Raw genomic sequence first — 57,671 nt, forward strand, 5'->3', positions numbered from 1 at the left:
TCAGCAACTTTTTCCAGAAAGTCGATATGAGTGATATCATCCAGATTGATAGTGACATTCAATTGCCTTGCCAGCTGAAAATCTTCTGCCGGCGTTGCATTGGACGAAAACATAATTTCATCGCCTTTAAAACCAACGGCATCGGCCATCTGCAGTTCTGTATACGAAGAACAATCCGCACCGCAGCCTTCCTCATGCAATATTTTCAATATTGCCGGGTTAGGGGTAGCTTTAACGGCAAAATATTCTTTAAAGCCCTGATTCCAGGCAAACGCCTTATTCACACGACGCGCAGTTTCACGAATAGCCGCTTCATCATATAAATAAAACGGCGTTGCATACTGTGCGGCGATCTCATCTAATTTTTCTTTACTTACAAAGGGTTTTTTACTCATTCTTTCTCACCTTTCTCTGCTTCAGGAATCAATTCTATCAATTTTATTTCATTTTTCAAAGCATCCTTAAATAAATCTACCAGATTCTGTTTGCTGGAATATAAACAGGTTGAATTACTGCCATCAGCCAGATCTCCTGTCAAAACCTCCTGTGAATCGGCGATCAGACGGATCTGGCTATTGGGTTTATGCGCATAATAAATAATCGCACCCTCCAAAACAAAAGGCCTGCCGGTGATAATGACCACCTTTAATCCCCGGCCTACCGCCTCAGTCAATTCACCACGTAAAGCTTCAATAGCCGAATCTGTTGCCGAAACATAAATACGGGCTTTAGCCTTAACAATCGTATTTTTGAGCTTATTGATGATTTCGGTCGCTCCCTTGATCGTAATATAACCATCAACGCTTTGTGACGTACTGGGAAGCTCACGCAGTAATTCTTCTTTCAGTTCCTGCAGTCTTCTTACCCTGTTTTCGCAAAACTCATCCAAGGGCACCGGCGTATATCTTGTAGCCTTATCCTCAAGCACATAAGCAGCGCCTTTTTCTACCAGACCTGCCAACGCCGTATAAGTATTAGATCTGGAAATACCTGTCAGCTTTGTCGCTTCATAGCCGGTCAGCCGTCCTTCTGCCAGCAGTGTCAAATACAGCGTAGCTTCCTGTCTGGTCAGATTAAAATAAGTAAGTTTTTCAATAATATCCATATTTCACCTTCATTGTTCCTACATAAGAACACTATAAGTGATTTTTCTAAGTTTGTCAAGGCTAACTTATATTTTTCATATATTTATGAAAAACAACAAAATTCGTCAGCTATCAAAATCGTAGTTATCGCTTCAATATTTTACGATAAATTGATAAATTCAGCAGAAAATTATTTTTATAATTAAAATTTATTATCTTGTATTTTAAATTCAAATATTATAAGATTATATAAATAGTATTTATAATTCAAATTATTCTAATTTTTTAAATCTTTTTCGGAGTTGATTCCCCCATGAAAAATTTAGGCAAAATAAGCGTTATCGTTTTATTTTTGTTATCGATATTCGTAGGCAGCTTTACTGTTTACTCAATCAGCAAAGTACAATCCTACGGAACACTCATCAATTACCTGGGCATCGTTCGAGGCGCAACCCAGCGGCTCGTCAAGCTTGAGCTGCAGCAGCAGCCTCACGATGAGCTTATAGCTTATATCGACGATATCATTTATGACCTTAAAAACGCCGACGGTAAATACGGTTTGGAAAAAATTCCCAATGTTGATTATCAGCAGCAGTTTTCCGCCCTCAATACACTATGGCATCGGGTAAAAAGCAATATTTACGCCGTGCGCCAAAACCCTGCCAATTCACCACTGCTGCTGCAGTCCAGCGAAGTACATTTTGATATCGCCAATAATACTGTTTTCACTGCTGATAACTATACTACTTCCAAAAGTCACCAGCTGACACTTCTTTCTGCTTTAATGCTGGCAGGCATCATTATCATGTGGATCGCCTTATTTATGGTGTACCTGCGTAAATTATATTCACTGGAAAGCAGCAACAAAACACTTTATGATATAACGACAAAAGACCCGCTTACCGGTGCTTATAATTTTGAAACATTTAAGAAAAAAGCTCAGAAACTACTCACACAAACGACTAAAAAATATTCGCTGAGCTATGTTGATTTTGCTGATTTTAAATATATCAACGATGTTTTCGGGTATAAATACGGCGATGAGATCCTTATCAATTATGCCGCTACCATTAGTAACGAACTGCGTACAGGAGAAGTGCTGGGTCGTGTTTCCGCCGATAATTTCGTTATTCTGCGTTACTATAATGAGAAAAACGACATTATGGTCCGACAGCAGCAGGTCGATATCAAAATAACAGAATTCATGCATGATATGTACGGTGGTCAGGCAGTTTCTGTCCAATGCGGTATCTGCTATCTGGAGGACCTTGCAGAGGATCTGCAGATAGAAGGTATTTTAGACCGTGCAAATTATGCGCGTAAAACTGTAAAAACAGGACTTAACAGAAAATATGCTGTTTATGATGAAAGTATCCGTAAACAGCTGCGTTATGAAAAATCCATCGAAAACCGCATGCTGAAATCACTGGAAAATGAAGAATTCCTCGTTTACTTTCAGCCCAAGGTCGACTTGCAGACAGGTCTGGCAACACAGGCCGAAGCGCTGGTACGCTGGCAGACAGATGAAGGACTGATCATTCCGCCTGATAAATTCATTCCCATCTTTGAAAAGAAATATCTTATCTCATCACTTGACCAGTATGTATTTAAAAAGGTATGCGCTTTTATCAGACGGCGCCTCGATGCTGGCCTTCCTGTAAATACAATCTCCGTCAATGTTTCCCGACTGCAATTTTACAATTCAGATTTTGTAAAAACATATGAAGATATCAAAAACAAATTCCGTATCCCTGATCACCTTTTAGAAATAGAAATTACAGAATCAATCGCCTTTGATAATGTGACCTTTCTCGAAAAAACAGTCAGTGAACTGAAAAGTAAAGGTTTTTTGATTTCTATTGATGATTTCGGTACCGGGTTCTCTTCTTTAAGCCTTTTGAAAAATATTCCTATTGATGTGCTCAAAATCGATCAAAGCTTTTTCAGAGAAAGTATCCACAAAGAAAAAGACAACATCGTTATTAAAGGTATTATCGATCTCGTCAATAAATTAAGCATCCGAACTGTCGCCGAAGGTATCGAAACTGCCGAACAGGTAGCCTTCCTTAAATCTGTCAACTGCAATATGATCCAGGGGTATTTTTTCTACAGACCGCTGCCTGAGGATAAATTTGAGGCAATATTGAACAAAGAATACGCAGTCAAAGAAACAGCTCCTGCAGCTGACTCAAAAGTTTTAGCTGCGGAAAACTGGACTCTGCAAAATAATTAACTATCTGTTTTCTTATATAAAAATAGCCTGTGCATTTAAATGCACAGGCTATTTTGCGTAAACAAAGCCAAAACATATTTTTATAACGACAGCAGCTGCGCCTTTAATAACGCTTTCTAAAAATACGATGCAGCGTAATACAAAAAAATAACCAGGTCGCTCCAGCTGCATAACCGGCTAAAATATCCGTCGGATAATGCACCCCCAGATAAACACGGCTCAGGCCGATAAGCAGGATATAAATGCCGGCTGCCGCCATCAATCCCCAGCGCAGCGGTTTACTTCGCAAGCCTAATCCTGCAAAATATGCCAGGATGCCATAAAAACAAATCGCTCCCATAGCGTGACCGCTGGGAAAACTGTAACCACTTTCAGCAATCACAGGGAAAATATCTGGCCTTACACGTTCAAAAATGCGTTTCAGTACCTGATTTAAAATACCACCACCGCATAAACAGACTAGATAAAGATACAGCCTGTCTTTTTGCCTGCTGTATAAATACCAGCAGCAGACAAGCGCACTTGCCAGAAGATAAAAAGTACTGGACCCGCTTGCCGTAACGAGCATTACCTCTGCTGTCAGCGGCGGCGTAACAAACTGCTGTACATAAGCAATAAACTGCAGCTCCAGCTGTTGCAATGCCGGCTTAATAAAAGTATGCTCAGCTATTTCTACCAGCACTTCCATCAGCACGATACTGATAACCAAAGTAACCAGCAAATACAAATAAGGGCGCCGTAAAGCCATACGTACAATGGCGTCCCGCAGATTACTCATTGCTGCCTCACTTTCCTAACCGTTCAGTTATATATATTTCAGACTTCAGCTAAAGTCTTTAAAGTTTTTTCCAGTACTTTTACTGCCTGAGTAACAGACTGAAAATCACTGCTCTCTTCTTTGGAATGGCTGACACCATTTATACTTGGTACAAAAATCATTCCTGTAGGTACGCCGCTTGCTGCAAAAATCTGTGCGTCATGTCCTGCCCAGCTGGGCATGGCCTGAAAACTGACACCGCACCCAGCCGCAGACTGCTCAATAACTTTCCTGACTGACTCTGACAACGGTACAGCAGCCACATGAAAATCATTCTCCTTTGTAATCACGATACCGCTTTTACTTGCCGTCCGCTCTAGTAAACTCATGATCTTTGCACGAACCTCTGCTAAAACCCTATCGTCAGCAGCCCTTGTTTCAATAGCAAGCTGCACTTTTCCAGGCACGATGTTCACAGCATTGGGAGTGACATTCAACTGACCCACGGTAGCTACAAACCTGTCATCAGCTTCAGCAAGCTCCTTAACTCCTAAAATGACTTCCGCTGCAGCAGCCAAAGCATCTCTGCGGCGCCTCATGCTAGTAGTCCCGGCATGGTTAGCTTCTCCATGTAAAGTCAGGAATAATCTATCGTAGCCTACAATAGCAGTCACCGCTCCGCAGGTCAGGCCACGTTCCTCCAAATCAGCGCCCTGTTCGATATGCAGTTCTACAAAAGCCGCCAGATCCTGAAACCCTACTGCGGCATCCTGCAACGCGCTATGCGGCAGTCCGGCTGCCTGCAGACATTCGGCCAGGGAGCCGCCTGTCAAATGCACGATAGACTCCGGCTGCTGTTTTTTAAATTCGCCGCCGCGTACACGTACGCCAAAACAAGCCATACCAAAAGCCGTGCATTCTTCTTCGATCGTCGCAATTACCCGTACTGTTCGTTTCGGGCGATAGCCCTCTTCCTGCCAGCTGCGCACACATTCCAGTGCTGCGACGATACCCAAAGCTCCGTCAAAATTTCCGCCTGCCGGTACGGTATCGAGGTGTGAACCGCTCATGACGGCAGTCAGTTCAGGATTTCGTCCCACATAAGTCCCAATCAGATTCCCAATCGGGTCTACCTCTGCCAGCATGCCCGACTCCAGCATTTCCCGCTGCAAAAAAGCCTGCGCCGCCAAATACTCTGCCGTATAGGAAAGACGCGTCGTCCCACCCTGCGGTAATGTTCCGTAAGCAGCCAAAGCAGCTATAGTTTTCTTAATCCGCTCATATTGTACCGCCATAAAAATCTCTCACTTTAAAAATAGTCAGCCAGCTCTGAAGCGTGATTCAAAATAATATCAGGCTTGATGCTGCCATGCTCCACGTCAGCTAAAGTTGCCTCGCCGGTCAGAACCAGTATTGATAAAACACCGTTATTGAGCCCAAAAGCAATATCTGTCGATAAACGGTCGCCAACCATGGCAATTTCTTCCCGTTTATAGCCTGTCCTGGCTGTAATAACATCGATCATATAGTGATAGGGCTTGCCTAAAATCTGCTGCGGGGCCTTCCCTGTAGCAGTTTTAATCAGCTCGATCATGGCCCCGCAATCGGGAATAAATTCTCCGCCTTCGATCGGGCAGCGTACATCCGGGTGCGTTGCTACATAAGGCACGCCCCTGTCGATAAGTCTGCAGGCAATAGTCAGTGTTTCGTAATTCAAAGACATATCAAACCCAACCACAACGAAATCAGTACCTTCTTCCAGTGTCGTCGTTATGGTAAAGCCTGCCTCACGAATAGTTTTCTTCAGCTGTTCCGTCCCTAAAACAAATAATCTGGCCGCCGGCCGAAGCTGCTGCATATAATAAACAAAAGCATCCGAGGATATCAAAACATTATCACGAGTTACCTGTATCCCCATCCGCCCCATTTTTTCCACATAATGCTCGTGTCCTTTGGAGGAATTATTAGTTACCAGATAAAAATCACGTTCTGCGGCACGTAATTTCTGAAAAAATACATCCATCCCCGAGATTAATGTATTGCCTAAATTAATCGTACCATCCATATCAAACAAAAAACACTTGATATTTTTAAGTTTTGCACATTGTTTTTGATCAGTCATGCCAAGCTCCTATAATTCATAATCATATGTTTATTATATAGTATTTTACTGTTGAGGTAAAATTTTTCCCGCTTTATTTAGACTTTATTTTTTAAAGTTACTTGTTTTTTTATTCTTTTAGTGTTAAACTAAAATAAGAACAGTAAAGGAGCGTGTTTAACTTATGAAAAAATATGACGCATTGATCATCGGCTTTGGCAAAGGTGGAAAAACACTGGCAGCTGCCCTCGGCAAAAAAGGAATCAAAACAGCTGTTATTGAAAAATCTCCGCTGATGTACGGCGGTACCTGCATAAACATCGGCTGTATTCCTACAAAAAAACTCATCCATACTGCAGCTGACGCTAAAAAAATCAGCAGGCAGATTATTCTGAAAAAAATAATTTTTATGCTGCTGCCATTCGTGAAAAAAATACTTTAACTGCGCTTTTGCGTCAGAAAAACTATGATAATGTCGCTGCAGCTGCAGATATTTATACCGGTGCCGCCCGTTTTCAGACTGACCATACGGTAGAAGTCCAGTTGCCGGACGGAAAAATATCTTTATACGGCGAAAAAATTTTTATAAATACCGGTTCTGAACCCGTCATTCCTCCGATCACAGGCTTACAGCTGAGCAAGCGTGTTTATACCAGTACTACTTTAATGGAACTCAGCACCCTGCCACAAAGACTGGTTATCATCGGCGGTGGCTATATCGGTCTGGAATTTGCCGCCATGTATGCTAATTATGGCTCCATGGTCACTGTTCTGGAATACGGCAATACCTTCATCCCGCGTGAAGACCGCGATATTGCCAATGTTATCCAAACACGTTTGGAAGAGCTGGGCGTTCGCTTTATCTTTAATGCACAGGTCGATGAAATAACCGACGAAAACGAATTGACTACTGTCAGCTATCTTGAGCGCAGCAGCGGTATGTCCGTTAAAATTCCAGCTGACGCTGTATTGGTAGCCACAGGACGCAAAGCAAGCACAGCAAGCCTTAATCTTGAAGCCGCCGGCGTTGCCGTAAATGAACGCGGCGAAATCATCGTCAATGAATTACTGCAGACAACCGTCCCTCATATCTGGGCGCTTGGTGACGTTAAAGGCGGACTGCAGTTCACTTACATCTCCCTGGATGACTTCCGCATTATTAAAGAGCAGCTTTTCGGTCAAAACGACCGTACAACAGCTAACCGGCCGCCTGTCGCCTATTCCGTTTTTCTAGACCCTACCTTTGCACGCGTCGGCCTCAGTGAAGCAGAAGCACTGCTGTCCGGCCATAAGATCAAAGTTGCCAAAATCGCAGAAGCAGCCAGTCCCAGGGCTCGCCTGTTTGGCAGCACTTCCGGTTACCTGAAGGCTATTGTTGATGCTGAAAGCAACAAAATCCTCGGTGCGGCATTTTTCTGCAGCGAAGCCTCGGAAATCATCAATATCGTCCAACTGGCAATGAAGGCCAACCTGGATTATACCGTTCTGCGGGATAATATTTATACACATCCTTCTATGAGCGAATTTTTAAATGATTTGTTTTCAACTTTAGATTAAAGGAGTATTTTTATGAGTCAGCAATATCCCTTTCAATGTAATATCGCTCAAGCACTCAATATTATCGGCGACAAATGGTCTCTGCTCATTCTGCATGGTATTATGAGCGGACACCAGACCTATAAAGAGATTTACAACAGCCTGGAAGGCCAGATTGCCAGCAATCTGCTTTCCAGCCGCCTGAAAGCGCTTGAAGCCGACGGACTGATCAGCAGCGATTTATACCAGAAGCATCCGCCCCGCTACCGTTATACACTTACACCTGCTGGCGAGGATTTGAATATCGTTTTTAACAGCCTGGTGCTTTGGGGTGAAAAACATCTTACTACCTGCTATAAACGCCTGATCCATAAAAGCTGTAATCATACTGTAGAAACACATTACTATTGTCCCCATTGCCAGCAAACTGTTGCTGAAGATCAATTAGCAGTAGTTGCCGCCGAAGAAAAGGAGCATCAGCATGAGTAAATGGAGTATCTTCGCACTTTGCATCATTGCAGCAGTCGGGCTTTGGTTCTACAACAACGGCGCCTGTCCTTTACAGGCTATGAGCCCCAGCAGCGATACTGCTTCATCAGGAAGCTATCAGCAAATAACTGCGTCTCAGGTCAAAGAACGTCTTGATAAAGGTGATAAGATTACTGTTATTGATGTTCGCACCCCTGACGAATATGCAGCCGGGCATATTCCCGGCAGTCTTTTGATTCCTTTTGATGAAATCAAAGTAAAATCCGATCAGTTGCCGCAGGATAAAAATACTGAAATAGTGGTATACTGCCGCAGCGGCAGACGCAGTGCAATCGCTGCAGATACCCTGATTTCATTAGGCTATGCAAAAATTTATGACTTAGGAGCAGTCAGCTCCTGGACCTATGGTTTGGAAAAATAAGTAAAGTAAAAGGCGGGTTCATTAAGAACCCGCCTTTTATTTTACTTTACTTAACTGAGCAGCAGTCTATCACTGTCCAGCATATCACCGCTGGCCTGCTCAAACATCTTCAAAAGATCAGGAATCGTCAAACGCGACTTTTCTTCACCTTCGACATCAATAATTACCCGTCCGTTATGCAGCATGATCAGCCTGTTTCCGCAGCGCAAAGCGTCACGCATATTATGAGTAATCATCAGCGTCGTCAAATGATCCCTGTTAACGATCCGTTCCGTCAAAGCCAGAACTTTAGCAGCTGTTTTCGGATCCAGGGCTGCCGTATGTTCATCTAACAAAAGCAGCTTTGGTTTGATCAGCGTTGCCATCAGCAGCGTTAACGCCTGCCTCTGGCCGCCGGAAAGCAGCCCGACTTTAGCAGTCATTCTGTTTTCCAGACCCAGATCCAGCTCCTGCAGCAATTCGCTGAACCAAGTCTGATTATCGCTGTCCAAGCCCCATTTTAATCCAGGCGTTTTACCCCGTCTGGCGGCAATAGCAAGATTTTCTTCGATCATCATCCCCGCAGCAGTACCCATCATCGGATCCTGGAAGACACGCCCAATATATTTGGCCCGTTTATGTTCCGGCGTTTTTGTAATATCATTACCGTCAATAATGATCTTTCCACTGTCGATTGGAAAAACTCCGGCAATAGAATTCATCAAAGTCGACTTACCGGCGCCATTACCGCCGATGACCGTTACAAAATCACCCGGTTTCAAATGCAGCGATAAACCCTGCAGAGCTTTTTTCTCATTGATTGTTCCTGCAAAAAATGTCTTACAGATATTTTCAACACGCAGCATTTATTTCACCGCCTTTCGCAGACCAAGCTTACTTTTAATAAGCGGCAGCGACAACGCAAACGCTACCAGAATAGCTGTAAACAGCTTCAGATCGTTTGGCGGCATTCCCATCTGCAGTACAGCGGCAATAACCAGACGATAAACGATAGAGCCCAGCACAACGCTGATGATGCAGTTTTTAAAGCTGCGGGTACCAAACAGTACCTCACCGATAATGACTGAAGCCAGACCGATAACGATCGTGCCTGTACCCATGCCGACGTCGGCAAAACCATTATTCTGTGCTACTAAAGCACCGCTCAAAGCTACCAGGGCATTACTTATCAGCAGCCCGAGAATGATCGTAAAATTAGTATCCACGCCCTGCGCCCTGATCATCTGCGGGTTAAAGCCTGTAGCACGAATAGCCGCGCCTATTTCCGTACCAAAAAACCAATAAATCAAACCTCCGATCAAAAGTGAGCTGACGATACCCACACACAATACAGCCTGAGCATTACTGAAACCACCAATATCACGCATAATGGAAAATACTGTATCTACACGCAGCAGCGACAAGTTAGCCTTACCCATTACACGCAGATTGACAGAATATAAAGCGATCATCGTCAAAATGCCGGCCAGCAGAGCCGGTATTTTGAGCTTAGTATGTAAAAGTCCGGTCGCAACGCCAGCCAGCATACCAGCCAGCATCGCCGCACCAAAAGCCAGCCACGGAGAATATCCGCCAGCTAGTAAAGAAGCTGCTACAGCAGCTCCCAGCGGAAAACTTCCTTCCACCGTCAAATCAGCAATATCCAAAACTCTGTAAGTTATATATACGCCCAGTGCCATGATCGCCCATAAAAGTCCCTGTGCTATCGTTGGCATCAATAAGTCTATCATCTATCTTCCTCCTGTGATATATCCGTAAAAACGGGTCTCTCCTCTAAAACAAGGAGAAACCCGCGCTTGTTTATTTAGAGCTTTCTGCTGCCTTCAGCAGATCTTCGGGAATCTTGATGCCGATTTTTTCAGCATTTTCCTTGTTGATAATGACCTTAAAAGATTTCTGCAGCTGGATAGGCATTGTCTGGGGTTTAGTCTTGCCGCTCAGAATATCGCCGGCCATTTCACCTGTTTGTTCGCCCAACTGATAATAATCGATCGCCAGAGTAGCTACGCCTCCGGCCATGACCATCCCGCCCTCGCCGCAAACTACGGCCAGTTTAGCCGGCTCAGTTACCTGGGCCAGTGTCGGCATTGCCGAAGCCAGCACATTATCTGTCGGCACGTAAACAGCATCTACTTTGCCGACCAGACTTTGAGCAGCCTGCTGGATATCATTGACATTAGATACAGTCGCTTCCTCTACCTGCACGCCCTTCTCTGCCGCATATTTTTTCAGCAGCTCTGCCTGCAGCTGTGAATTGACTTCACTGGAACAATAGATCGTACCAATAGTTTTAGCACCAGGCACTAACTTAAGCAGCAGTTTCAGCTGCTCTTTAATCGGATTCATATCGCTGGTCCCTGTAACATTACCTTTAGGTTCACTGTTGGAAGCAACCAGCTTTGCTGCCTCATAATCTGTAACCGCTGTTGCTACGATAGGAATATCCTTGGTAGCATTGGCCATCGTCTGGGCCGCTGGAGTAGCGATAGCGCAGATCAAGTCTACTTTATTGCTGACAAAACGCTGTGCGATATTCTGCAGGTTAGACTGATCTGCCTGCGCATTCTGCCGATCATATTTTACATTTTCATTCTCTTTAAAGCCTTTAGCTGCCATTCCCGCTATAAAGCCTTTATTGGCGGCATCCAAAGCATCATGTTCAACTAGTTGGACAATACCTACATTTACTACTTTCTTACTGTTATCGGCAGCCTTTTTTTCGCCGCCGCAGCCCGCTAAAAGTCCTAAAGACAAAGTCAGGGCAATGCCTGCTGCTAAAGCACGCATTTTTTTGTTCATAATAACCATCCTTCCATTCTACAGTATCACTTTTGATCCTTGACGAACACATATAAGGATAGAATAATTCTATCATTTATTATCACAAAACACAAACAAAACAATAAAAACAGGGCTGTTTCGTAACAAACCAGCCCTGTTTTGTATTTTATTTTACGATCTCAGCCTTAGCCAAAATATCCTGCGGAATCGTAATCCCATTGCGTTTGGCAGTAGTCTCGTTCACTACGACCTTAAACTCTTTCTGCATCTGGACAGGCATTGTCTGAGGTTTGCCCTTACCGCTCAGGATCTCAGCAGCCATCACGCCGGTCTGTTCACCAAGTTTATAATAATCAATACCTAAAGTAGCCAGACCTCCAGCCCGTACCGGATCACTTTCGCCGCAAATAACAGGCAGCCGGGCTTCATCTGTTACTGCTACCAAAGTCGGCATTGACGAAGCCATCACATTGTCGGTCGGAACATAAACCGCATCGACTTTACCAACCAGACTATGCGCAGCCTGCTGGATATCATTAACTGTAGAAACCGTAGCTTCGATAACATTGATGCCTTTATCACCTGCCAGCTTTTTCAAAACATCGACCTGCAGCTGTGAATTGACTTCGCTGGAACTGTACACGGTTCCAATATTTTTTGTCTGCGGCGCTATCTTCAAAAGCAGCTCCAACTGCTGGTCAATCGGATTCATATCACTGGTTCCCGTAACATTGCCTTTCGGCTCGTTATTAGAAGCAGCCAGCTTTGCTACCTCATAATCGGTAACCGCCGTCGCTACAATGGGTATATCTTTCGTAGCATTAGCCATCGTCTGAGCCGTCGGCGTAGCGATAGCACAAATCAGATCCACCTTATTACTGACAAAACGCTGTGCGATATTCTGCAGATTAGACTGATCAGCCTGTGCGTTCTGCCGGTCATATTTTACATTTTCATTTTCTTTAAAGCCTTTAGACGCCATACCTGCCACAAAGCCTTTATTGGCGGCATCCAATGCACCATGTTCTACCAGCTGGGCAATACCAACCGTTACCATTTTTTTACTGTCGTCAGCCTTCTTTTCGCCGCCGCAGCCAGCTAAAGCTCCTACTGCCATCAGCAGAGCTACACCTGCAGCTAAACTGCGTAAATTCTTTCTGTTCATTACTACCATCCTTCCATTCTACAAAATTCTACTTACAGCCTGGCAATTCCAAACTGAGATTATCGTTATTCTAACATCAATTATCAGAAAAATCAAACTTATAAGCTATTAGTTCTGCCGCTTTTTCTGCGCAGCAGCAGCCGGCGTTCAACCTTCCCTATCAGCAGCTCGTGAAAAGGAAGCCGCGCCAGTATTTCCATACTCCCAAGACTCAATACCAGCATCAAAACGAACAGCAGCGGATAAAAAGTCAGCATCGAAGGCGTGATCTGCAGCAAAGGCAGCAGATACTCAGTACACAGATACATAAAAAAGATATGGATAAGAAAAATACCGAACGAATAATTGCCCAAATACAGCACAAACCGCTTTTGCAGGGTATTTTTTCTATCAATATCCTCAGAATGATAAAACAGCATCGCTATCAAAATCGTATATAAAAACATATTGAGCGGAAAACAGATAAACTCCAAAATATAATAGGTCTTCCAATAGTACTTTTCCAACCAGCATACGGTAACTAAAGGAATAAAAATGATCAGCAGCCAAACCAAAAATTTCCGACTCCTGCCGATCCACTCTAAAAATTCTTTTTTATAATAGTAGGCCGCCATTCCCAGCGAAAAATAAACAAGATAACGCAGAAACATTGTCCCCATAAGCAGGTAGCTGATCCAAACAGTCTCAAACTGAATATTATTCAACACCTTCCAAGAGATCTGCAAAACAGCTGCCGCAGCAAAATAGTATTTCAGCCAGCCTGACTCACGGCATTTAGTAAAAATCCTGATTAAAAACGGATACACCAGATAGAACCCGATCAGCGCCCTGAAAAATCCCAAATGCACCGCAGCACTTCCCGTCAGCATATCAACGACTATTTCACCCAGCGTATATGTATGACCGTCAAAAACAAAAGCAGTTACTATATAGAGGGTAGAAAACAACAAATAAGGCGACAATACCGACAGCAGCATCTTCTTAAAAAAAGCAGCGCTGTAAATGTAAGCGTGCTTATTACGTCCTGTAAACAAATAACCCGCTATCGCCATAAACAGCGGCACTGCAAACAATGACAGCACCTCCAGCAGCATTGAAGAAAGTGCTACCATATTTTCACTGCCGCCGCTGCTGAAAAACCAGCTTGTGTGCATCAAAATAACACCTAAAACAACAAATCCCCGTAAAATCAAAACTGTATTGCTTTTCTGCATTTTCCTGCCAGCTTTCTTTACTGTTGTGATAATTATTCAAAAACAGTATAAACTCAAAAACAAGATTTGTTAAGCCCCACAGCATTCTCGAACACAAAATGTTCAAAAATAATACGCCTGTCCGGTACAAAAGCGCCGGACAGGCGTAAAAACATTTATATCATTTCTCCAAAATTTTACGCGCAGTGCTTTCCGTTACCAGCAGATGCGTAAATAAACCTGTTTTCAGAGCTCCTGTTATGGCATTCGGCGCAGCACCAAGTGCTAAACCGATAATTTTGGGACAATGCCGCAAAGTTCCTAACGGAATCCTGACAGCAAAATCATTTTCGCCACTGATAAATTCGCCCCGCTCATTATAATAATAGGACAAAAAGCTGCCGACTGCCCGCTGACGTTTCAAACTGTCACCAAAACGTGTCGCCGTTGCTTCATCAGGAACACTGGGAAAATCTCTGATCTCAACAAGAGCAGCATCCAGTTTCTGCCACATAGCGTCAAGTTCCAAATAAGCTTCAGTCGTTTCAAACTGCTGCCGTTCTTCCAAACTGTCCGGAAAAGCCGGTACAGCAAGACGATAAGCATGCCTGCCGCAAGCTGAGGCCAGCGTTTCTGCCAGTTCGTCCACACGGTAACCTTTATTGGGGATATGTGCCTTGCCGATCAGCGGCAGCACAGCACCAGGCTGCCGACGGTTACATTGCTGCGTCAGCAGACTGATGCTTTCTCCCAACAGATACCCCCATCCCAATCCTAAATTACGTTCATACAAAAGCTCACCGGACAGATAATCCGCAGCCGCTTTAAGATTTTCTTCCATTGAGTCCTGTACCGGCAGAACCATACCTCCATGCAGGGCATACCTTGTTTGCAGTGCCTCTAACAAAGCAGCATCGCCTTCTGTCGAACTGCGGATCTCGATATGTACGATCCCTGCTTCGCGCGCACGCGTCAACATCTTACTCACTAACGGCCTGGAAACTCCGATTCGCTTAGCGACCTGATCCTGCGTCAGCCCCTGTTCATAATAGAGCCGGGCCACGTTGACAAGATCAGTTCGTTCTTTGCCGCTCAGCAATTTATTTCACTTCCATCAATTCCATTAAAATACCGTCCTTCATAATAAAAGCAAGGCGGGTATTTTCATCGGCAAACCAGGGCTCAACAACAACAGTATTTGCTTTTACCTGTTCATCCAGGTCGTCTACCTTATAAGCAACATGGACCATAGTCTGCAGTTCTTTCGGCAAAGGTGTATCTTTCTCAAAACGCAGGTATTCAATATTGAATTCATTAGTTTCAGGAGCTACGATATATGTCTTGATAGCTTCGGCATAAACAGCGTCTTCCATGATTTTATCAGTGGGTACTCCCACGTGCATAAACTGTTTCATCATTTCACGTCCTTCATCAATGTTTGATAAGCCTTATACGCAGCTTCAGGTTTGACATTTTCGTGCACAACCATACGAATCGCCTGCAGCATAGCACTCGGACATTCTGCCTGCAAAACATTGCGCCCCATATCAACACCGGCTGCGCCTTCATTAACAGCACGGTAAGCCATATCCAAAGCTTCCGGTTCCGGAACCTTTTTACCACCGGCAATGACGATTGGGACCGGACAGGCAGCAGTGATCTGCTCAAAATTTTCACAGTAATAGGTCTTGATGATATGTGCTCCCTGTTCAGCCAAAAGCCTTGTCGCTAAAGCAAAATAACGCGTGGTACGTTCCATCTCTTTACCAACGGCGACGACACCCAATACGGGAATACCATAACGTTCACCTTTATTGATATAGTAAGAAAGATTGTGCAGGGAAGCAATTTCAGAAGCAGAACCGATAAAGCACTGTACGGCCATACAGGAAGCGTTCATGCGCAGAGCTTCCTCAATATCGGTACCAATGACACCCATACTCATATCGTCTTTCAAAACAGAGCTGTCTGCACTGCAGCGCAAAGCAATCGCCTTGCGGTTATCGGCTGGAATACAGGTTCTCAGCGCGCCACGAGTCGCCATCAGACAATCAGCATGATCCATCAGCGGCGGAATGACCAGATCCAGTCTTTCCAGACCAGCTGTACTGCCCATGATATAACCATGATCGAACGCCAGCATGATTGTGCGCCCGTCAGCCGCAAAAATCTGTGACAGACGTGCCTTCATACCCCAGCCGGCATTCTCATGACCTTTTACATGAAAGTGCTGGGTGGGCGGCTTGATGCCGATACCATAATCTTTAGCAATAATATTACCGTCTTTATCTGCCATTTTTATCTCCTTAAAAATATTACTTTAGTTTTTATAATACGGGGTGCGGCAGGGTGCATTCCAATATTTGAGCAGTTCATCATCCATACGGGCAATAAAGAGCTGGAATCCGGCCATTTCCTGTACTGTCAGCACTTCACCAACAATATTGGCAACAACTTCAATACCCTTTTCTGCCAGATAATGACAGCATTTACGGAAAACGATCAGTTGTTCCATCAGCGTAGTAGCGCCAACGCCGTTAACGATAACCAAAAGTTTTTCACCTTTTTTGATATCCAAATCTCTCAGAAGGGCATCTATCATAATAGCTGCAGTTTCATCAGCAGTTTTCATTTCAGTCAAGCCACCGCCGCCTTCACCATGCTGCCCCATGCCGATTTCCATTTTACCTTCTTCGATCTGAGCAATGACCATATCCGTAGCCGGATGAGTAGCGCCTTTAGCTGCAACAGCGATCGTAGCCATATTGTCAGCAAATTTCTGTGCAACAGCGGCCACCTCTTCCAAAGACTTACCTGCAGCAGCTGCTGCGCCGGCAATTTTATACAACGGCACACAACCGACTAACCCGCGGCGATCGTCAGCATTACTGCGCGGAGCATTGGCTATATCTTCCTGCGTAACAACTTTTATTACGTTCAATCCCAGTTTTTTAACCTGTTTCATTGTCAGATTACCGGTCAGCATATCGCCGGCATGATTCAAAACAACAAACAAAACACCGTGGCCTTTATCTGCCATTTTGATTGCTTCTATACAGGCCTGCGGGCCAGGAGCGGCGAAAACATTACCAGCCACGGAAATATCTACCATACCTTCGCCGACAAAACCGCTGATAGCAGGCTCATGGCCGGTACCACCCAAAGTGACGATCGTAACGCGGTCAGCATCTTTCAATTTATTATTTACAACCAGGTTGCCATCTTCAAGATGGATGATATCCTTATTGGCAAGAGCCAGACCTTCCAGTAATTCACTGGTCAGATTTTCGGGATCGTTAATAAATTTTTTCATGCTTTTCAACCTCCAAAATTTTATTTGTTTCCGCACCTGCGGAAAATTAAGCCTTTTATAAGGCCTGCGCCATACCGTTGAATAAAATAGCTATGGATACAGCACCGGGATCTTTAGTACCGATACTGCGCTCACCCATATTTTTAGCGCGGCCGAATCTGGCAACCATAGTACTGGTCTGTTCCGCACCAGCGTCAGCAGCTGCAGCCGCAGCTGTCATGATTTCTTTTAAGCTTCCTTGTGTTTCAATAATGGCATCGATAGCCGGATACAGCGCATCGACCATAGTCTTATCACCGGGCTTTGCTTTGGAAATATCCATAAAATCTTCTTTGGCCTGCGTAAACATTTTCCGCAGCTCTAAATCAGTCAGTTCAGCCTGATCGTCTATTCCTTCGGCCATCCCTGTAAACACCGTACCCCAAAGCGGTCCGGCGCTGCCGCCGTTGATACCCATAAAAGCGTCGCCCAGCTCATCCAGCAAGACCCTCATCGTATCAATAGTAGTATCTTCTGTTTTTTCTTTCATCACATCAGCCATTCTGCCAATAGTGATTCCGTGATCACCGTCGCCAGCCACACTGTCAAGCTCACATAAATATTTACTGTTAGCTTTCAGCTCTGTACCAGCACGATTCAACATTTTTCTAAGTAAAGGCAAAGTCAGCATTTCCGATCACCTCACAAATGTATTTACCGTAATTTTAACATTTGTCAGAACATTTGTAAATTAATTTTCAGACAATTTGCGACATTTTCACATTATAACTTCTGGCAGAATTTGTAATTTTATAAAGCTTTTATCAGGCATTATTGTAAACGATTAAACAAGCAGTGTTAGCCGCACTATATACTTTAAAAGTATAAACTAAAATTATTATCATTTTTATTCCTGAAAATTTATGTAAGGGGACTTTTTTATGTCCGTTGACTCTGTCAAACAAAAGAATATATCAAAGACATTGACGCTCTGGAATTTTTTTACAATCGGGTTCGGTGCGATCATCGGTACCGGCTGGATTTTTTTAGTCGGCGAATGGATCATCATCAGCGGAGGACCAATTCCGGCCATGCTGGCATTTTTACTGGGGGCGCTGCTTTTACTGCCTATCGGAGCTGTATTCGGAGAGCTTACAAGCGCTCTGCCTATTGACGGCGGGGTAATAGAATATGTTGACCGCACCTACGGTAAAACAGTATCTTTTATTACAGGCTGGCTGCTGCTGCTAAGTAATATTATCATGTGCCCATGGGAAACGATTGCTGTCTCCACCCTTTTTGGAACCCTGTTCGGAGATATGTTTCCCTGGCTGCGTTCAATCAGGCTCTACAGCATTTTAGGTGCCGATGTATACCTTTTCCCAGTACTGATAGCGCTTTGCCTTTCAGGATTTATCATCAGACAAAATCTGCACGGCCCAAAAGCAGCAGCTAAAGCCCAGTCTTTCCTGACTAAAGCGCTGCTCGCAGGATTACTGCTGGCCATTATCAGTGCTTTTGACAAAGGCAGTCTTGCAAACTGGCAGCCGCTTTTTCTTCCGGTCAATGAGTCGACAGCACATACTCAGGCCACCTCTCTCTGGACCGGTATTTTTGCCCTGCTTACAGTAACGCCTTTTTTCTATACCGGGTTTGACACTATCCCGCAGCAGGCAGAAGAAGCTGCTCAGGGCTTAGACTGGCACAAATTCGGCAGAATTATCAGCCTTGCACTTTTATCTGCAGCTACCTTTTACATTATCTGTATAGCAGCTTTCAGCAGTCTTATCCCCTGGACAAGTTTTGTCAAACAGCCTTTGGCCGCTCTTGCCTGTCTTAAGCACATCAATTTTAATTTATACTTTCTCATGCTCTGCATAACTGTTTTGGGAGCGTTGGGTCCTATGAACTCCTTTTATGCCTCATCCTCCAGGATTTTACTGGCTATGGCCCGAAAAAAACAACTGCCTGCAGCCTTCAGCCCCTCCGACCACTCTCAGGCTATTGCCAAATCTACACATATTCTGCTCAGCACAAGTATCGTTCTCGCCCCTTTCCTGGGAAGCAATATGCTGCTGCCTCTGACAAATGTTGCTGCCCTGACCTTCATGTTCTCCTGTATGATGGTCAGTCTGGCCTGTTATAAAATGCGCAGCAGCGAAGCAAATCTATACCGCCCCTACAAAGTCCCTGGCGGCAAAGCGGGTATCAGTGCTGCATGCTGCGTCAGTTTTCTCATTATTGCTGCCATGCTGCTGCCCGGCACCTCTGCTTCGCTGAGTAAAACTGAATACCTGGTGCTGACAGGATGGACTGCTTTGGGGCTGCTAGTTAAAAGCCTGCATCTTTATAAAAAAAATAAGGACTGCCGTTAAAACGGCAGTCCTTATTTTTTCCCCCAGAGTAATGACAACATAACCGAAACACTAAAAACATTATCAGAATGGCTGACTGAAAATTCACCATTATATTTTTCAACAATCTTTCTAATATTAAACAGGCCTATACCACAATAACGCTCATCAATCTTCACTGTTCTGTAAATATTATTCTGTTTTTTCACTTCACCAGTAAACGAATTAGCGATATCAATGAACAGATAATCTTTTTTGATATTGACGTTAAGAACAATAAATTTTTTCCTGCCCGGTTCTACGATTCTTTCACATGCCTCCACGGCATTATCAATCAAATTTCCAAAAAGAATACACAGATCCACGTCAGCGATATTTAACGAAGGCGGTATAATTATACTGCATTTTAAATTTATACCACGGTTTTCCAAATTAGCCAAACCATTACTGAGAATGGAATCAATAACTATATTCCCACTGTAAATAATGCCCTGCAAGCCTTTATTACAGGTATAAAGTTCCTTAATATATTCCTTAGCTTCTTTAGCATGACCACTGTCCAAAAGCGCATATAGACAGCTAATATGATTTTTGATATCATGCCGCAGACTCTGTAATTCGCGCTGTGATATATCCAATCGTTCATAGTGACGGCGCTGCAGTGACAGCAATTCTTCCATTACCGATGACTTTTCTCCGGACATATCCAAAAGAATATTTTTTTCCAGAAGGTAGAAAAGACTGATTGATGCAGAAAACAAAAGTACTGAAGTATAAATATAAAAGACCTGTATCCCAGCGGCAGATCCAAACCCAATATTTTTATGGGAAATAATGATTACTGAAATCATCACAGTCAGTGGAAACAGATATGAAATTACAGCATAAAGTAAATTTTGCTTATTCAGCCTCAACTCGCGAATACAAATCGTACCCCATAAACTCAAAACAAACAGTATACATGCCATCATCTGCGACCAGGGATCCATAACAATGCGATAATTAATCAGCTCCCGCGGCAAAGTCTGTTCACCCCAGGCCAAGGCAATACCTGTCATAGCCGTTTTACATGCATAATTCATAATAACAAACAGTAAGGCAATCGTAATCTTATTCTGTAAAGAATCAGAAAAGAAAACAACAGCAATAATTGTAGCAAAGAAAAAATAATAAGCAGCCGTCGAAAACATGGGACTTTCATTTACATAAGAAAACATCTGGAAAGTAAAATAAAATATCACCCCCAGCCAATAATACCTCTGTCTTACTGAATTACGAGTCAAATAAGTATTGAAAAGACGATATCCGATCCACGTCTCAGCCGCAGATAAAATCACATAAGCGATCCATTTCAGCATAATATCCATATCAAATATTTTCCTTCATATAGGATAGGAACTGCTGCCGCAATTCTTTGCTGCGATGCCTGCTAAGCGGCAATTCCTCTCCATTTTCTAAAGTAACAGTATCTTTAAAAATATTACGTATATGTTTTAGATTAACAACATAACTTTTATGAATCCTGAAAAAACTCTGTTCACTCAGTGACTCCTCCACCTCACTGATTTTCCCCGTAAAAGTTGTTTTTCCCCCCAGATGGCGAACCGATAAAGTGCGCATATTAGATTCGAAATAATAAATATCAGTAGTTTTTATTTTAAACAATCCTTTTTCATTGGTAAAACTGAAATATTTATTCTGTAACCTGGCTATTGATGTCAAAATAGTCCGTACTTCCTGTAAAAAATAAGCTTTATCTACTGGCTTCAAAATATAACGATAGGCATTTACCTGATAACCGTCCATCGCATATTCAACAGTTCCCGTTACGATTAAAATCGGCACTTCGCTGTCATATTTCCTGATCAGCCTTGCTGTTTCAATACCATTTAATGGCTTCATCAGCATGTCCAATATGATGATATCAAATTTACGCCCCCGTTCATACTGATGTACCAGTTCCCGTCCGTTCAAAAAAGGCACACTTTCCAGCTGTAATCCCGATCTTTTGATCTCTGATAAATAACCGGTCAATATTTCTACAGCCTGCCATTCATCATCGCACAAAGCAATATAAAACATCTTCTCACCTCCGTTCCTAACTGGTAATTATATTTTTATTATAACATCTGCATCTTGAACTAATCGCTACGATTATGACACTGGAAGTGCCGATTTTGCTGCCATAAAATTTAACCCGTACCTGATATTACATCGAATATATCAATTATGAAATTTTTGTCGTAACACGATTTACTTTAAGCTATAGTAAAGCTGTACAAAGTTACTACCCTTCTCTAAATTATTCGAATATTTAGACACCGTTTCATGTTTCTCATTATCTTCACTCAAAGGAGGGCTTTTACATGTCAGCATCAAACCAAAAAGGCAGTATGCAAAAAACACTGTCACTCTGGAATTTTTTTACAATCGGTTTCGGAGCTATTATCGGAACCGGCTGGGTTTTGATGGTAGGCGACTGGATGATCATTGGTGGAGGTCCTGTAGCAGCTATGATCGCCTTTATTATTGGAGCTGTATTTCTACTGCCTATCGGAGCTGTATTCGGAGAACTTACTGCAGCAATCCCTATTTCCGGCGGCATCGTTGAATATGTAGACCGTACTTATGGAAATACCATGTCCTATATTACCGGCTGGTTCTTGGCTTTAGGCAATGCAATCCTCTGTCCATGGGAAGCAATTGCTATTTCAACGCTCGTTTCAGATATGTTCGGAGATTTATTTCCAATCCTCCGTTCAATTAAGCTCTATTCAATTATGGGCGCTGATGTCTACCTGCTTCCCACTGTTATTGCTCTGAGTTTTGCTGTTTATGTAATCATCCAAAATTTTCGTGGTGCTTCCGCAGCGGCAAGCCTACAGGCATTTCTTACTAAAGCCCTGCTCTGTGGAATGATTCTTGCTATGGGTATCTCACTTGTTAAAGGCGGCCCTGAGAACATCCAACCAATTTTTGCCAGTGTTGAAGGTGCGGCTTCATCAACTTCAGCTTCAACTATGTTTGCCGGTATCATCTCGGTTCTTGTTATGACACCATTCTTTTACGCAGGTTTCGACACTATTCCTCAACAGGCAGAAGAAGCCGCTGAAGGTCTCGACTGGAACAAATTTGGGCGTGTTATCAGTCTAGCACTGCTAGCCTCCGGCGGTTTTTATATGGTCTGCATCTATTCCTTTGGCAGTATCATACCCTGGACTGATTTTGTAAAAAGTTCTGTTCCTGCTTTAGCTTGTTTGAAAACAATAAATATTTTTTTGTATATCGCAATGCTCTGCATTGCCACAATCGGGCCTATGGGTCCCATGAATTCTTTTTATGGTGCTACAAGCCGTATTATGCTTGCTATGGGACGTAAAGGCCAACTGCCCAGATCTTTTGCTGAAGTAGACCCTGTTTCAGGAACTCCCAAAACAGCTAATATTCTCTTAGCCGTTTTAACTGTTATCGGCCCATTTCTAGGAAAAAAGATGTTAGTACCACTGACTAATGTCTCAGCTCTGGCTTTTATTTTCGCCTGTACTATGGTCAGTTTCTCCTGTTACAAAATGCGCCTTACAGAACCTGATCTTCCCAGACCTTATAAAGTACCAGGCGGAAAATTTGGCATCTCACTGGCCTGTCTTGCAGGATCACTGATCGTACTTCTGATGATAGTTCCCGGAAGCCCCGCTACACTAAATGCCGTAGAATGGAGTATCGTTTTGGGATGGCTGGCTATAGGCCTGATTATCAAAACTTTGCACCGAAATAAAACCTCTGGATCTACAACAATTTCGATATCCATAGATGACACACAGATTCATAAATAACTTTAATTAAAAACCATATTCACAAAAAATAATCAAGGGGGTATTTATCATGAAAAAAATCGCTTTAGTTGGAGGTTATCTCATTGATGGCACCGGTAGAGAACCACTTGTAAACTCATTAGTCTTGGTCGAAGGCAAAAAAATAACCTATGCCGGACCTGCCAAGCAAATCTCTCCTGAATATGAACAGATCGATATTAATGGCAAAACTATCATGCCAGGACTTATTGATACGCACTTGCACTTTTCCGGCAACTTGACCGATGACGATACCGAGTGGGTTTTAGAAGATCGCGTTCAAAAAACGGTAGTAGCTGTACAACAGGCCCACGAATGTTTGGAAAATGGTTTGACTACAGTCGGAGAAATCTCTTATTCAGGCCTTGCAATCCGAAATATGGTAGAAAAAGGTGTTATGCAGGGACCACGTGTCGTCGGTACAGGATTAGGCTTCTGCCGTACCTGCGGCCACGGAGATTCTCATAAACTTCCTATTTGGTATAATGAACAATCTCATCCATGGGCTGAACGTGTAGACGGCCCCTGGGAACTGCGTAAAGCTGTCCGCAAAAGACTGCGTGAAAATCCTGACGCTATCAAAATATGGTCTACCGGCGGCGGCATTTGGCGCTGGGATCAAAAATTAGACCAGCATTATACCTTTGAAGAAATCAAGGCTGTCGTTGACGAATGCAATATGGTCGGTATCCCAGTCTGGTCTCACGCCGAAGGTTACGGTGGCGCCCTTGATTCTGCAAAAGCCGGAGTTCATCTGATTATCCATGGACAGACCTTAAATGATGAATGTCTTGATATCATGGCTGAAAAAGGGATTTACTTCTGCCCAACAATCCAATTCCTTAACGAATGGTTCAAAACATACGCGCCGCCATACATCCCAGAGGTACACGATCAGTATTCCGGAGCAACTGTTGCAGAAAAAGAACTGAACCGTGTTTACGCCAATCTGCGTAAAGCAAAATCCAAAGGCATAGGGTTAACCATTGGCTCTGATAGCTTCTGTTCCAGCCTTACACCTTACGGGACCACTGCTATCGGCGAAATGTATTCTTTCGTAGAAAAAGCCGGCATTTCAGAAATGGATACTATCGTTGCAGCAACAAAAGTAGGTGCTGAAATGCTGAAGGTCGATAAAATAACCGGCACTTTAGAAGTAGATAAGTTTGCTGATATCCTTGTCCTAGATGGCAATCCTTTAGAAAATATACGCGCTGTTGCAGTTAACAATATGAAAATTATCATGAAAGAAGGTACAATCATAAAACAATAACCTTCTGCAGCTACTTGGGTAACATTATCATCCTCCTACATAAGTTTCTCAAGCAAACGGAAGGGAATTTCCCTTCCGTTTGCTGCTTTACAGTAAAAAAGTCTGCCGCATAAGCGACAGACTTTCATAAAAAAATATTTTCTTATACAGTGCCTTCTTCCAAAATTCCCAGCTTACGGCGCCAGTAACGTGAATAAACCGCCCCAGCAGGATTATTTGCTAAAACCCTGTCCTTAGTAATTATACTGGAAACCGGCACTTTGGATTCCATGGTAAAAAGCATATCGTGACCTACGCAAAGCCCTACGATAAAATTCAATTCTGTACCGCCTTCATTCAGCAGGCGGGCCTGCACTTTAGGATTACACATAGCTTCACGCTGTCCGGGTTTGATTTTTTCCAGTTCCAGCAGATCTTTATCAACGGAACAGACTTTGCAGCATACTGATTGAACATCCAGCCCTTCCTTCTTAAAATACTGGACACAAAAATGAGCTTCATTGGCTAAACCGATGCAAAAGGCTATCCCGACTTTCTTTACACCCATCTCTTTAGCGAAAAATACGCTTTCTTCCAAACGTGTCATTTTCAAATAATTGCGGCTCTCTGTCGCAGACGACGCTCGCATCATTTTTTTATCTTCGTCGGTATAATACTCGCTGATTTCTTCATGAGTCAGACGAGTACAGTTCTGACCGCTGGTATAACATTTGTGATGAGGGCAAAAAGCACAGTTCATAAGTCATTCCTCCTATCATAGGCTGATGTTTATCTGTAAGTATTCGCCGCTCAAACAGCAAATCCTTTTTCTAATTTTAATATAGCAAGCAACAGCTCTGATTTCCTGCTCTGCAACACTCTTTTAACTGGAAATAAATCCTAATTTATGATATTATAGTTGTTGTATTTTTCAACATTTATCCTTACGTAAAATCTATTTTTATAAGCAGGTAAACATGCAGCAGAATTCTTTTTCTTATCCGGCCATGCTGGACTTAAAAAATAAAAAATGTGTCATTATCGGCGGTGGTAAAGTAGCCGTCCGTAAAGCGCTGCCATTGATCGAAGCAGGTGCGGACCTGACTGTAATCGCACCTGCGGCTGACCCGCAGCTGTTGACTTTAGCAAAGACCGGACTGCTGCAGCTGGAACTGCGCGCTTATGCAGACAACGATCTCATTGATGCTTTTGTAACGATTGCAGCAACCGACGATTTTCATATCAACAGAAAAATCGCTGCTGCTGCACCCTGTCTCTGTAATGTTGTTACAGAACCGTCATTAGGTAACTTCAGTGTGCCTTCAACCGTAAAAAACGGGGCTTTGACATTTACTCTGTCTACCGGAGGTATGCCCGCTTTGACGCGGGTACTGTCACAGGACCTTAGGGCATATTATGGCTCTGATTTTGCCGAATTCAACGAATTCTTACAACAGCTTCGACGAGAACTGAAAACAATAGCTACTACACCTGAAAAGCGTACTGCTTTCTGGCGTCAGACTTTAAACCAATCCGTCATCGGCCTGCTTCATGCAGGTAAGCTTGACCAAGCAAAGGAGATCATTACTGATGCAGCTAATCGTTTTAGGCTTGAATCACAAAACAGCCCCCGTTGAGATCCGTGAACGTTTCAATTTTTCACAGGATAGAACGGTTCGTGTGCTGCGCCGGCTGCGCAATAACGACAACCTCAACGAAGCAGTTTTACTTTCAACCTGCAACCGTACTGAACTTTATATGGTGCTGGAAGATCCTGCTGCCGGATTACATTTTATCCGTACTTTGCTGCGCCATCTGGCAGGCGAACAATATAAACCCGACTATTTCTATAATCTGACCGGCATTAATTGCGTCCGTCATCTGTTTAAAGTCGCTTCCAGCCTTGACTCACTCATCATCGGGGAAGGCCAGATCCTGAGCCAGATTAAAAATGCATATCATCTGTCCCGCAGCTGCGGTATGACAGACACTTTGTTCAACACCTTATTTAATCGTGCTATCGCCGTCGGCAAGCGTGTACGTACAGAAACAAAGATCGCCTACAGTTCTGTTTCTGTTTCTTCCGCCGCGGTAGATCTGGCTATCGACGTTGTCGGCGATCTGACTAAAGCCAATATTTTAGTATTGGGTGCCGGCAGAATGAGTGAACTGACCGCCCGCCATTTGATTGATAAAGGCGCTAAAACTATCTTTGTCAGTAACCGTAATCTGTCTCACGCTCAAGAACTGGCAGAAAAATTTAACGGTACTGCGATCCCGTATAACGAATTTATGCATCAGGCGATAACCTCTGATATCATTATCACTTCTACAGGAGCGCCTCACTATGTGATAACAGAACAGGGTGTACGCGATATTATTCCTAAACGCAGCGGCAAACCGCTTATTTTAGTTGATATTGCCGTTCCCCGTGACGTTGATCCTCTGGTTGGAGATATAGAAGGCGTTACCCTGTATAATATCGACGATCTGGAAGGCGTTGTCGATATGAATAAGAATTTCCGATCTTCTGAAGCCAAGGTGGCTGAAGCAATTATTGACGAAGAAATAACGGCACTGAAAGAACGGCTGCGCTATCTGACGATGCGGCCTGTAATGGTGCAGCTGCATGAAAAAATGAATTTTCTGCGGCAGAAGGTTTTAAAACGGGCATTTGCCAAACTGCCAAATCTTACTGATAAAGAACGCCGTATCATCGATATCATGACTCAGCGCCTGGAACACAAATTCCTGCGCGAACCAATGACAGCTATGAACAGTGCTGCCGGAACGGCAGATGAAGAACGTTACAGAGATATGATCTGCGAGTTATTTTTACTCAACGATTCGGGAGAGGACTATATAGGTGATGAAAACAAATTTGATTATTGGGACTAGACAGAGCCTGCTGGCTCTGTGGCAAAGCAATCATATTGCCGACCTTCTGCGCAGGCAATATCCGGAATGTACTGTAACTTTAAAAAAAATCATTACCAAGGGAGACCGTATCCTTGATGTACCGCTGGCCAAAATCGGCGGCAAGGGACTTTTTACCAAGGAACTGGAAACTGCTCTTCTAGAAGGTGAAATTGATCTTGCCGTCCACAGTCTGAAAGATATGCCTACTGTTCTGCCGGAAGGCCTGTGCCTGACAGCGGTTACCAAGCGGGCTAATGCTGGCGACGCTTTTGTCAGCAATAAATATGCTTCTATCGAAACACTGCCGCAGGGAGCAGTTCTGGGTACTTCCAGTCTGCGCCGCAAAGCCCAGCTTTTGTCAGCACGCCCGGATCTGAAAATCGTAGATTTACGAGGCAACGTCGATACGCGTCTGCGGAAGCTTGACGACGGCCAAATGGATGCTATAATCCTTGCTGCGGCAGGATTGACTCGTCTCGGATATACCGATCGGATCAGAGAAATAATCCCCCATAATTTCTGCTTACCCGCAGTTGGACAAGGCGCTTTGGCAATCGAATGCCGCACCGATAATACAGAAGTAAGAGCTATGCTTAATTTTTTAAATGACCAGCCTACCAAACAGGCTACTGATGCCGAACGTGCTTTTTTAGGGCTCATTGAGGGCGGCTGCCAGGTCCCTATTGGTGTACATGCTGTCACTGAAGGAGATGCTGTATCTATTGAAGCAATCATCGCATCTCTGGACGGAAGCACTGTTTTACGCGATACGATCAGAGGCCAGGCTGTAAATGCTGCAGAACTTGGAAAAGAACTTGGCAATAAAATGTTAGATCAGGGCGGCCGTGCAATTCTCGCCGAGATCATGTAAGGAGAGAAATTAATGACAAAACAGGGAAAAGTTTACTTGATCGGTGCAGGCCCCGGTGATCCCGGTCTGCTTTCAATCAAAGCCATGGAATGCTTGCAAACAGCCGACGCTGTCGTTTACGACCGTTTGGCAGATCCGAGAATTTTAGCTTATGCTAAAGACGACGCAGAAATGGTCTATGTCGGTAAAGCTTCTGCCAACCATACAATGCGTCAGCCAGATATCAATAAACTGCTGGTAAAGCTGGCAGCCGAAGGTAAGACTGTTGCCCGCCTCAAAGGCGGTGATCCTTTTGTTTTCGGACGCGGCGGTGAAGAAGCTATTGAACTTTTAGAAGCCGGACTGCCATTTGAATTCGTTCCCGGCGTAACTTCTGCCATCGCAGTTGCCGAATACGCAGGCATTCCTGTCACCCATCGTCACGTAGCCACTTCCTTTGCAGTCATTACCGGCCACGAAGACCCTACCAAAGGCGAATCAACTATTAACTGGAGCGGTCTTGCTACCGCTGTTGATACTTTAGTTTTCCTGATGGGTGTCGAAAATCTTACTAATATTACAAAAAATCTCATCGCCAACGGGCGCAGCGCCGATACTCCGGCAGCAGTCATTCGCTGGGGCACCAAACCGGAACAGCGCACTCTGATCACTACTGTCGGTACTGCTGCTGCCGACGTTGCCGCGGCAAATCTGAAACCGCCGGCAATTTTTATCGTCGGTAATGTTGTCAAACTGCGCGAGCAGCTGCAGTGGTTCGATAACAAACCTCTCTTTGGCAAAACAATCGTAGTAACCAGAGCCCGCGCGCAGGCCAGTGCTTTGACCAGACAGCTGGAAGCCGCTGGTGCTCGTGTAATCGAGGCGCCGGCAATCAAAATCATACCCCCGGAAGATTATACCCCGCTGGATAAAGCAATCGAAAACATCAAAACCTACAAATGGCTGATCCTGACCAGTGCTAACGGCGTTACCGCTTTCTTCAATCGCCTTGATAATGCCGGATTAGATTCCCGTTCCCTGTCTGACATCAAAATAGCCGCTATCGGCAGTGAAACGGCGAAAGCTTTAAAAAACTATGGCATCTCCGCCGATTTAGTGCCCCCAGCCTTCAAGGCTGAAGAACTGGCCGAAACCCTGTCAACAGAAGTGCAAGTTGGTGATAAAATCCTGCTGGCACGCGCTAAAGTAGCCCGTGAAGTATTACCGGAAAGCCTGCGTGCTTTAGGAGCCAGCGTTGATGTTGTAACTGCCTATGAAACTGTTACCGCTCTGGATAACAAAGAAGAATTGCTGACTGCTCTGCAAAACGGAGAAGTTGATCTTGTTACTTTTACCAGTTCCTCAACTGTTACTAATCTTTTGGCATCCTTAGGCGATCAAAGAGAACTTATCAATAATATTCCAGCAGCGGCTATTGGCCCTGTTACCGCCGAAACCTGCCGCCAAAATAATCTTGAACCTGACATCATAGCTGAAACATTTACTATTGCAGGTTTGACAGACGCTATTCAAAGATATTATAAGGAGTGATCAGTATGGGCTTTCCTATTTACCGTCCCCGCCGCCTGCGCGCTACAGAAAACCTGCGCAGCATGATCCGAGAGACTGAACTTTCCGTTAAAGACCTCATTTATCCGTTATTCGTCGTCCCGGGCACCGGTGTAAAAAATGAAATTGAATCGCTGCCGGGCAATTACCATTGGTCCTTAGACCGTTTACCGGAAGTTTTACAGGAAATCAGCGAACTTGGAATTCCTGCCGTTATACTGTTTGGTATCCCCTCTTATAAAAATGCTGTCGGCAGTAGCGCCTGGGATGCAGAAGAACCTGTACAGCAGGCCTGCCGCCTGATCAAAAACACTTATCCCGAACTGGTAGTCGTCACCGATGCCTGCCTGTGTGAATATACAGAACATGGCCATTGCGGCGTTCTGGAAAACGGCTGTACTGTCAACAATGATGAAACGTTGCCGCTTTTAGCTAAAATCGCAGTTTCCCACGCTCAAGCTGGCGCTGATGTCATTGCGCCATCCAATATGATGGACGGTTATGTCAAAGTTATGCGTGAAGCCTTAGACGAAGCAGGTTTCAGCAATGTGTCCCTGATGGCTTATTCAGCTAAATACGCTTCAGCCTATTATGGTCCTTTCCGCGCTGCAGCCGATTCCACTCCCTCTGCAGGCGACCGCAAAGGCTATCAGATGGATCCCGGCAACAGTGACGAAGCTCTGCGTGAAGTGGCTCTTGATATCGAGGAAGGCGCAGATATCGTTATGGTAAAACCCGCTTTGGCTTTTATGGATATCATCAGCCGTGTCAAAGAAACATTTAACCGCCCTTTATGCGTTTATAATGTCAGCGGTGAATACGCTATGGTCAAAGCAGCAGCAGCAAAAGGCTGGATCGATGAACAGCGTATCGTTATGGAAACGATGCTCGGTTTTAAACGTGCCGGCGCCAAAATGATCATCACCTATCATGCTCTCGACGTAGCCAAATGGCTGCTGGGCAAATAAGGAGGCCGCATATGGATCACAGCAAATCTCAGGCAGCTTTTACCGAAGCCAAACAATACATTCCCGGCGGCGTCAACAGCCCCGTTCGTTCCTTCCGCAGTGTTGGCGGTGTTCCGCCTGTCATTGCCAAAGGCAGCGGCAGCAAACTCACCGACATCGACGGCAACGAATATATCGATTATGTACTTTCTTACGGTCCTTTACTTTTAGGGCATGCACACCCGCAGGTCACCGAAGCCATCCAAACTGCAGCCGCCAAAGGCTCATCCTATGGCGCGCCGACCCTGGCTGAAACAGAGCTTGCCAAACTTCTCTGCACACTTGTCCCTTCTATGGAAATGGTACGTATGGTCAACAGCGGAACAGAAGCTACCATGAGTGCTCTGCGTTTAGCACGCGCTTATACAGGACGTGAAAGCATCGTTAAATTTATAGGCTGTTATCATGGCCATCACGACAGCCTGCTGGTCAAAGCCGGCAGCGGCGCAGCTACTTTAGGCGTTCCTGACAGCCCCGGTGTTCCTAAAGGCGTTGCCGCCAATACCATCACTGTTCCTTTTAACGACCGGGCTGCCCTGGAAGCTGCTTTTGCTGCTAAAGGCAGCGATATTGCCGCCGTTATCATGGAGCCAACTCCCGGCAACATGGGACTGGTATTACCGCAGGACGGCTATCTGGAATTCATTCGCTCCATCACAAAAAAATATGGAACACTGCTTATCTGTGATGAAGTCATGTCTGGCTTCCGCAGCAGTGAAAAATCTTCTCAGGGCCTCTACGGCATTGATCCTGATATCACCTGTCTGGGCAAAGTTATCGGCGGCGGGCTGCCGGTAGCCGCTTACGGCGGTAAACGCCAGATCATGGAACAGGTTGCTCCTGTTGGCCCCATGTATCAGGCCGGCACTTTGAGCGGCAACCCTCTGGCTATGGCAGCCGGTATCGTCAACCTTACCTACATGCGCGGACACAATGTCTGCAGCCAGCTGGAAAGCATGACAGCCATCCTGACCGGAGGCCTTGCTAAAGCCGCTGCCAAGGCAGGAGTGCCTGTACAGGTGCACCGTCTTGGTTCTATGTTTACTGTTTTCTTTACTGATCAGGAAGTTTATGACTATGACAGCGCCTGCACAAGCGATTTAGATGCGTTCCGCATTTATTTCCATAGCATGCTGGAACAGGGCATTTATCTTCCTCCATCTCAATTTGAGACCAATTTCTTATCTCTGGCCCATACGCCTGAAGATATCGAAAAAACATTACAGGCAGCTGAAATAGCTTTTAGCGCAGTTGCTGCTGCGAAAAAATAAAGTGAAAAACAAAAACGTCATAACCTTTAGGTTATGACGTTTTATTTTTGATTATTTTTGTTCTTGTTTTTGAACTTCTACCGGAGCAAAAATAAACTCCGTCAGCTTGCCCTCTTTATTAAAGCCATAAATCACACGTACCAGCTGCTGTTTACTGTAGCTTCCCAGATAAGTCAACCGGTCACCCTGATCAAAACGCTCATAAGCAACAAATTTCATTTCCTTCATTGTCCCTAAAGTATCTTTGACCTGCTTTTGCAAAGCAGCAAAAGCTTTTACATCCATTTTTTGCTTCAGTTCGGGGCTAAAACCCGCTGCAGCACCTGCATAACCGCTGTCGTCCGCAACAGTCAATGCCGCTACAAACTTATCAACTATTTTCTGCTGTTTATTTAAATCATTACCGTCTCCGGCAGCAAAACATACCGCGGCCATTGCCACTGTTAAAACTACAGTTACCAGCATTACTAATTTTTTCATATAAGTCATCCTCTCATCACTGCAGGTCTTTATCAAAATTTGCCTGCTTACTATATCTTAATTATAACCGATTCAATGTTATCGTCAATGTTTTTATCTTACTGAGCATTCAGCCATTGCTGGATAATAACGCTTTTCTGACCCGCAGTCCAGCTAAGGTCATCAACCGCCAGTTCTAAATCACCGATCATCATTTTCCGCCCGTCATCATGGGCATAATCACTGACACGCCACAAAAGCGGATAACCCTTAGAGGCCAGTAAATCTTTTGAATGTTCTGACAGCAAATAGTCCATAAAAGACTGTGCTTCTGCTAAATTTGCCCCTTGGAGAATAGCAGCACCGGTAATACAGTTTTTATTACCGTCTTTGACTAAAGTTGCGAATAGATCGCGATTTTGCCTTTCCAGCTGCAATGCTGTGGAAAGTGAAACTACCGCGATCGTTTTTCTGCCGCTGCGAACCGCTTCAATAGCCTCCCATTCACTGGCCGTATATAAAGGCAGCTGGCTGTTAAAAGAAGCCGCATACTCCATAGCTTTAGCTTCGCCGCGCAGCTGCCAGATAGAAGTTATCATGCCATAACTCCGACCGCCGTTTTTAAAATCAGCCAGCGCTGTTTCTTCCCAAAGCTCCGGTTTCAGCAATTCATCCCATGTCTCAGGAGCATAAAGCCCCAACTCGCGCAGTCGGTCACGATTAGTCAAAAATCCTATATAATCGACATAAAGACCTGTCCAGCGCCACTGATTCTCACGCATTTCAGCAGGTACTTTATAGGCCTCCCTCGGCCTGTAGCTGCGCAGCATTTTCTGCTCTCCTGCCAGATAATATTCTTCAGGCGTACCGCCAAGCCAGACATCGAATTTTCCCTCTCTCAGAAAATTAAGCCGTTCATCCAAATTCCCTGCCGGCAAATGTCTGACTTCAACTTTCACATTCTGCTGTTTGGCAAAATCTTCCGCTAAAATATCTGTCATTGTTTCATTCAGGCTGCTGCAGATCTTGATACTTTTCTGTTCTTCTTTGATGTTACTGCTGCAACCGCTGCAGAGAAACACAATTGACAGCACTGTTACCAGAATTACTTTCATAGTTCGACCGCCTTTTATGGTAATAAATTCATTATACCACAAGGGTACGTATTCTCACTAGGCTCGAAAATACCTCGCCAAGTTTTCATACAGTACCACAAGGGTACGCATTACCGCGAAAAATCACTATCATTGATCAAAATTCCCGTACAGCTGCTAATTTGAACTTAATTATTGACATCAGTGCTTTTTTTAAGTATAATTTATACGTTAGCTTAAGCTAACTGTTTGGGGTTGCCCGCTTCCAAACTTTTACACTTATCAACTTAACGCTCACTCGATACTGTGCTTAACAGCTCTCACGCACAGTTTTTTATTTTTCTCGAGTTAGCTTAAGCTAACTTTTTTCCAATACACTTAAAATCACATTAACAAATTACTTTACAAATACTCAAAATAACCTCTGCTCTTATAGTTCAATGTGTTATAATTGATTATAGTTGATTTTTATTCGTCATTTTTATATTTCTACCGGCTGCAGCAGCAGTAGGTACATTTATCTGCGAGGTCTGCCATATGCCAGAACGTTTATTAAAATACTACCGCCCTTACCGAAAAACATTGTTTTTTGCTTTGCTCGGATCCGTTATCACATCCGCCCTTGATTTATGTTTTCCGCTCTTTATGCGCTATATCCTGGGCGATGTACTGCCCGAAGGCAATCTTTTCCTCTTAGGGCAGGCTACGATCATCTTGCTTTTTTTATACCTGCTTAATTTTATAATCAGTTATCAAGTCTCAAGACACGGCCGCCTAATGGGTGCAAAAATAGAACAGGATATGCGCAGTGACCTTTTTCAGCATGTCCAATCAATGTCTTTCCGTTATTTTGACAACATCCGTATCGGCCAGCTGATTTCCCGTATTGTCAGCGATATTGCCGAGATCCGTGAGCTTGTTTTTCTTGGTCCTAATTACCTGCTGGTCTGTACTATAACCATGCTTGGTACTCTGGGAATACTTATTTATCTTAACTGGCCTTTAGCGTTACTGGTCAATCTGCTGCTGTTAGGAAAAGCTTATGAATCAGTTGCTACCAATCATGCACTGAAACAATCAGGGCGTATGATCCGCGAACAGGTCGGTAATCTTACAGCACAGACAAATGAAAGTCTGAATGCCATACGCCTAGTTAAATCCTTCAACAATGAAGAATGGGAAGAAAAACGCCTTGATAAAAACGGACAAGCTCTTTTACAGGCACGTAAAACATCGTTCGACCTTTTATCACGCCTGAACAGCAACGCTGTATTGTTTTCCAATGTCACTAATCTTGTTATCATTGTCGTAGGCGGCGCCATGATCGCATATGGTAAAATGCAGATCAGCGATCTGGTCGCCTTTTTACTGTATGTATCAATCTTTATCCGCCCCATCCTGCGCCTGACCGCATTAGCAGAATCCTATCAGAAAGGTATGGCCGGTTACCAGCGCTTTTGCCAGCTGATGGATACCCCTTCTGAAAATATAGATCTGCCCGGCGCAGTCGACTGTGGTACTTTAAAAGGCTCTATTTCCTTTAAAAATGTCAGCTTTGGCTACGATCCCGGCAAACCTGTTATTCAAAATTTTGATCTTGATATCGCTGCCGGTGAAGTTATCGCTTTTGTCGGCACTACAGGTGTTGGTAAAAGCACGATCTGCAATCTGCTGCCGCGTTTCTATGAACTTCAGCAGGGCGTTATAACCATTGACGGAATGGATATCCGCAATGTGACCTTAAAATCACTGCGCCGTAATATCGGCATAGTTCAGCAGGATATCTTCCTTTTCTCTGACTCTGTACGTGAAAATATCGCTTACGGCAACCCTCATGCCAGTATGGAAGAAATCATCACCGCTGCCAGATTGGCCGAAGCTGATGCTTTTATCAATCAGCTGCCGGATGGTTATGACAGCCAGCTTGGTGAACGCGGTGTTAAATTGTCCGGAGGCCAAAAACAGAGGATTGCCATTGCCCGTGTTTTTCTCAAAAATCCGCCCATCCTGATTTTAGACGAAGCGACTTCTTCCCTGGATAATGAAACGGAAAACCTTATCCAGGAATCACTGATGCAGCTGTCACGTAACCGCACGACCCTGATCGTAGCCCATCGCCTGGCAACGATCCGTCATGCCGACCGTATCGTTGTCCTCACCCCCAACGGTATCAGCGAACATGGTTCTCATGACGATCTGATGGCTTTGCAGGGAGAATATTACAAGCTTTATATGGCACAGTTCAGTAAAAGCCCGCTAAATTAAAAATAAAACCCTCGGATGAAAACATCCGAGGGTTTCTTTTTTCATATAAACAGCTTTTTAATTATTCGCGGTCAAAGATCATTACTTTTTCAAAATCAAGATATACCTTTTCTCCGTCGGCAAATTCTTTCAAGTCTGCCCCTTTGACGATAACGCGTACATCATGATCACCGACGGTAACACGGTAATCAACAGCATCACCTAAATAGAAGCGATGCGTCAATGTCCCTTCAAGCATACCACCGCCGCGGCTCATCGTAATATTCTCAGGACGTACAGCGATGGTAGCACTGCCGGAAACACCCGAAGTATTGGGGAAAGAAGCTGTAGTACCTTGCAGGTATACTCTGTCATCCGATACTTCACCCTGCATAAAATTGACCAACCCGATAAAATCAGCAACCATTTTGTTGGCAGGATTGGTATAAATTTCATGCGGAGCACCGATCTGCTGCACTACGCCTTTACTCATAACAACTACGCGGTCGCTCATTGCCATGGCTTCACCCTGATCATGGGTTACATAAACAACGGTAATACCAAGTGCTTTTTGAATCGACAGGATCTCAAAACGCATGCTTTCACGCAGTTTAGCATCCAGATTGGATAACGGTTCGTCTAACAGCAGCAAACCTGGCTGCGCAACCAAAGCACGAGCCAAAGCGACACGCTGCTGCTGACCGCCGGACAGCTGATGCGGATAACGGTGGCCATATTCGCCTAAATGCACGAGCTCCAGCATTTCATTTACTCTTTTCAAACGTTCCTCTTTGGGAACCTTTTGGATCTTCAACGGATAAGCCACATTTTCAACAACCGTCATATGCGGCCAAACTGCATATGACTGGAATACCATACCGATATCGCGATTTTCCGGAGGAACAAATTTATTCTGCGACGAAGAACTGACGCAGTGGTCACCGATATAGATCTCGCCTTCTGTAGCTTTTTCAAAGCCTGCGATCATTCTCAGGGAAGTTGTTTTACCACAGCCGGAAGGACCGAGGATAGAAACGAATTCGCCGTCTTCAACCGTCAGGTTGAAATCATTAACAGCCGTTACAGGCCCGAAACGTTTAAATACATGTTCAATACGTACTTGTGCCAATTTATTCCACTCCTTCTTTAAATTCCCACATTGCCTTTGGTCAGTTTGTTAAGGATCAGGTTACCAACCAAAACGATAGTCAAAATGATTACTGATAATACAGAAGCATTTTGTGTATCTGCATAAGTTTGCAGCTCGTACAGCAAAACACCGATAGTTTTAGTTTCTGCACCGTACAGAAGGAGCGACATCGTCAGCTCGTAGAAAGACGGCATAAAGATCAGGAACCAACCGGCGATGATGGACGGAGCGATCAACGGCATAATAATATCTTTACAGGTTCTGATCCAGCTGGCACCTGAATTTAATGCTGCTTCTTCAAGAGAAACGTGCACCTGACTCAGGGAAGCCGCTATTGTCCGCACAGACATGGTCATATATTTGACCAGATAGCTGACGACCAGAATCCACATCGACGAATAAAGATTGAGACCGAAATTACCGGAGAAGGTGATAACCAGAGCCAGGGCGATAACGATACTCGGAGTAGAACCGCCGATAACGGTCAGCAGATCCGGGAAGCTACGTCCTTTGACTTTTGTTTTAACGGCCAGATAAGCAATGAACACTGAAAGTATCGTACCAATAGTGGCGGCGATTACGCCATACACGACCGAATTCCAGATACTCTCCATATACTGACTGCTGGTAATAACAGGCTCCCATGCATCAAAGCCGATATTCGACCAGGTAACTCCGCGCGACATACTCTTTAAAAGTGATGTCAGCAATATAGAACCTAATGGTAAAATTACTGCAATAAACGCATATAGACCTACACCACAGAAAGCAGGCCATTTCCATTTGCCAAGCTCTACGATATTAGGACGGGTACTCTTACCACTGATCGTTGTATAATCCTTGCGGCCCAGCATCCAGGTCATAAAGAACAGTAAGAAGTTGGCAATGAACATCAAAGATGCTGCTAAAGCCGTGGCATCACGGATACCCTCATCATTACCCATGTAAATATAGGTGACGATACGGGTAGTCATAACCTCGATATTACCAGGCATACCAACAATGGCAGGAATACCGAAGCAGGAACCGGCAGCAATGAAAACCAACAGACCGCCTGCTAAAATACTTGGTGCCATCAAAGGCAAAGTAACATCGACCAGGGTACGCAGAGGGGAAGCTCCGGAAACACGTGCCGCTTCTTCGAGCGTCGGATCCATTTTTTCCATTGCCCGGGAAATGGTAATAAAAGCAAAAGGCGAATAAAACAGGGTCAATACCCAAGCCAGACCGCCCATAGTATAAATATCAAATGGAGATTGCTGCAGTTGCAGAATCCACTTAAAAATCGAATTCAAATAACCGACGCTGGGATTTAAAAGCTGTACCCAGGCAATCGCGCCAACATAAGGAGGGATCATATAGCTGGCAACCAGTAAAGTCCGGTATGTTTTTTTACCGGGCATATCGGTGCGGCCAACAAGCCAGGCCAGCGGGAACGTAATAATAACACTGGCTACCATAACTAAAAGCGATAGCTGCACAGTATTGGACAAAGCACGCCAGTTAACATCTTGACTGTAAACATCAGCATAATTGCCGAAATTGATGGCTCCATTAACCATAATACTGTCATAAAGCAGTATTCCCATCGGGAAAACCACAAAATATAATAATAAAATAACGGAAACAGCAATAACTATGAATTTACTATTAAATCTAGGTAAAGACCCCACTATGGCTCCTTTCCCCGGCTTTGAGACCGGTGAAAAATCATTTACAGGATTTTCCTGCAAAGAAATTGGAAAACAGGGATCGTCAAAAACGACCCCTGATCCCTTAAAAATTGTTACTCAACAAATTTTAATAAGAACTATTCCATAACTCTTACGCGGAAAGCCTCTTTGATTTGAGCATTTTCTTTGGAAAGTTTTTCCCAGTTTACTTTAATAGCTTTATCAGAGAAAGTTTTCAGAGCAGGAGCGCCTTTAGGCGGCTCTACGTCACCGCGTACAGAGTGCATCCAGCCTTGAACAACTGCCTGCTGACCATCTTTAGACAACCACCAGTCAACCAGAGCTTTAGCACCTTCGGGGTTTTTGGTTGCTTTAAAAATAGCGATCGGAGACGGGATGATGATAACGCCGTCTTCAGGATAGGAAACTTTCAAAGGCTCATTTTTAGTATTAGCCAATTTGAGGACGTTTTCTTCCAAAATCATTGCAGCAGCATATTCGCCGGTCAGCAATTTGTTCTGAATAGCAGAGTTGCCTTCTTCAACGCGAATATCATTAGCTTTCAATTGGTCGAAATATTCCCAGCCATATTTATCGGCCAAAGCGCCAACCGCTACATAAGCAGTACCGGAAAGCATTGGGTTCGGCATAGCGATTTTGCCTTTCCATTTCGGATCGGTCAGATCTTTCCAGGATTTCGGAGCATCTTCGGGTTTCAGTTTATCAGAGTTATAAGCAATGATCATGTTGCAGACACGAACAGAGGACCAAGCACCGTTCTTGTCTTTATCAGTGATGACATCTTTCAGGTTCGGGGAAACATAATCAAGCAGCAAACCTTGATCCTGCAAAGTCAGGTAGTAGGAAGGATCAGCAACCATCAGAACGTCAGTACCGATTTTGTTGGCTTTGATCTCGCCGGTAATTTTAGTGATTACTTTTTCAGTACCGCCCTGGAACCAGGTAACTTTCATATCAGGGAATGCTTTAGCTACATTAGGTTTACACATTTTATCGATGATATCAGGATAAATAGAGGTATAAACCATAACGTCGCCTTTAGGACCGCCTTTAGAATCTGCAGCTTTCTTATCGTCGCTGCCGCCGCAGCCGGCAACTGCTACTGATAATGCCAGAACTGCTGCTGCAGTGCACAACCATTTTGCTTTTTTCATTAAACATCCACTCCTTTGTGTTGTCATACTACCCTTAAAGTTCGCCCGGCTTTGTAAAATTCCTGCTTACATTAGAAAAAAGTTTTACAAAAAATTAAAATTTATGTCACATTTACGCCTTATTTAAAAAACATTCCATTGTCAATCGACAATACGACACTTTTGACCCTATGGGATTTTTTGTGTCCCGCGATTATACGACTGCTAAAAAATTTAATTCCCACGCCGGCACATACGGATGTTTACGCAGATAAACCTTATATTCAGGCACTAACTGCCACATAAACAATGGCAGCAGGAAAATATCCGCATCGTGATGATAAGCGGCAATAAATAATTTAGGTTTATTACGTTTTATCTGCTCCTTTCCCCCTTTCAAAGCCTCCATCTCAGCGCCTTCCACATCCATTTTGATGTAAGTTACACGCTCATCTTCAAGCAGTGTATCAATATCGACAGCCTGCACTATGTGACGCTGGCCTGTCAGCAACGTTGACTGACGGCCGCCGCTGTCAGAAAAAGACAGTTCTGCCGTTTCTTTCCAAATGGCTCTTTCAAAAATTTTGATATCAGACAAACCACTTGCCTCTAAATAAGCAGATAATTTTTTATAATTACGCCTATCCGGCTCTGCCGCAAAAATCCGATTATATTTATTATTAGTCAGCTGTAAAAATTCCCTGATCGTATCACCATTATAGGCACCTAGATCAGCATACGTTTCTTCTTCGCTCCAACTGAAAATACTCTGCAGATCTTTTAGCCGCTCCGTCTCACTTTGCCATAAATAATGCAGTTTACCGCTCAGCTTATAATTCAGTGATGCTGCAAACACGTCTCGGGACCAATCATCAGCCAAATTGTCATATACCTGCTGCAATTCCTGCTGATGCTGCTGCAGCCAGTCAAACGAAACTGTTTCATCTCCGGGAAACAGCAGCAAATGCGGCGCTACTGTTTCATGCATTGTGCTCAGCTCCTGAAAGCGGTTTAAAACTGCAGGCGACTCTGAGGCAAAGGCAATAACAATCAGAAAATCACCCAGCCGATCTTTAACTGCGGTATAAGTCTCGACCATATGACCACGAAAAACCTGCCCGCGAACAAATTCATCACTGGCAAAAATACCGGCGACCTTTATTTGCATCCTGTCACACAAGTCAATAATCTGGTCGGCACCGTTACCCATTCCATATAAAACAACAGGCTTGTCAGTCAGCTGCAAAATCTGCCAAACGTCCTGTTTTTCCTTAATAAAATCCAACATTTACGCCGCTCCCTTCTCTACAACTTTATTGTACACGAAACTTTACCTGCCGTCATACTTTTATTGCGTTAACTTTTACCATTCTTATGGTTGACATACCACCATCAAGTTTTATATACTATTATCGTAAACTTAATTTCAGTTTATAGTTAACCATAATTAAGGTGATCTTTATGTCTACTTTTAAAATTCGTGAAATCAGTGAAATTGCCTTATTAGCAGCATTTATCGCCGTCAGCGGGGCTTTTAAGCTTCCCAGCTTTATTCCAGGAAGTGAATTTCAACTCTCCGCTCCTATTGCTGTAGCGATCTGCGGTGTTTTTGGCATCAAAAAATATCTGCTTGCAGGTATTCTGGCCTCTGCCGGCGGTTTACTCCTGGGTACGCAAACTATTTTCAACGTCCTTATTGCAATGCTTTTTCGAATAGTCGTTGCCTTATTATATGCAGTTTTAGGAAAAACCAAAATCTTCTACCTGTTATCAGGAGCTGTCGCTTCCTCCGCAGCACGTCTTGCACTCAGTCTTTTTATTGGTAAGGCAGTCTACCCTCTGTTGGCAGCAGCTCTTCCTGGAATGATTTTCACAGCATTAACATCCGGGTTATTTGCTTCTGTTTTAGAGAAAACATTAACCCTGACAAAACGCGTTTACGAACGTTCTTGACCGCTACTTTTTCTATGCCTGAAGTCAAAACTTCAGGCGTTTTTTATCCTGCTCTAACTATACTTGCCCAGACCTTTTTATAATGTTAAAATAGTACTGATAATATTTGCCGGAATATTCTTACTGCTCACTAATTTTCACCGGCTGTGTTTTATTACACGATCAATCAAACGGCACTATTGCCAACGGAGGACTTGTTATGATTTTGCAAGAATCTGGAGAAAACTATTTGGAAACCATTCTGATGCTGCAGCAGCAAAACGGCAGTGTCCGTTCTATCGACATTGCAACGCATATGAATTTTACCAAAGCCAGCGTCAGCAGGGCTATGAGTATTTTAAAACGCGAAAATTACATTCTGATGGAAGCGGACGGCAACATCATTCTGACTGAAACAGGGCTCGCTAAAGCAAACGCTGTTTTGGAAAGACATCTGCTGTTGACGCGCTTTTTACGCGAAAATCTTGGCGTATCCGAAGAAACAGCTGAAAAAGATGCCTGCCGGATCGAACATGTTATCAGCCCCGAAACCTTTACCGGGATAAAAAAACTGATCAAAAACTCTTAACAATTCAAAGGAGCTGTTTTAACAATGATGAAAAAATTACTTCTTTTGCTTACTGTTGCCATCGCAATGCTGGCATTGCCGCTGGCCGCTCATGCAGACAAAACGAAATGGACGAATCCCAATTACGATTTTAATAAACTTCACCGCATCAATTTGGTTTCCATAAGTGTAGTCGATCCTGTCGGCAGCAATTTTACTGTTGACGATATGGCGACCGAAAAAATAATAAGTGCTTTACAAAAAGCTTTAACTAAAAAAGATTATGTTTTTGATACAAGCATCGAATCAAATCTTTCAATTACCAAAGAAGATGCTTCCCAACTGACCAAAGATGCTTTAAGCGGCACTTATACAGATATATCGACCAAAATAGCGCCTGCTCCAACTGCTGATCTGAAAATAATCGCCCATAAATTTGGTTACAACAGACGGGTCATCCCCGCTCACGAAGAACCGCGTACCAGATATTACAAAGAAAAGGTCAAAGACAATAAAGGAAACTGGATCGAACGGGATGCAGAACGAACTGTTTATGAATATGTTCCGGCCAGCACTGTATATGACGGCTACGTTGATGTAGCTTTTCATCTTTTTGACCCTGCTACAGGAAAAATAATTTTCAGTCTGCGCGATACACGCAGCCGTACAGCAGACAGTGATACAACAAATATGTGGCAGCGCATGGCCAATGCTTTCGTTCAGGATCTTGATAAAGCTGCAAAAAAATAACTCTGCAAATTTCTAAACACCCTTTAAATAATTAAAGGGTGTTTATTCTTGTATACCTCTGTATCTTAATGATATTTTTTCCTAATTTGCTTGACACTCTATTCAAAGATGTTATAATTTAGTATATCAAACTGAATACGGTAATGCAGGTTCCGTCAGGAATAACAGAGAAGACCGGTTAAAAGCCGGCGCGGTCCCGCCGCTGTAAGATGGAGCAACGCCTATAGAACCACTGGAATATTCCGGGAAGGAAGGCCGAGCCATGAAGTCAAGCCAGAAGAACTACCTGCATCGCGATCTTAGTGACCTGCGAAGGACGGGGAAAGATCATGGGTCTAACCATGTTTTATCACCATCCCTAATATTTATGGATGGTTTTTTTATTACCTATTCAGAAAATAATCAGAGGAAAGAGGAATAATTTATGAAAAAACTGCTTTCAATGTTAGTTATGGCTTCAATGATGGTTTTTGCACTGGGAACTATGGGCACTTCTGCCGCTGCTAAAGCACCGAAAAACGACAAGGCTGTCGTAGTAGTCAGCTTCGGTTCGACCTTCGACGACACCCGTACGAAAGATATCGGCGGGATCGAAGAAGCTGTTGCCAAAGCTTTCCCGAACCGTGATTTTAAACGTGCTTTTACTTCCTACATCATCATGGAACGATTGGAAAAAAATAAAGGCATCAAAGTCAACGATTTGCCTGCAACCTTAAAAGAACTGAAAAAAGCCGGTTATAAAGACATTCTCGTACAACCGACTCATTTGCTGCACGGCGAAGAATATGAGCATAAAGTCCTGACCACCGTTGATAAATTCAAAGGTGATTTTGACCGCATCGTTGTCAGCGATCCTCTGATGGTAGGTAAAAACGATTTCGCTATCGCTGCTTCCGCTGTTGCGACTCAATTCCCGACTCTTGGCAAAGGTGAAGGCGTTGTCTTGATGGGTCACGGTTCTCCCCGTGATAACAACCAATCCTTTGGCAACACCTACAAAATGCTGCAGGAAACCTTTGATAAAATGGGTTTACCGGTAGTAGTTGGCACTGTTGAAGAAGTGGATACTCCTAACGTGGACGAAGTTCTGGAACAAATCAAAGCACGCGGTTACAAAACTGTGCATATGTTCCCCCTGATGATCGTTGCAGGCGACCATGCCAACAACGATATGTACGGAGATGAAGAAGATTCCTGGAAATCCATGATCGAAAAAATGGGCGTTAAAACTGTAGGTCACCTGCAGGGTATCGGCCGCAATGCCGCAGTACAGGCTATTTATGTACAGCATGCAGTTGCTGCTGAAGCCGGTGTTCAAAGATAAATAATTACTGTTAGTCCAAAGGACGTTCTTCTAAGGAAGAACGTCCTTTTATGTTCTGGAAATCAGTACAAAAATATTACAGCGTTTTTATTTTAATAAAATTTTCTGTAAATTTGTTACCCTTTGTTGCTGCTGCTCTTGCTTTATGAGATATTAGAATGCTATACTTTAGTCATTGAAAGACATTATATATGAAGAAAGGGTGTTGCACCAATGGGTTTAGTAATCTCTGCTCTTGTTACTTTTTGGGTCGGCTTTCTGATCTACAAAAAGTACAAACCTCAACCGGTCTTATTCTTAGGCGGTATGATCTTAATGTATATTGCCGCCATTTTCGGTTACGGTACTATCTTACCGGCCAAAGCCGCTACAGGCTCTACTTTCTTTGATGCTTTTGAATTTATTCGCGCTACCATGAGTTCTAATGCCGGCAAGCTCGGTATGAACATTATGGCAGTTGGCGCTTTTGCCCGCTATATGGACAAAATCGGCGCTTCCCGTTCTTTAGTTCGTCTGACTATCCGTCCTTTACTGGCTTTAAAATCACCTTATATCGTTTTATCCGGCACCTGGGTTGTCGGTATGCTGATCGGTCTGTGCATCAACAGTGCATCTGGTCTGGCCATGCTGCTGATGGTCACCATGTTCCCGATCCTGATCGGACTTGGTGTCAGCCGTCTGTCTGCTACGGCTGCTGTTGCTACTACGCTCTGCTTCGACTGGAGCCCCAGTGATACCGGCACCATCCTTTCTGCTGAAACCGCCGGCTTGAACCCGGTAGTTTACTGGACTGACTACCAGGTACCGATCGTTTTGGTTGCTTTCGTTGTTGTCGGCACACTGCACTATTTCACTCAAAAATATATGGATAAACGTGACGGACATGTCGTCCAGCCGATGGAAGTTGAAAAACCTGCTGAAGATGATCCGGCTGACAGCGCGCCGCTCTGGTATGCGGTCCTGCCGGTTATTCCGCTGGCTTTGATCCTCTCCTTCAGCCCGCTGTGGATCACCTCAATCAAAATGAACATCGTTATGGCTATGTTCATTGGACTTTTTATTGGCGCCTGCTGCGAATACATGCGCTGGCATGACGGCAAAAAAGTTCTCGGCGACATCCAGACCTTCTTTGACGGTTTAGGAATGCAGATGGCTAACGTTATCACCTTGATCGTAGCCGGTCAGACTTTTGCTCAGGGCCTTCTGTCCATGGGTACTATCAATGCGCTGATCTCCGGCAGTCAGGGCTTTGGCTTTGGCCCGATGGCTATGATGCTCGTTATGGTCGCTATCATCACCTTCTCGGCTATCGTTATGGGCAGCGGCAACGCTCCGTTCTTTGCCTTTGCGGCTCTGACACCTGCTGTTGCAGCCCATACAGGACTGCATCCGGTACTGATGCTTCTGCCGATGCATTTTGCGGCTTCTATTGCCCGTAACTGTTCGCCGATCACAGCAGTTATCGTTGTATCCTCCGGCATGGGCGGCGTTTCTCCGTTCGACCTGGTAAAACGTACCGCTATACCAATGGCCGGCGCAATGCTTGTTAATATCGGTATGACCTTCTTCTACTATTACAGAGGGTAATTGAAATTTTGATAAAACAGAATAGCTGCCTGCGGGCGGCTATTCTTATTTTAGAAAGGATGTGTAAATCATGTTCATCTGCGACTGTCACTGCGACACACTTACCGAGCTTTACAAAAAAGGCACTTCCCTGTATGACAACGATCAGCACTTCGACATTAAACGTCAGATAGAGCTGGGCGGCGGTCTGCAGTTTTGCGCTATTTTTGTCCCGACCCACGAATTCCGTTACTACGGCGGACTGCGTTATACGCTTTCCCTCCTCGACAAATATAAGCAGGAGCTTAAAACACTGCAGGAGAAAGGCATCGACGTGCTTCCCGTTTTAACTAAAGCCGATGCTGCCGACGTGCTCAACCACAAAGCAGCAACTCTGCTGGCTATCGAAGAAGGCGGCGCTATCGACGGCAGTCTGGAAGCTCTGCGCATGCTCTATGAGCTTGGCGTGCGCGCTATCACCCTTACCTGGAGCAACCGCAACGACATTGCCGACGGCGTCAACGAAGAATGCAGCGGCGGCGGTCTGACCACCTTTGGCCGTCAGGTAGTTGCAGAAATGAACCGTCTGGGCATGCTGGTAGATGTTTCCCATATTGCTACAGCGGGCTTCTGGGATGTTATCGAAACTTCTACCAAACCGATCATTGCTACCCATTCCAATGCCAAAACACTTTGCAGTCATCCCCGTAATCTCAATGACGACCAGATCAAAGCCATCAATGCCAATGACGGTCTGATCGGTATCACCTTTGCCGGACAGTTCCTGGAAGAAGATTATAACAATGCCTGCATCGACAGTGTATACCGCCATATCGACTATATGCTGAACCTTTTGGGCAATGACGACCACGTCGGTTTCGGCAGCGACTTCGACGGCATCAGTCACCCGCCTTATAATATCCACGGCGTACAGGATTACAAACCGCTGGTAGAATACCTGCAAAGCAAAAACTACAGCGACAGTACCATTGAAAAAATCACCCACAAAAACGTGCTGAACCTGCTCGGCAAAGTATTATAAATAATGATAGCAAACTAAAATGAACCGCTATGACCTTGATATGCCACAAGTAAGCCCCATAAAGAAAAGACCCATCTTTTGATGGGTCTTTTCTTTATGGTAATTTCAATATCGCCAAAAGTCTAACACAGATCAATAATGTACACAAATACCTCTGTATTTATTACTTACATCTATAGGCGATAATGGTAACTTTACCTTTTCCGGGATACTTTTTTATTTCATATTTTCTGGGGAATGCTTCTATTAGCTTCGGCAATTTAATAAACCCGAAAGTTCGCACATCAAAATCCGGTTTTACTCTTTTTATAAATTGTCCGGCTGAACTAACATTTACATAGCCTTCATCATCCTGGTACTTGTCAGATGCTATTTTTAATAAATTATGTATTACACTTATATCTTCTTTCGTAGAATCGACTGCAGCAGTTTCCAAGCATTCCTCTTCTATCTCTATTGCTTTTTCACTGCTTTCAGTTTTAGACTTTGCTGCTTTTATATTTTCGCCAAGGTTCTCCAGAAAAATAAATTCATCACAACTGTTTCTAAAAGCTTCCGGTGTTTTCTTTTCACCAACACCCATCACATATACTCCGGATTCATGCAAATTTATTGCCAAGGGAGTATAATCACTGTCGCTGGCAACGATAACAAATGCATCATAAATCCCTTTATGCAGCAAATTCATTGTATCGATTACCAACGCCATATCAGTTGTATTTTTACCAGAAACATAGTCAAACTGCTGCTCCGCTTTTATCGCTAAACGTTTCAGCTCATTTTCCCAGTTTTTTAATGTATCTTTTCTCCAATTACCATACGCTCTTTTTACAACGATACGGCCATGTGTAGATATTTCCTGTATAACATCCTCCAACTTTGCCAACTGAGTGTTATCTGCATCAATTAAAAGCGCGATTCTTTGCAAATTCTCCATAAACCCCTCCTTAACATTCTCAATATTCTTATAAGTAAATAACCATAAATCAGCTACTTATTCCCACTCGCTCCTGTTAGATGTTTTCTAAACAGATTTGCTTATGAAATTTAATTCAGAGTATTGGTATTCTTTTCATTATTCAGATAGTAGAGGCTATCTGATTTTTTGTTGCCATAGTGTTGCCAATCACATGTTATAAAAAATAACCCGTGTAGAATCACGGCATTCCTCTTTCTTCACGCAATTGAATTACCAAATCTCTTAGCTCTTCAAGACTTTTTTCAAAATAATCGTAGCTATCCCCATATTCAATTAATGATACATTATATGTATTTTTCCAGTGTTTGATTAGCAGAGAGCTATTTCCAGATTTACTCACAAGATAATGTGGACATGATGTATTAGCAGTATTATGCAAAAATTGTAACATCAAATTAATATCCGGATCCTGCAAACTATATCCTAGAAACACAATAGTATGAGTGAGAAATAGAGACGACAACAATCGATAAAATTCGGTATATTTTTCCTGTGCTCTATAGTACTGCTGTGCGGTAAATACTATTTTTTCTGTATCATCAATGCTGCCATGCGCTTTAATAATAATACTTTCAGGGGATTTTATGCACCCAACTATTGATTTAGTTTGTGTATAATCAAATGTCATACATCCCTGCAAATCGGAACAAACATTTTCATACAACTTATCGAAATTTGTTGTTATCACAATTTTACTATCAAGATCTTTAATAAGCTTATGTACATTTGAAGGTGTATAACCTTTACGCAAATACATCTCCTTCAAATAATTGCTATATTCACCAGGATCGCATAAATCGTAGATGGTTTGCAATGCTAACAAATAATTATTTTCAGCCAACATTTTTTCTACAAACTCTTTGTCTTGAGCAGATGGATGCTTCATTAGGCTTTTAATATTATTAAGAAACACAGACCATGTTTCCGGCGATTGTCCTTCACCATTTTTAGCTGTTGCAGAAACTCCAGATCCTATGAATATCACACATCTTCTATATGACAGTTATTCGATTAAATTAGCAGGCCAAATTTCACTCACCGTTTATTCCCCCACATTTCTCATGAAATTCTCTGCAACAGTATCCAAATATTTTTTATAGGTTTCAACACTGCTACCTTGATTTCCGCGTACACCTGTTGAATAATCTAATTCAAAAATAGGTGTATTTGATGTTTGAGACAGTGGAACAACACTATAAATATAGGGAATATCTCCTAATTTTAGTTCATCTGATCTTATGCCACTTTTGGCAAATCCATAGAGGAATTCCACGATCTTGTCGTGAAATCCACCTATAACTTTTTCATAAGCTCGAGTCGGTCTTTCTCCAGCCTTAAATTTTCTTTTTGAATACTGCTGAATTGAATATCCTATATACCGTGTCATTTCTTCTGGGGTTGTATTTATCAAGTATTTATGAAAAAATTGATTTGCTACTGCTTCCCCATTTGTTTCAATAAAAGTTGCAAGAGCAGACTTATACAATCTAACCCATCTTTCCATCCATTCAGCTATATTAGATATTCCTAAGAGGCTAAAAATATCTGAAGCCATAGGCGTTAAGAAGTAATCTGAATTCATTAATGCGCTTCTATTTAATGCACCTAAAGAAGGTCCCATATCTATCAAGATGTAATCATACTCATTATTTTTTTGTTTGAGTTGATTTAACCAATTAAGTTTTCTTAAGGCACCTTTATCCCCAGACATTGTTTCAGCCCAGCTCTTACTCATTGTATCATCTATTATTGAAAGTTTAGGATGACCTGGAATCAATGCAATCTTAAAATTATTTTGTAAACTTGTTACTGGAATCTCGATATTGACAAACTCAGAATCTCCATCTTCAATTTTGCTAAAGCAGTCATAAATCGTTTTCCTTGTTTCAGTATTCTCTGGATCATAAAATTCCATCCACATATCCTCAGGTAATATAGCCTGTGTTGCATTAGATTGTGGATCTAAATCCACTAACAATATTTTTTTCTCTTTCGCAATTGACAAATAACTCGCCAAATTAACAATGGTAGTCGTTTTGCCGACCCCGCCTTTATTATTGAAGAATGTAATCACTTTCATATCGCTTACTCCTCCGATAACCAAAACCCGTTCTTTCTACGAATCTTTTTACTTTCTTCTGTGAATAGATGGTTTTTTTCTTGATAAATCCTGTCCAATTGTGCCTTATCCTTTTCAGGATTGAGAAGCCTTTGCTTAATAATTTCGCAGTTTCCAAGTTCGCTACCAATCCATCTACGTTTTAACAATTGTGCCACAGCAAATGTAGTGCCACTACCGCCAAACGGATCAAAAACCACATCACTTTCATTTGTTGACATACAGATAATTCGGTCTAGCAGTTTTACGGACAATTCATTGTATTCTCTATTTTTGCTGCTTTTATGTCGAACCGGATATATATCACTCCAAACATCTGATACATTAATTCCATTTGGATTCATTTTAGATTTATACCCACCATAATCTTTAATTTCTCCGCCACAATGTCTACATATCTGCATAGAAATTCGCTGGTTGTTAAATGTAGTTGCTTTAACTCCTTTTATATAAGAAACCAAAGCATAATGTGCTGGATATAATCTGTTCTGAATTGGTAGACTGAACTTCATATCAACGGCAATCCAATCCCAAAAAGTTAACTGCTCTCCAAGGTAGGCTGCGATATAAGTACACCATTTGGGAATATTATAAATAAAGATTCTTCCTCCTGGTTTTAGTATTCTAATACACTGATCTAACCATTCGTATGTCCAATTAATATATTTTGACATTGTCATATTATCATCAATGCCTGGATCATATGTTTTCCCTAGGTTAAACGGGGGATCAGCAAACACCAAATCAACACAACTATTGGGTATTCCCTTCATAATCTCAATGCAGTCGCCATTATATAGTTTACCGATATCTGTCTCGAAAAAAGGTTTGATCTCTCTTAATACATTATCGTCAGTAGATTTTTGCAAAAGCATAGCTATATGCGAAATATTATCGTAATATGACTTCCGGTATTCTGCAGGAATATGTCCCATAGCTAGTTCAATTTCAAGTTCACTCATCCCCAAAAAGTCTGTAACAGCATTTTTGAATGCAGGCTTATCTGGGAGAAAAGATGTTTGCTGTAAACTAATAAGAGTTGCTTTGGAAATTTTTCGAGCACTGAAAAAAGAAAACATATCATCGTTTGTCATATTTTTATCTTTGCTTCTGCTAACAATTAAATCATAAACTGAAAAAAAACGCATAGCAACCTTGTCCCCTCATGTAACTCATCGTCTGTAGACTCATAGTCTGCTTTCATTGTACCATATAAGAAAAATCTAGTCAACAGAAGGGAGAAAATGTATATGCCAAATCGACAACAAAAAGCATTGCGGCAGATTATGGCGGAAAACCTTCGAGTTTTAAGATTGGCAGCACATATTTCTCAAGAAGAATTAGCGGAACTATGTGGGCTACACCGCACTTACATATCGGATATAGAGCGTTGTAACAGAAATGTTTCTATTGACAATATTGAAAAAATTGCAAAGGCTTTACATATAACTGCCTCTGATCTGCTAAAGGAAATGGAGAAGATAAATGAAAATAGCTAAGCAATATATTTCTACGGCAGCAGACCATTTAATTAAAACAAATGCGTTGGCAGCACAAGCATTTGAAGAAGTCTACTCATCCATATTAAATAATGTCACGACCGGCTCTGATCACTTTATCCTTAATTGTACATGCAAAAACTGTAATGGCGTAGTTCCCGTTAAAGAAAGGTGTTATCAAATTCTAGAAGAAGAATTTGGGTGGTATAGAGAAAAGCCGCTTACATACTTTCATAAAGATGCCCAAAAAGGCGGGCCTATAGATGTTTATAAGGAATTTATCACAGGACACTCCTTTTTCAGATCAGGGTTAGAATTTGAAACAGGCAACATTTCATCTGCACATCGTTCTATGAACAAATTATGTGTAGGCATAAAGAAAGGAGAATTGGATCTAGCTATGCTTATGATGCCTACTAAAAACATGTCTTTCTATTTGACTGATAGAGTTTCAAACTACGAAGAATTAGAACCATATTTCCTTTTGCTTGACGAAGTACCGTTTGTCGTATTTGGATTTGATGCGGAAGAGTATAGTGTAGATGCTCCGCTTCTTCCAAAAGGTAAAGATGGTATGTCTCCCCGTACAATTCGGAAGTGGCAGTATAAATAAACGATATAAAATACATTTATTTTTCTTTGAAAAAATCATAGCTATCAGTCGTTTGCAAATGAGGTAAGCATGCGAGTGTCAATACACACTCGCATTTCCTGCCGTCTGCTTGTTGAGGGCAGCGCCCCAAGCCCATTTCTAACACAGGATTTCATTCTGTGGCTGCGCGTTCTGCGAACACTAGGAGATAGAACAAATCGTTCCACCCTTATGACTTTGAGGGCTGCCGTGAAACATGGTAACCCTTGGTGGATGAGTGAACTGGATTTCTTTTGAATATATCACTTGTAGGCCACGGGAGAAGCCGTTTGTTGCACAAAATAATAATAAGAATAAAAAGAGAGCTAACTGACTAATCAAAATCAGTTAGCTCTCTTTTTATGAATAATGATAAATGTTGCCACGGAAGGCATCAAACCTTAGAAAACCCAATTATTACGGACTTTTCCGAGCCTCTGACACTATTCCCACTCGATAGTGGCGTTCGGTTTGGGCGACAAATCATAGCAGACGCGGTTGACGTTTTTGACTTCAGCCAAGATCCTGTTGGTGATTTTGTGCAGGATCGGCCAGTCCAGTTCTTCGATAGTTGCAGTCATAGCGTCAACGGTATTGATCGCACGGATGATCACCGGATACTCGAAGGTTCTGGTGTTATCGCGTACACCGACGGATTTAAAATCAGGTACAACGGTAAAATACTGCCATACTTTTTTATCTAATCCGGCATTGGCGAATTCTTCACGCAAAATAGCGTCAGCTTCACGCACTGCTTCCAGACGCTCTTTAGTTATAGCGCCCAGGCATCTTACGCCAAGTCCCGGTCCGGGGAACGGCTGACGGTAAACCATACTGTGCGGCAAACCCAGTTCGATACCGCAGGCACGTACCTCGTCTTTAAAAAGCTGATACAACGGTTCAACCAGCTTGAACTGCAGATCTTCAGGCAGTCCTCCGACATTATGATGGCTTTTAACGCTCTTGGCTGTTTTAGTGCCGGATTCTACTACGTCAGGATAAATAGTGCCCTGTCCCAGGAATTCGATACCGTCCAGTTTACGCGCTTCTTCTTCAAAAACACGGATAAATTCGGCGCCGATGATTTTTCTTTTCGCTTCCGGATCAGCTACGCCAGCCAGTTTAGAGAGGAAACGTTCGCTGGCATCAACATAGACAAGATTAGCTTTCAGTTCGTCTCTGAAGACTCTGACGACGCTTTCAGACTCATCCTTACGCATCAGGCCATGGTTAACATGCACGCAGGTCAGCTGCGAGCCGATAGCTTTGATCAAAAGCGCTGCTACAACAGAAGAATCGACACCGCCGGACAAAGCCAGCAGAACTTTTTTATCGCCGACCTGTTTTTTGATCAGTTCGATCTGATCATTGATGAAATTTTTCATATTCCAGTTGGCTGTGGCATGACACTCATCAAAAACAAATTTTTTGAGCACTTCCAGCATAGCTGTATGTTCCGGCCAGGCAGGCAGATTTTCTACTTTAGCCAAAGTATGGCCGACAGACATTACCGGCGCGCCAAACTGATAAACGGCTGCTTCCACGTCGATCGGCTGACCGTCGATAATATTGTTTTCTCCCCCGTTGATGATGATACCTTTAACATTAGGCAGCTCTTTCAGTTCTGCTGCTGTGATATCATGGGGTTTGATCTCGCTGTAAACACCCAGTTCCCTTACGGCACGAGCCACCATTGTGTTTTCGTGGCTGCCCAAATCTAAAATTACGATCATATCCTGCTGCATATCCATTCTCCTATCTGCAATAAAATTTTACACCAGCTTAGATATATTAATTGTAACATATTTAACGCCTGCTTCTCCACTAAATTATTGCAGAAAACTTAACTAAATTCATCTTGTGTCTGCATAAAATAAAACCGTACTGTTTTGGATCACAGGTACGGTTTTATTTGTTATCTAATATTTCATACCCTCATTACCATTCTCTGGGTATTTCATTAAAATGTCCGGCGATAAACATAGTCGTCGTAATAGCAGCCAGTAGATTATTCTGTTCGTCTGTCATTTCCGCCATAATGACCATAGTTGTCTGCCCATGGTGTTTGACCTGGCTTTTAACGATCGCCGTCCCCGTACCTGGCAGATTGCTGATAAAATTGATATTGAAGCTCAGTGTCTGCACAACCTCGCCGACACTGGCTCCGGTAATGCCCATAACTGCATCAGCTAATGCCGCCAAAGCACCGCCGTGCACACCCAGCCAGTGATTGGTATGGATGTCAAAATCTATCGGCATCTTTACCGTTGCACCGCCGCAGTGGATCTCATCGATCTCTACCTTCAGCAAATTCATAAACGCGCTGCTGCTCCAGATCTGTTTGATATGGGCAGCTACATCTGTTACTGTGTTCATTCAATCACCTCTTACTTATATATACATATTAACCAGCATCATATACAACGGTACGACAACAATACCTAAAAGCACCGTTAAAAAACTTAACGTCGCCGCATAAGCAGAATCCGCGCCATAAGTTTTAGCTACAATAGCCATCTGTGTCATCGCCGGCATGGTCGCCTGCATAGTGAAAACCTGTGCTGACAGCGGCATTACCGGCAGAAACGGTATCAGAACCAAAACACATACTGGACAAACCAGAAAACGTCCGGCAACGCCTAGCAGCAGATCTTTATCGAAACCGATTTCTCCCAACGGGATCTTACTCATCTCAATGCCAATAAAAACCAACGATAAAGGCGTCGTCAAATTACCTATATATTGGAAGCTGTTCATCAAAAAAGACGGCAGCCTGCAGTCCAGCAAGACTAAAATGATACCGACAATGAAGCCGGCCAGTGGCGGAGAAAAAATTTTCTTCAGTGCTGCCGGAGAAAAAAACGCTGGTTTATTCTTTGTATCACTCAGGGTATCCTGCACAATATTATGTACACCAAGTGTCCAGAAAAAGGTTGTATTGACCATATAATAAAGCATTACTGCCGGGATACTTTTTTCACCAAACAGAGCCAGGTTGACCGGCAGACCAATAAACATGGTATTAGCAATAAAAAAATTAGTACAGAAAATGCCGCGCCGTTCTTTTTTGATTTTAAAAACGTGAGCAGCTATTTTACCGACACCAAAAGCCAGCAGCATGGAACAGATCGGCAGCAGCAGATCAGGCGCCATGGCGACCAGTTTATTATGATCAAAATTTTTACTGATACTGACGATCATATAAAGAGGCAATGACACAGCAGTTACCAGCCTGGCGATCAATGCGCTGCTGTACTCGTCAAACCAGCCGCGTCTGCTTAATACAAAACCGATACCAATAATAAAAACTATACTGAAAATACCTTCCAGTGCTTTCAAAACAAATTCCATACCGCACCTCTTTTCTGGTTGTAACAGCAAAATAAGGCCCTTTTAGCGGGCCTTATTTTGCTTGATGGAGGAATGGCATAATCACACCTTCTATGCCGGAAGCAGTAAACATCTATCTAATCTTTCCCCTGCGACCTGTCCTAAATAATCGCAACGGGGAATTCCTTGTTTTCAACTAAATATAACGCAGCCGTAACAGACAACAGATCGGCACTGCCGCCGGGACTGATCCGTTCATTCCTGAAAAGTTCTTCACTTTCTGCCAGCAACCGGCGTCCAGAATCAGTAAAAATACTTCCCTGCGCCAAAATATCTCTGGCACGCTGCTGTACAAACGGCAGCTTCGCATAACCGCCGCGCCAGATGACATTAGAATCCTGCACAACCGTCATTAAATGAACCAAAGCATGAACCAAAGCATCGTTCAGTCCAGCGCCTTTGGCAAACGCTTCCTTTAAGCCGGGCAACCCGTTCTGTCGTACACTGGGAAATCCTGCTTCCACTTCGCCGCGGATACCCGTGATACCATAAGCCTGATATAATCTTTCTCCTGCCGTCAAAGGCCGGTCTGCCTGCAGTCCAGCCAGCTCATTCTCTGTCAGCCCCTGCGTCATTTCTGCCACGATAGAGCACAGTGCTTTACTGTCCAGACCTTTATTCATGGCAGCCCCTGCGGCAGCAGCCAATAGCCCACCGGCAAATAAAATGCCTCTTTGGGTATTGACTCCTTTCGTCACGCGCAGCAGCTCCTGCTCCGCACTGACGCCGTAACGTCTTACCTTTCCAAATAACTCCTGATAATTTCCATTATGCTTCATCCCTAAAATCTGTAAATCACTGAAAGCTTTTGCCAAAACCGCAGAACCGGCAGCAAAAGTCAAAATACTCATATCTGTATGAGCACCGCCGCCATGACGGGTGACTAAGCCTGGTTTTGGATGGACGCAAACCTCCATAAAAACCGCCTGCGTCAAAAACATACTCATTTGCCGTAAAGTTTCAGATTTAGCAGAAAGCTGGCGGGCTGATATCTCGACTACTATTTCTTTAAACGTACCTTGCTCATTTAATTTTTTAGCTTGGTGATCATACATCGCTGCACCTGCTTTCTGCCGGGATCATTACTTAACCAAAAATAGCTTTTGTTGCAAAATACAGAATTGACGGAAATACCAGACAACCGGAACCGGTATAGAATGTAGCTGTCATTGCCGCATACGGAACCAGTTTGGGATCGACTGCGGCCATACCGGCAGCCGTACCGGAAGTAGTACCCATCAAGCCGCCATAGATCATGGCGGACTGAGGATTATCAAGTCCGACAAATTTAGCAACAAATGGAGTCAGAATCATAACCAGAACAGATTTAACAACGCCGGCTGCGATGCTGATGGCTATAACCTCAGAAGACGCGCCCAGTGAAGCCCCTGTTACAGGTCCTACAACAAAGGTTGCCACACCGGCGCCGATGGTTACCAGACTTACAGAATCAGTATAGCCCATGGCATAAGCCGCACCCACACCTGCTACCCAGGAAGTCAATAAGCCAAAAATAAGCGAAAGTACACCTACAAGACCAACTTTTTTGATTTCACGCAGGTCAGCGCCAAAAGCAGTGGAAACGATGGCAAAATCACGGAACATAGCTCCGCCCATAACACCAACGCCGGCAAACATCGGAATGCTCGCCAAACCTTTATGACCGCCGCCGACTACACCGCCGATATATGCCAGAATCAGACCGAAGAAGATCGCAATTGCGGAGCCATGGATACGTCCCTTGGTCAAACCGCCGATTTTATAGGCAATCCAGGTAGTGATACCGATGATAATAAAAGCCGCAACTAATCCGTTTTTAGTAATAAGTTTAATGAACATTGCTGCGAAATCCATATAAAACGCCTCCCATTCTTTTTATGACTATGCACCAAATTTTCTTAAAATAGGAATAAAGACAAAGCCGAGGGCTACGCCCAGTACTCCGCCCAATACAGCGATCGTTCCGCCGGA

At 43.5% G+C, this 57,671-nt stretch carries 55 protein-coding genes, 1 pseudogene and 1 riboswitch (2 of these 57 cut by a window edge); of the genes and pseudogenes, 22 read left to right on the top strand and 34 right to left on the bottom strand.

Annotated features, from left to right (window positions below; translation table 11 throughout):
* Together C8D73_RS05345 and C8D73_RS05350 are read right to left on the bottom strand one after the other, a co-directional pair.
* A protein-coding gene (locus C8D73_RS05345) for a diaminopimelate decarboxylase (protein WP_046430558.1) crosses the window boundary here: on the bottom strand, positions 1-395 show its beginning. The gene continues 868 nt to the left of window position 1, outside the view; only the first 395 of its 1,263 coding nucleotides appear in the window; it begins with the start codon at positions 393-395; its stop codon lies off the left edge, out of view.
* Complete coding sequence (locus tag C8D73_RS05350) at positions 392-1,105, bottom strand: TrmB family transcriptional regulator (protein WP_113077556.1); 714 nt, start codon at positions 1,103-1,105, stop codon at positions 392-394. Before C8D73_RS05350 ends, C8D73_RS05345 begins: the two co-directional genes overlap by 4 nt.
* Positions 1,106-1,398: 293 nt before the next feature.
* On the opposite strand from C8D73_RS05350, the gene C8D73_RS05355 reads away from it, so the two are divergent.
* Positions 1,399-3,318: a putative bifunctional diguanylate cyclase/phosphodiesterase gene (locus tag C8D73_RS05355; protein WP_113077557.1), complete on the top strand. Its 1,920-nt coding sequence runs from the start codon at positions 1,399-1,401 to the stop codon at positions 3,316-3,318.
* Positions 3,319-3,421: 103 nt separating this feature from the next.
* Here C8D73_RS05355 and C8D73_RS05360 read toward each other — a convergent pair whose 3' ends face one another.
* The 3 genes from C8D73_RS05360 to C8D73_RS05370 are packed head-to-tail and all read right to left on the bottom strand — an operon-like array spanning position 3,422 to position 6,197.
* Entirely contained in the window at positions 3,422-4,096 is a 675-nt protein-coding gene (locus C8D73_RS05360; RefSeq protein ID WP_021718692.1) for a phosphatase PAP2 family protein, read from the bottom strand.
* Between the two features lie 38 nt (positions 4,097-4,134).
* Positions 4,135-5,370 (bottom strand): Zn-dependent hydrolase, encoded by a 1,236-nt coding sequence (locus tag C8D73_RS05365; protein WP_113077558.1) that lies wholly within the window; start codon positions 5,368-5,370, stop codon positions 4,135-4,137.
* Positions 5,371-5,384: 14 nt separating this feature from the next.
* Positions 5,385-6,197 (bottom strand): HAD-IIA family hydrolase, encoded by an 813-nt coding sequence (locus tag C8D73_RS05370; RefSeq protein ID WP_113077559.1) that lies wholly within the window; start codon positions 6,195-6,197, stop codon positions 5,385-5,387.
* 163 nt (positions 6,198-6,360) lie between these two features.
* On the opposite strand from C8D73_RS05370, the pseudogene C8D73_RS11435 reads away from it, so the two are divergent.
* From C8D73_RS11435 to C8D73_RS05385, 3 genes and pseudogenes are all read left to right on the top strand, one after another.
* A pseudogene (locus tag C8D73_RS11435) lies at positions 6,361-7,733 on the top strand (FAD-dependent oxidoreductase).
* Positions 7,734-7,745: 12 nt separating this feature from the next.
* Positions 7,746-8,201 (top strand): winged helix-turn-helix transcriptional regulator, encoded by a 456-nt coding sequence (locus tag C8D73_RS05380; RefSeq protein ID WP_113077560.1) that lies wholly within the window; start codon positions 7,746-7,748, stop codon positions 8,199-8,201.
* On the top strand, positions 8,194-8,622 hold the full coding sequence (locus C8D73_RS05385) for a rhodanese-like domain-containing protein (protein ID WP_113077561.1): 429 nt from the start codon (positions 8,194-8,196) through the stop codon (positions 8,620-8,622). The genes C8D73_RS05380 and C8D73_RS05385 overlap by 8 nt, the downstream gene beginning before the upstream one ends.
* A gap of 50 nt (positions 8,623-8,672) precedes the next feature.
* On the opposite strand, the gene C8D73_RS05390 is transcribed toward C8D73_RS05385, so the two are convergent.
* From C8D73_RS05390 to dhaL, 10 genes are all read right to left on the bottom strand, one after another.
* A complete protein-coding gene (locus tag C8D73_RS05390) occupies positions 8,673-9,467 on the bottom strand; it encodes an ABC transporter ATP-binding protein (RefSeq protein ID WP_021718698.1) in 795 nt (264 codons plus the stop codon).
* Positions 9,468-10,352: an ABC transporter permease gene (locus C8D73_RS05395; RefSeq protein WP_021718699.1), complete on the bottom strand. Its 885-nt coding sequence runs from the start codon at positions 10,350-10,352 to the stop codon at positions 9,468-9,470.
* A gap of 70 nt (positions 10,353-10,422) precedes the next feature.
* A complete protein-coding gene (locus tag C8D73_RS05400) occupies positions 10,423-11,421 on the bottom strand; it encodes an ABC transporter substrate-binding protein (protein ID WP_249033580.1) in 999 nt (332 codons plus the stop codon).
* A gap of 148 nt (positions 11,422-11,569) precedes the next feature.
* Positions 11,570-12,577 carry an ABC transporter substrate-binding protein gene (locus C8D73_RS05405; RefSeq protein ID WP_113077563.1) on the bottom strand — a complete coding sequence of 336 codons (1,008 nt, stop codon included), beginning with the start codon at positions 12,575-12,577 and terminating at the stop codon, positions 11,570-11,572.
* 89 nt (positions 12,578-12,666) lie between these two features.
* Positions 12,667-13,782: an acyltransferase gene (locus C8D73_RS05410; protein WP_021718702.1), complete on the bottom strand. Its 1,116-nt coding sequence runs from the start codon at positions 13,780-13,782 to the stop codon at positions 12,667-12,669.
* Between the two features lie 160 nt (positions 13,783-13,942).
* Positions 13,943-14,860 (bottom strand): sugar-binding domain-containing protein, encoded by a 918-nt coding sequence (locus C8D73_RS05415; protein WP_113077564.1) that lies wholly within the window; start codon positions 14,858-14,860, stop codon positions 13,943-13,945.
* A 1-nt stretch (position 14,861) separates the two neighbouring features.
* A complete protein-coding gene (locus C8D73_RS05420; RefSeq protein WP_113077565.1) occupies positions 14,862-15,179 on the bottom strand; it encodes a VOC family protein in 318 nt (105 codons plus the stop codon).
* Positions 15,176-16,057, bottom strand: coding sequence for a 3-hydroxy-5-phosphonooxypentane-2,4-dione thiolase (lsrF, locus tag C8D73_RS05425; protein ID WP_113077566.1), 882 nt, complete (start codon positions 16,055-16,057; stop codon positions 15,176-15,178). Before lsrF ends, C8D73_RS05420 begins: the two co-directional genes overlap by 4 nt.
* A gap of 24 nt (positions 16,058-16,081) precedes the next feature.
* Positions 16,082-17,074, bottom strand: a complete 993-nt coding sequence (locus C8D73_RS05430; protein ID WP_021718707.1) for a dihydroxyacetone kinase subunit DhaK — start codon at positions 17,072-17,074, stop codon at positions 16,082-16,084.
* Between the two features lie 55 nt (positions 17,075-17,129).
* Entirely contained in the window at positions 17,130-17,744 is a 615-nt protein-coding gene (dhaL, locus tag C8D73_RS05435; RefSeq protein ID WP_046430580.1) for a dihydroxyacetone kinase subunit DhaL, read from the bottom strand.
* 250 nt (positions 17,745-17,994) lie between these two features.
* Here dhaL and C8D73_RS05440 point away from each other — a divergent pair, with 250 nt between their 5' ends.
* Entirely contained in the window at positions 17,995-19,428 is a 1,434-nt protein-coding gene (locus C8D73_RS05440) for an APC family permease (protein ID WP_021718709.1), read from the top strand.
* A gap of 11 nt (positions 19,429-19,439) precedes the next feature.
* Here the strand turns inward: C8D73_RS05440 and C8D73_RS05445 are convergent, their stop codons facing one another.
* Entirely contained in the window at positions 19,440-20,774 is a 1,335-nt protein-coding gene (locus C8D73_RS05445) for an ATP-binding protein (protein WP_021718710.1), read from the bottom strand.
* A gap of 1 nt (position 20,775) precedes the next feature.
* On the bottom strand, positions 20,776-21,489 hold the full coding sequence (locus C8D73_RS05450; protein ID WP_113077567.1) for a LytR/AlgR family response regulator transcription factor: 714 nt from the start codon (positions 21,487-21,489) through the stop codon (positions 20,776-20,778).
* Positions 21,490-21,773: 284 nt separating this feature from the next.
* Between C8D73_RS05450 and C8D73_RS05455 the strand changes: the two genes are divergently transcribed.
* Together C8D73_RS05455 and C8D73_RS05460 are read left to right on the top strand one after the other, a co-directional pair.
* Positions 21,774-23,240, top strand: a complete 1,467-nt coding sequence (locus C8D73_RS05455; RefSeq protein ID WP_021718712.1) for an APC family permease — start codon at positions 21,774-21,776, stop codon at positions 23,238-23,240.
* 49 nt (positions 23,241-23,289) lie between these two features.
* Positions 23,290-24,531, top strand: coding sequence for a metal-dependent hydrolase family protein (locus tag C8D73_RS05460; RefSeq protein WP_021718713.1), 1,242 nt, complete (start codon positions 23,290-23,292; stop codon positions 24,529-24,531).
* Positions 24,532-24,673: 142 nt separating this feature from the next.
* Here C8D73_RS05460 and C8D73_RS05465 read toward each other — a convergent pair whose 3' ends face one another.
* A complete protein-coding gene (locus tag C8D73_RS05465; protein WP_113077568.1) occupies positions 24,674-25,270 on the bottom strand; it encodes a DUF1847 domain-containing protein in 597 nt (198 codons plus the stop codon).
* 217 nt (positions 25,271-25,487) lie between these two features.
* Here C8D73_RS05465 and C8D73_RS05470 point away from each other — a divergent pair, with 217 nt between their 5' ends.
* The 6 genes from C8D73_RS05470 to hemL are packed head-to-tail and all read left to right on the top strand — an operon-like array spanning position 25,488 to position 32,126.
* Complete coding sequence (locus C8D73_RS05470) at positions 25,488-26,147, top strand: precorrin-2 dehydrogenase/sirohydrochlorin ferrochelatase family protein (RefSeq protein WP_021718715.1); 660 nt, start codon at positions 25,488-25,490, stop codon at positions 26,145-26,147.
* Complete coding sequence (hemA, locus tag C8D73_RS05475) at positions 26,101-27,408, top strand: glutamyl-tRNA reductase (RefSeq protein WP_021718716.1); 1,308 nt, start codon at positions 26,101-26,103, stop codon at positions 27,406-27,408. Before C8D73_RS05470 ends, hemA begins: the two co-directional genes overlap by 47 nt.
* Positions 27,380-28,300 (top strand): hydroxymethylbilane synthase, encoded by a 921-nt coding sequence (gene hemC / locus C8D73_RS05480; protein ID WP_021718717.1) that lies wholly within the window; start codon positions 27,380-27,382, stop codon positions 28,298-28,300. The genes hemA and hemC overlap by 29 nt, the downstream gene beginning before the upstream one ends.
* A 12-nt stretch (positions 28,301-28,312) precedes the next feature.
* The gene (gene cobA / locus C8D73_RS05485; protein WP_113077569.1) at positions 28,313-29,830 is read left to right on the top strand and encodes a uroporphyrinogen-III C-methyltransferase; all 1,518 of its coding nucleotides are present in this window, start codon (positions 28,313-28,315) and stop codon (positions 29,828-29,830) included.
* A gap of 5 nt (positions 29,831-29,835) precedes the next feature.
* Entirely contained in the window at positions 29,836-30,816 is a 981-nt protein-coding gene (gene hemB, locus C8D73_RS05490) for a porphobilinogen synthase (protein WP_113077570.1), read from the top strand.
* 11 nt (positions 30,817-30,827) lie between these two features.
* Complete coding sequence (hemL, locus tag C8D73_RS05495) at positions 30,828-32,126, top strand: glutamate-1-semialdehyde 2,1-aminomutase (protein WP_113077571.1); 1,299 nt, start codon at positions 30,828-30,830, stop codon at positions 32,124-32,126.
* A 51-nt stretch (positions 32,127-32,177) separates the two neighbouring features.
* Here hemL and C8D73_RS05500 read toward each other — a convergent pair whose 3' ends face one another.
* Both C8D73_RS05500 and C8D73_RS05505 read right to left on the bottom strand, forming a co-directional pair.
* A complete protein-coding gene (locus C8D73_RS05500) occupies positions 32,178-32,606 on the bottom strand; it encodes a DUF3887 domain-containing protein (protein WP_046430594.1) in 429 nt (142 codons plus the stop codon).
* Between the two features lie 98 nt (positions 32,607-32,704).
* Entirely contained in the window at positions 32,705-33,700 is a 996-nt protein-coding gene (locus C8D73_RS05505; RefSeq protein ID WP_021718722.1) for an ABC transporter substrate-binding protein, read from the bottom strand.
* 516 nt (positions 33,701-34,216) lie between these two features.
* Between C8D73_RS05505 and C8D73_RS05510 the strand changes: the two genes are divergently transcribed.
* The gene (locus C8D73_RS05510; RefSeq protein ID WP_113077573.1) at positions 34,217-35,944 is read left to right on the top strand and encodes an ABC transporter ATP-binding protein; all 1,728 of its coding nucleotides are present in this window, start codon (positions 34,217-34,219) and stop codon (positions 35,942-35,944) included.
* A 61-nt stretch (positions 35,945-36,005) separates the two neighbouring features.
* Here C8D73_RS05510 and C8D73_RS05515 read toward each other — a convergent pair whose 3' ends face one another.
* The 4 genes from C8D73_RS05515 to C8D73_RS05530 form a co-directional block, all read right to left on the bottom strand.
* The gene (locus tag C8D73_RS05515; RefSeq protein WP_021718724.1) at positions 36,006-37,052 is read right to left on the bottom strand and encodes an ABC transporter ATP-binding protein; all 1,047 of its coding nucleotides are present in this window, start codon (positions 37,050-37,052) and stop codon (positions 36,006-36,008) included.
* A 17-nt stretch (positions 37,053-37,069) separates the two neighbouring features.
* Positions 37,070-38,746 carry an ABC transporter permease gene (locus C8D73_RS05520; protein ID WP_249033581.1) on the bottom strand — a complete coding sequence of 559 codons (1,677 nt, stop codon included), beginning with the start codon at positions 38,744-38,746 and terminating at the stop codon, positions 37,070-37,072.
* 137 nt (positions 38,747-38,883) lie between these two features.
* Positions 38,884-39,921, bottom strand: a complete 1,038-nt coding sequence (locus C8D73_RS05525) for an ABC transporter substrate-binding protein (protein ID WP_021718726.1) — start codon at positions 39,919-39,921, stop codon at positions 38,884-38,886.
* Between the two features lie 193 nt (positions 39,922-40,114).
* Positions 40,115-41,188 (bottom strand): FkbM family methyltransferase, encoded by a 1,074-nt coding sequence (locus C8D73_RS05530; protein WP_249033582.1) that lies wholly within the window; start codon positions 41,186-41,188, stop codon positions 40,115-40,117.
* Between the two features lie 173 nt (positions 41,189-41,361).
* On the opposite strand from C8D73_RS05530, the gene C8D73_RS05535 reads away from it, so the two are divergent.
* The 6 genes from C8D73_RS05535 (at position 41,362) to C8D73_RS05560 (ending at position 47,082) form a co-directional block, all read left to right on the top strand.
* The gene (locus C8D73_RS05535; RefSeq protein ID WP_113077574.1) at positions 41,362-41,853 is read left to right on the top strand and encodes a hypothetical protein; all 492 of its coding nucleotides are present in this window, start codon (positions 41,362-41,364) and stop codon (positions 41,851-41,853) included.
* A 199-nt stretch (positions 41,854-42,052) separates the two neighbouring features.
* Positions 42,053-42,421 carry a metal-dependent transcriptional regulator gene (locus C8D73_RS05540; RefSeq protein ID WP_021718729.1) on the top strand — a complete coding sequence of 123 codons (369 nt, stop codon included), beginning with the start codon at positions 42,053-42,055 and terminating at the stop codon, positions 42,419-42,421.
* 24 nt (positions 42,422-42,445) lie between these two features.
* Positions 42,446-43,150, top strand: a complete 705-nt coding sequence (locus tag C8D73_RS05545; protein ID WP_021718730.1) for a hypothetical protein — start codon at positions 42,446-42,448, stop codon at positions 43,148-43,150.
* Positions 43,151-43,280: 130 nt separating this feature from the next.
* Positions 43,281-43,454: riboswitch (cobalamin riboswitch) on the top strand.
* A gap of 120 nt (positions 43,455-43,574) precedes the next feature.
* Positions 43,575-44,474 carry a sirohydrochlorin cobaltochelatase gene (locus tag C8D73_RS05550; protein ID WP_113077575.1) on the top strand — a complete coding sequence of 300 codons (900 nt, stop codon included), beginning with the start codon at positions 43,575-43,577 and terminating at the stop codon, positions 44,472-44,474.
* 213 nt (positions 44,475-44,687) lie between these two features.
* Complete coding sequence (gene dcuC / locus C8D73_RS05555; protein ID WP_021718732.1) at positions 44,688-46,061, top strand: C4-dicarboxylate transporter DcuC; 1,374 nt, start codon at positions 44,688-44,690, stop codon at positions 46,059-46,061.
* A gap of 70 nt (positions 46,062-46,131) precedes the next feature.
* Positions 46,132-47,082 (top strand): dipeptidase, encoded by a 951-nt coding sequence (locus C8D73_RS05560; protein ID WP_113077576.1) that lies wholly within the window; start codon positions 46,132-46,134, stop codon positions 47,080-47,082.
* Positions 47,083-47,245: 163 nt separating this feature from the next.
* Here the strand turns inward: C8D73_RS05560 and C8D73_RS05565 are convergent, their stop codons facing one another.
* The 4 genes from C8D73_RS05565 to C8D73_RS05580 all read right to left on the bottom strand — a co-directional run bounded on the left by C8D73_RS05565 (position 47,246) and on the right by C8D73_RS05580 (position 51,328).
* Complete coding sequence (locus C8D73_RS05565; protein ID WP_113077577.1) at positions 47,246-48,019, bottom strand: NYN domain-containing protein; 774 nt, start codon at positions 48,017-48,019, stop codon at positions 47,246-47,248.
* Between the two features lie 220 nt (positions 48,020-48,239).
* The gene (locus C8D73_RS05570) at positions 48,240-49,046 is read right to left on the bottom strand and encodes an SIR2 family protein (protein ID WP_211305782.1); all 807 of its coding nucleotides are present in this window, start codon (positions 49,044-49,046) and stop codon (positions 48,240-48,242) included.
* Positions 49,047-49,103: 57 nt separating this feature from the next.
* Positions 49,104-50,141 (bottom strand): ParA family protein, encoded by a 1,038-nt coding sequence (locus C8D73_RS05575; RefSeq protein ID WP_113077578.1) that lies wholly within the window; start codon positions 50,139-50,141, stop codon positions 49,104-49,106.
* A gap of 5 nt (positions 50,142-50,146) precedes the next feature.
* A complete protein-coding gene (locus tag C8D73_RS05580; RefSeq protein WP_113077579.1) occupies positions 50,147-51,328 on the bottom strand; it encodes a DNA-methyltransferase in 1,182 nt (393 codons plus the stop codon).
* A gap of 102 nt (positions 51,329-51,430) precedes the next feature.
* Between C8D73_RS05580 and C8D73_RS05585 the strand changes: the two genes are divergently transcribed.
* Both C8D73_RS05585 and C8D73_RS05590 read left to right on the top strand, forming a co-directional pair.
* A complete protein-coding gene (locus C8D73_RS05585) occupies positions 51,431-51,679 on the top strand; it encodes a helix-turn-helix domain-containing protein (protein WP_113077639.1) in 249 nt (82 codons plus the stop codon).
* Positions 51,666-52,292, top strand: coding sequence for a PDDEXK family nuclease (locus tag C8D73_RS05590; RefSeq protein ID WP_113077580.1), 627 nt, complete (start codon positions 51,666-51,668; stop codon positions 52,290-52,292). The genes C8D73_RS05585 and C8D73_RS05590 overlap by 14 nt, the downstream gene beginning before the upstream one ends.
* Before the next feature lie 461 nt (positions 52,293-52,753).
* On the opposite strand, the gene guaA is transcribed toward C8D73_RS05590, so the two are convergent.
* From guaA to madL, 6 genes are all read right to left on the bottom strand, one after another.
* Positions 52,754-54,055 carry a glutamine-hydrolyzing GMP synthase gene (guaA, locus tag C8D73_RS05595; protein WP_113077581.1) on the bottom strand — a complete coding sequence of 434 codons (1,302 nt, stop codon included), beginning with the start codon at positions 54,053-54,055 and terminating at the stop codon, positions 52,754-52,756.
* A 193-nt stretch (positions 54,056-54,248) separates the two neighbouring features.
* Complete coding sequence (locus C8D73_RS05600) at positions 54,249-54,686, bottom strand: PaaI family thioesterase (protein ID WP_113077582.1); 438 nt, start codon at positions 54,684-54,686, stop codon at positions 54,249-54,251.
* A 15-nt stretch (positions 54,687-54,701) separates the two neighbouring features.
* The gene (locus C8D73_RS05605) at positions 54,702-55,661 is read right to left on the bottom strand and encodes an AEC family transporter (RefSeq protein WP_113077583.1); all 960 of its coding nucleotides are present in this window, start codon (positions 55,659-55,661) and stop codon (positions 54,702-54,704) included.
* Between the two features lie 140 nt (positions 55,662-55,801).
* On the bottom strand, positions 55,802-56,755 hold the full coding sequence (locus C8D73_RS05610; RefSeq protein WP_021718750.1) for a triphosphoribosyl-dephospho-CoA synthase: 954 nt from the start codon (positions 56,753-56,755) through the stop codon (positions 55,802-55,804).
* A gap of 31 nt (positions 56,756-56,786) precedes the next feature.
* On the bottom strand, positions 56,787-57,554 hold the full coding sequence (madM, locus tag C8D73_RS05615) for a malonate transporter subunit MadM (RefSeq protein ID WP_113077584.1): 768 nt from the start codon (positions 57,552-57,554) through the stop codon (positions 56,787-56,789).
* A gap of 27 nt (positions 57,555-57,581) precedes the next feature.
* On the bottom strand, positions 57,582-57,671 hold the end of the coding sequence (gene madL / locus C8D73_RS05620) for a malonate transporter subunit MadL (RefSeq protein ID WP_021718752.1). The gene runs 264 nt beyond the window's last position; the window shows 90 of its 354 coding nt (coding positions 265-354); its start codon lies beyond the right edge, outside the window — the gene reads right to left on this strand; the stop codon is at positions 57,582-57,584.

This window comes from Phascolarctobacterium faecium DSM 14760 (assembly GCF_003269275.1).
GTDB lineage: Bacteria > Bacillota > Negativicutes > Acidaminococcales > Acidaminococcaceae > Phascolarctobacterium > Phascolarctobacterium faecium.

Coding starts and splice junctions, on each gene's coding strand:
- C8D73_RS05350 (WP_113077556.1), bottom strand. CDS start 1,105: ATGGATATTATTGAAAAACTTACTTATTTTAATCTGACCAGACAGGAA.
- C8D73_RS05355 (WP_113077557.1), top strand. CDS start 1,399: ATGAAAAATTTAGGCAAAATAAGCGTTATCGTTTTATTTTTGTTATCG.
- C8D73_RS05360 (WP_021718692.1), bottom strand. CDS start 4,096: ATGAGTAATCTGCGGGACGCCATTGTACGTATGGCTTTACGGCGCCCT.
- C8D73_RS05365 (WP_113077558.1), bottom strand. CDS start 5,370: ATGGCGGTACAATATGAGCGGATTAAGAAAACTATAGCTGCTTTGGCT.
- C8D73_RS05370 (WP_113077559.1), bottom strand. CDS start 6,197: ATGACTGATCAAAAACAATGTGCAAAACTTAAAAATATCAAGTGTTTT.
- C8D73_RS05380 (WP_113077560.1), top strand. CDS start 7,746: ATGAGTCAGCAATATCCCTTTCAATGTAATATCGCTCAAGCACTCAAT.
- C8D73_RS05385 (WP_113077561.1), top strand. CDS start 8,194: ATGAGTAAATGGAGTATCTTCGCACTTTGCATCATTGCAGCAGTCGGG.
- C8D73_RS05390 (WP_021718698.1), bottom strand. CDS start 9,467: ATGCTGCGTGTTGAAAATATCTGTAAGACATTTTTTGCAGGAACAATC.
- C8D73_RS05395 (WP_021718699.1), bottom strand. CDS start 10,352: ATGATAGACTTATTGATGCCAACGATAGCACAGGGACTTTTATGGGCG.
- C8D73_RS05400 (WP_249033580.1), bottom strand. CDS start 11,421: ATGAACAAAAAAATGCGTGCTTTAGCAGCAGGCATTGCCCTGACTTTG.
- C8D73_RS05405 (WP_113077563.1), bottom strand. CDS start 12,577: ATGGTAGTAATGAACAGAAAGAATTTACGCAGTTTAGCTGCAGGTGTA.
- C8D73_RS05410 (WP_021718702.1), bottom strand. CDS start 13,782: ATGCAGAAAAGCAATACAGTTTTGATTTTACGGGGATTTGTTGTTTTA.
- C8D73_RS05420 (WP_113077565.1), bottom strand. CDS start 15,179: ATGATGAAACAGTTTATGCACGTGGGAGTACCCACTGATAAAATCATG.
- lsrF (WP_113077566.1), bottom strand. CDS start 16,057: ATGGCAGATAAAGACGGTAATATTATTGCTAAAGATTATGGTATCGGC.
- C8D73_RS05430 (WP_021718707.1), bottom strand. CDS start 17,074: ATGAAAAAATTTATTAACGATCCCGAAAATCTGACCAGTGAATTACTG.
- dhaL (WP_046430580.1), bottom strand. CDS start 17,744: ATGCTGACTTTGCCTTTACTTAGAAAAATGTTGAATCGTGCTGGTACA.
- C8D73_RS05440 (WP_021718709.1), top strand. CDS start 17,995: ATGTCCGTTGACTCTGTCAAACAAAAGAATATATCAAAGACATTGACG.
- C8D73_RS05445 (WP_021718710.1), bottom strand. CDS start 20,774: ATGGATATTATGCTGAAATGGATCGCTTATGTGATTTTATCTGCGGCT.
- C8D73_RS05450 (WP_113077567.1), bottom strand. CDS start 21,489: ATGTTTTATATTGCTTTGTGCGATGATGAATGGCAGGCTGTAGAAATA.
- C8D73_RS05455 (WP_021718712.1), top strand. CDS start 21,774: ATGTCAGCATCAAACCAAAAAGGCAGTATGCAAAAAACACTGTCACTC.
- C8D73_RS05460 (WP_021718713.1), top strand. CDS start 23,290: ATGAAAAAAATCGCTTTAGTTGGAGGTTATCTCATTGATGGCACCGGT.
- C8D73_RS05465 (WP_113077568.1), bottom strand. CDS start 25,270: ATGAACTGTGCTTTTTGCCCTCATCACAAATGTTATACCAGCGGTCAG.
- C8D73_RS05470 (WP_021718715.1), top strand. CDS start 25,488: ATGCAGCAGAATTCTTTTTCTTATCCGGCCATGCTGGACTTAAAAAAT.
- hemA (WP_021718716.1), top strand. CDS start 26,101: ATGCAGCTAATCGTTTTAGGCTTGAATCACAAAACAGCCCCCGTTGAG.
- hemC (WP_021718717.1), top strand. CDS start 27,380: ATGAAAACAAATTTGATTATTGGGACTAGACAGAGCCTGCTGGCTCTG.
- cobA (WP_113077569.1), top strand. CDS start 28,313: ATGACAAAACAGGGAAAAGTTTACTTGATCGGTGCAGGCCCCGGTGAT.
- hemB (WP_113077570.1), top strand. CDS start 29,836: ATGGGCTTTCCTATTTACCGTCCCCGCCGCCTGCGCGCTACAGAAAAC.
- hemL (WP_113077571.1), top strand. CDS start 30,828: ATGGATCACAGCAAATCTCAGGCAGCTTTTACCGAAGCCAAACAATAC.
- C8D73_RS05500 (WP_046430594.1), bottom strand. CDS start 32,606: ATGAAAAAATTAGTAATGCTGGTAACTGTAGTTTTAACAGTGGCAATG.
- C8D73_RS05505 (WP_021718722.1), bottom strand. CDS start 33,700: ATGAAAGTAATTCTGGTAACAGTGCTGTCAATTGTGTTTCTCTGCAGC.
- C8D73_RS05510 (WP_113077573.1), top strand. CDS start 34,217: ATGCCAGAACGTTTATTAAAATACTACCGCCCTTACCGAAAAACATTG.
- C8D73_RS05525 (WP_021718726.1), bottom strand. CDS start 39,921: ATGAAAAAAGCAAAATGGTTGTGCACTGCAGCAGCAGTTCTGGCATTA.
- C8D73_RS05530 (WP_249033582.1), bottom strand. CDS start 41,188: ATGTTGGATTTTATTAAGGAAAAACAGGACGTTTGGCAGATTTTGCAG.
- C8D73_RS05535 (WP_113077574.1), top strand. CDS start 41,362: ATGTCTACTTTTAAAATTCGTGAAATCAGTGAAATTGCCTTATTAGCA.
- C8D73_RS05540 (WP_021718729.1), top strand. CDS start 42,053: ATGATTTTGCAAGAATCTGGAGAAAACTATTTGGAAACCATTCTGATG.
- C8D73_RS05545 (WP_021718730.1), top strand. CDS start 42,446: ATGATGAAAAAATTACTTCTTTTGCTTACTGTTGCCATCGCAATGCTG.
- C8D73_RS05550 (WP_113077575.1), top strand. CDS start 43,575: ATGAAAAAACTGCTTTCAATGTTAGTTATGGCTTCAATGATGGTTTTT.
- dcuC (WP_021718732.1), top strand. CDS start 44,688: ATGGGTTTAGTAATCTCTGCTCTTGTTACTTTTTGGGTCGGCTTTCTG.
- C8D73_RS05560 (WP_113077576.1), top strand. CDS start 46,132: ATGTTCATCTGCGACTGTCACTGCGACACACTTACCGAGCTTTACAAA.
- C8D73_RS05565 (WP_113077577.1), bottom strand. CDS start 48,019: ATGGAGAATTTGCAAAGAATCGCGCTTTTAATTGATGCAGATAACACT.
- C8D73_RS05575 (WP_113077578.1), bottom strand. CDS start 50,141: ATGAAAGTGATTACATTCTTCAATAATAAAGGCGGGGTCGGCAAAACG.
- C8D73_RS05580 (WP_113077579.1), bottom strand. CDS start 51,328: ATGCGTTTTTTTTCAGTTTATGATTTAATTGTTAGCAGAAGCAAAGAT.
- C8D73_RS05585 (WP_113077639.1), top strand. CDS start 51,431: ATGCCAAATCGACAACAAAAAGCATTGCGGCAGATTATGGCGGAAAAC.
- C8D73_RS05590 (WP_113077580.1), top strand. CDS start 51,666: ATGAAAATAGCTAAGCAATATATTTCTACGGCAGCAGACCATTTAATT.
- guaA (WP_113077581.1), bottom strand. CDS start 54,055: ATGCAGCAGGATATGATCGTAATTTTAGATTTGGGCAGCCACGAAAAC.
- C8D73_RS05600 (WP_113077582.1), bottom strand. CDS start 54,686: ATGAACACAGTAACAGATGTAGCTGCCCATATCAAACAGATCTGGAGC.
- C8D73_RS05605 (WP_113077583.1), bottom strand. CDS start 55,661: ATGGAATTTGTTTTGAAAGCACTGGAAGGTATTTTCAGTATAGTTTTT.
- C8D73_RS05610 (WP_021718750.1), bottom strand. CDS start 56,755: ATGTATGATCACCAAGCTAAAAAATTAAATGAGCAAGGTACGTTTAAA.
- madM (WP_113077584.1), bottom strand. CDS start 57,554: ATGGATTTCGCAGCAATGTTCATTAAACTTATTACTAAAAACGGATTA.